The organism is Pelagibacterium xiamenense (assembly GCF_021166475.1).
Lineage (GTDB): Bacteria > Pseudomonadota > Alphaproteobacteria > Rhizobiales > Devosiaceae > Pelagibacterium > Pelagibacterium xiamenense.
The window spans coordinates 1-54845 of sequence record NZ_JAJOYS010000001.1; the positions used below are offsets into that span (position 1 = coordinate 1).

General features: G+C 64.0%; 58 protein-coding genes and 1 tRNA gene. 24 read left to right on the plus strand and 35 right to left on the minus strand.

The features are described 5' to 3' along the window. From LSG43_RS00005 to LSG43_RS00035, 7 genes are all read right to left on the minus strand, one after another. The coding region (locus tag LSG43_RS00005; protein ID WP_231800242.1) for a Cache 3/Cache 2 fusion domain-containing protein at positions 1-1189 on the minus strand (1189 nt) is incomplete at its 3' end. A gap of 176 nt (positions 1190-1365) precedes the next feature. Then, positions 1366-1788, minus strand: coding sequence for a F0F1 ATP synthase subunit epsilon (locus LSG43_RS00010; RefSeq protein ID WP_231800243.1), 423 nt, complete (start codon positions 1786-1788; stop codon positions 1366-1368). A 116-nt stretch (positions 1789-1904) separates the two neighbouring features. Then, positions 1905-3344, minus strand: a complete 1440-nt coding sequence (atpD, locus tag LSG43_RS00015; RefSeq protein WP_231800244.1) for a F0F1 ATP synthase subunit beta — start codon at positions 3342-3344, stop codon at positions 1905-1907. An 18-nt stretch (positions 3345-3362) separates the two neighbouring features. Further along, a complete protein-coding gene (locus LSG43_RS00020; protein ID WP_231800245.1) occupies positions 3363-4250 on the minus strand; it encodes a F0F1 ATP synthase subunit gamma in 888 nt (295 codons plus the stop codon). A gap of 52 nt (positions 4251-4302) precedes the next feature. Beyond that, on the minus strand, positions 4303-5835 hold the full coding sequence (gene atpA / locus LSG43_RS00025; protein WP_231800246.1) for a F0F1 ATP synthase subunit alpha: 1533 nt from the start codon (positions 5833-5835) through the stop codon (positions 4303-4305). Next, entirely contained in the window at positions 5835-6395 is a 561-nt protein-coding gene (locus LSG43_RS00030) for a F0F1 ATP synthase subunit delta (RefSeq protein ID WP_231800247.1), read from the minus strand. The genes atpA and LSG43_RS00030 overlap by 1 nt, the downstream gene beginning before the upstream one ends. A 225-nt stretch (positions 6396-6620) precedes the next feature. Beyond that, complete coding sequence (locus tag LSG43_RS00035) at positions 6621-8795, minus strand: primosomal protein N' (RefSeq protein ID WP_231800248.1); 2175 nt, start codon at positions 8793-8795, stop codon at positions 6621-6623. Between the two features lie 505 nt (positions 8796-9300). Between LSG43_RS00035 and LSG43_RS00040 the strand changes: the two genes are divergently transcribed. Beyond that, entirely contained in the window at positions 9301-10230 is a 930-nt protein-coding gene (locus LSG43_RS00040) for a tyrosine recombinase XerC (protein ID WP_231800249.1), read from the plus strand. A gap of 132 nt (positions 10231-10362) precedes the next feature. After that, positions 10363-11949 (plus strand): hypothetical protein, encoded by a 1587-nt coding sequence (locus tag LSG43_RS00045; RefSeq protein WP_231800250.1) that lies wholly within the window; start codon positions 10363-10365, stop codon positions 11947-11949. A gap of 68 nt (positions 11950-12017) precedes the next feature. Here the strand turns inward: LSG43_RS00045 and LSG43_RS00050 are convergent, their stop codons facing one another. Next, the gene (locus LSG43_RS00050; RefSeq protein WP_231800251.1) at positions 12018-12482 is read right to left on the minus strand and encodes a tellurite resistance TerB family protein; all 465 of its coding nucleotides are present in this window, start codon (positions 12480-12482) and stop codon (positions 12018-12020) included. Positions 12483-12666: 184 nt separating this feature from the next. On the opposite strand from LSG43_RS00050, the gene LSG43_RS00055 reads away from it, so the two are divergent. Further along, positions 12667-13962 carry a DUF2254 domain-containing protein gene (locus LSG43_RS00055; protein ID WP_231800252.1) on the plus strand — a complete coding sequence of 432 codons (1296 nt, stop codon included), beginning with the start codon at positions 12667-12669 and terminating at the stop codon, positions 13960-13962. A gap of 48 nt (positions 13963-14010) precedes the next feature. Here LSG43_RS00055 and LSG43_RS00060 read toward each other — a convergent pair whose 3' ends face one another. The 5 genes from LSG43_RS00060 to sdhC all read right to left on the minus strand — a co-directional run bounded on the left by LSG43_RS00060 (position 14011) and on the right by sdhC (position 17679). Continuing rightward, positions 14011-14247 (minus strand): hypothetical protein, encoded by a 237-nt coding sequence (locus LSG43_RS00060; protein ID WP_231800253.1) that lies wholly within the window; start codon positions 14245-14247, stop codon positions 14011-14013. Between the two features lie 78 nt (positions 14248-14325). Then, on the minus strand, positions 14326-15111 hold the full coding sequence (locus LSG43_RS00065) for a succinate dehydrogenase iron-sulfur subunit (protein ID WP_231800254.1): 786 nt from the start codon (positions 15109-15111) through the stop codon (positions 14326-14328). Positions 15112-15126: 15 nt separating this feature from the next. Further along, complete coding sequence (gene sdhA / locus LSG43_RS00070) at positions 15127-16929, minus strand: succinate dehydrogenase flavoprotein subunit (RefSeq protein WP_231800255.1); 1803 nt, start codon at positions 16927-16929, stop codon at positions 15127-15129. A 9-nt stretch (positions 16930-16938) separates the two neighbouring features. After that, the gene (sdhD, locus tag LSG43_RS00075; RefSeq protein WP_231800256.1) at positions 16939-17286 is read right to left on the minus strand and encodes a succinate dehydrogenase, hydrophobic membrane anchor protein; all 348 of its coding nucleotides are present in this window, start codon (positions 17284-17286) and stop codon (positions 16939-16941) included. 9 nt (positions 17287-17295) lie between these two features. Further along, positions 17296-17679, minus strand: coding sequence for a succinate dehydrogenase, cytochrome b556 subunit (gene sdhC / locus LSG43_RS00080; protein WP_231800257.1), 384 nt, complete (start codon positions 17677-17679; stop codon positions 17296-17298). A 274-nt stretch (positions 17680-17953) separates the two neighbouring features. Here sdhC and LSG43_RS00085 point away from each other — a divergent pair, with 274 nt between their 5' ends. Continuing rightward, positions 17954-18529: an NUDIX domain-containing protein gene (locus tag LSG43_RS00085; RefSeq protein ID WP_231800258.1), complete on the plus strand. Its 576-nt coding sequence runs from the start codon at positions 17954-17956 to the stop codon at positions 18527-18529. Here LSG43_RS00085 and LSG43_RS00090 read toward each other — a convergent pair. After that, a complete protein-coding gene (locus tag LSG43_RS00090; RefSeq protein ID WP_231800259.1) occupies positions 18526-18978 on the minus strand; it encodes a MarR family winged helix-turn-helix transcriptional regulator in 453 nt (150 codons plus the stop codon). The two genes, LSG43_RS00085 and LSG43_RS00090, sit on opposite strands and share 4 nt — an antisense overlap. An 82-nt stretch (positions 18979-19060) precedes the next feature. Here LSG43_RS00090 and LSG43_RS00095 point away from each other — a divergent pair, with 82 nt between their 5' ends. After that, positions 19061-19468 (plus strand): VOC family protein, encoded by a 408-nt coding sequence (locus tag LSG43_RS00095; protein WP_231800260.1) that lies wholly within the window; start codon positions 19061-19063, stop codon positions 19466-19468. Positions 19469-19575: 107 nt separating this feature from the next. Here LSG43_RS00095 and LSG43_RS00100 read toward each other — a convergent pair whose 3' ends face one another. After that, on the minus strand, positions 19576-19785 hold the full coding sequence (locus LSG43_RS00100) for a DUF1737 domain-containing protein (RefSeq protein WP_231800261.1): 210 nt from the start codon (positions 19783-19785) through the stop codon (positions 19576-19578). A gap of 111 nt (positions 19786-19896) precedes the next feature. Between LSG43_RS00100 and LSG43_RS00105 the strand changes: the two genes are divergently transcribed. Further along, on the plus strand, positions 19897-20538 hold the full coding sequence (locus LSG43_RS00105; protein WP_231800262.1) for a carbonic anhydrase: 642 nt from the start codon (positions 19897-19899) through the stop codon (positions 20536-20538). Positions 20539-20662: 124 nt separating this feature from the next. Here LSG43_RS00105 and LSG43_RS00110 read toward each other — a convergent pair whose 3' ends face one another. Next, positions 20663-21544: an EamA family transporter gene (locus tag LSG43_RS00110; protein ID WP_231800263.1), complete on the minus strand. Its 882-nt coding sequence runs from the start codon at positions 21542-21544 to the stop codon at positions 20663-20665. A 92-nt stretch (positions 21545-21636) separates the two neighbouring features. Beyond that, positions 21637-22710 (minus strand): LacI family DNA-binding transcriptional regulator, encoded by a 1074-nt coding sequence (locus LSG43_RS00115; protein WP_231800264.1) that lies wholly within the window; start codon positions 22708-22710, stop codon positions 21637-21639. Positions 22711-22883: 173 nt separating this feature from the next. Here LSG43_RS00115 and LSG43_RS00120 point away from each other — a divergent pair, with 173 nt between their 5' ends. Further along, positions 22884-23150 (plus strand): hypothetical protein, encoded by a 267-nt coding sequence (locus tag LSG43_RS00120; protein ID WP_231800265.1) that lies wholly within the window; start codon positions 22884-22886, stop codon positions 23148-23150. Positions 23151-23162: 12 nt separating this feature from the next. Here LSG43_RS00120 and LSG43_RS00125 read toward each other — a convergent pair whose 3' ends face one another. The 5 genes from LSG43_RS00125 to LSG43_RS00145 all read right to left on the minus strand — a co-directional run bounded on the left by LSG43_RS00125 (position 23163) and on the right by LSG43_RS00145 (position 26112). Further along, positions 23163-23486: a YciI family protein gene (locus tag LSG43_RS00125; protein ID WP_231800266.1), complete on the minus strand. Its 324-nt coding sequence runs from the start codon at positions 23484-23486 to the stop codon at positions 23163-23165. Beyond that, complete coding sequence (locus tag LSG43_RS00130; RefSeq protein ID WP_231800267.1) at positions 23486-24529, minus strand: aspartate-semialdehyde dehydrogenase; 1044 nt, start codon at positions 24527-24529, stop codon at positions 23486-23488. The genes LSG43_RS00125 and LSG43_RS00130 overlap by 1 nt, the downstream gene beginning before the upstream one ends. A gap of 106 nt (positions 24530-24635) precedes the next feature. Then, on the minus strand, positions 24636-24815 hold the full coding sequence (locus tag LSG43_RS00135; RefSeq protein WP_231800268.1) for a hypothetical protein: 180 nt from the start codon (positions 24813-24815) through the stop codon (positions 24636-24638). Positions 24816-24844: 29 nt separating this feature from the next. Then, positions 24845-25432, minus strand: a complete 588-nt coding sequence (locus LSG43_RS00140) for a fasciclin domain-containing protein (RefSeq protein WP_231800269.1) — start codon at positions 25430-25432, stop codon at positions 24845-24847. 113 nt (positions 25433-25545) lie between these two features. After that, on the minus strand, positions 25546-26112 hold the full coding sequence (locus LSG43_RS00145) for an acyloxyacyl hydrolase (RefSeq protein ID WP_231800270.1): 567 nt from the start codon (positions 26110-26112) through the stop codon (positions 25546-25548). A gap of 185 nt (positions 26113-26297) precedes the next feature. On the opposite strand from LSG43_RS00145, the gene LSG43_RS00150 reads away from it, so the two are divergent. Then, positions 26298-26786, plus strand: coding sequence for a YciE/YciF ferroxidase family protein (locus LSG43_RS00150; RefSeq protein WP_231800271.1), 489 nt, complete (start codon positions 26298-26300; stop codon positions 26784-26786). Positions 26787-26877: 91 nt separating this feature from the next. On the opposite strand, the gene leuB is transcribed toward LSG43_RS00150, so the two are convergent. Continuing rightward, positions 26878-27969 carry a 3-isopropylmalate dehydrogenase gene (gene leuB / locus LSG43_RS00155; protein WP_231800272.1) on the minus strand — a complete coding sequence of 364 codons (1092 nt, stop codon included), beginning with the start codon at positions 27967-27969 and terminating at the stop codon, positions 26878-26880. Positions 27970-28069: 100 nt separating this feature from the next. After that, positions 28070-28711 (minus strand): TetR/AcrR family transcriptional regulator, encoded by a 642-nt coding sequence (locus tag LSG43_RS00160; RefSeq protein WP_231800273.1) that lies wholly within the window; start codon positions 28709-28711, stop codon positions 28070-28072. 242 nt (positions 28712-28953) lie between these two features. On the opposite strand from LSG43_RS00160, the gene LSG43_RS00165 reads away from it, so the two are divergent. Then, on the plus strand, positions 28954-29913 hold the full coding sequence (locus LSG43_RS00165) for a homocysteine S-methyltransferase family protein (protein WP_231800274.1): 960 nt from the start codon (positions 28954-28956) through the stop codon (positions 29911-29913). A 143-nt stretch (positions 29914-30056) separates the two neighbouring features. On the opposite strand, the gene LSG43_RS00170 is transcribed toward LSG43_RS00165, so the two are convergent. The 3 genes from LSG43_RS00170 to leuD are packed head-to-tail and all read right to left on the minus strand — an operon-like array spanning position 30057 to position 31568. Further along, positions 30057-30443 carry a RidA family protein gene (locus tag LSG43_RS00170; protein ID WP_439651983.1) on the minus strand — a complete coding sequence of 129 codons (387 nt, stop codon included), beginning with the start codon at positions 30441-30443 and terminating at the stop codon, positions 30057-30059. A 55-nt stretch (positions 30444-30498) separates the two neighbouring features. Next, positions 30499-30930, minus strand: a complete 432-nt coding sequence (locus LSG43_RS00175) for a GNAT family N-acetyltransferase (protein ID WP_231800275.1) — start codon at positions 30928-30930, stop codon at positions 30499-30501. Positions 30931-30962: 32 nt separating this feature from the next. Next, entirely contained in the window at positions 30963-31568 is a 606-nt protein-coding gene (gene leuD / locus LSG43_RS00180) for a 3-isopropylmalate dehydratase small subunit (RefSeq protein WP_231800276.1), read from the minus strand. 216 nt (positions 31569-31784) lie between these two features. Here leuD and deoD point away from each other — a divergent pair, with 216 nt between their 5' ends. Then, on the plus strand, positions 31785-32495 hold the full coding sequence (deoD, locus tag LSG43_RS00185) for a purine-nucleoside phosphorylase (protein ID WP_231800277.1): 711 nt from the start codon (positions 31785-31787) through the stop codon (positions 32493-32495). Between the two features lie 4 nt (positions 32496-32499). Here the strand turns inward: deoD and LSG43_RS00190 are convergent, their stop codons facing one another. Further along, the gene (locus LSG43_RS00190; RefSeq protein ID WP_231800278.1) at positions 32500-32787 is read right to left on the minus strand and encodes a putative quinol monooxygenase; all 288 of its coding nucleotides are present in this window, start codon (positions 32785-32787) and stop codon (positions 32500-32502) included. A 118-nt stretch (positions 32788-32905) separates the two neighbouring features. Then, complete coding sequence (locus LSG43_RS00195; protein ID WP_231800279.1) at positions 32906-33097, minus strand: DUF1674 domain-containing protein; 192 nt, start codon at positions 33095-33097, stop codon at positions 32906-32908. Between the two features lie 116 nt (positions 33098-33213). Between LSG43_RS00195 and htpX the strand changes: the two genes are divergently transcribed. From htpX to purH, 4 genes are all read left to right on the plus strand, one after another. Next, positions 33214-34188 (plus strand): zinc metalloprotease HtpX, encoded by a 975-nt coding sequence (gene htpX, locus LSG43_RS00200; protein ID WP_231800280.1) that lies wholly within the window; start codon positions 33214-33216, stop codon positions 34186-34188. Between the two features lie 142 nt (positions 34189-34330). Further along, positions 34331-35632: an RsmB/NOP family class I SAM-dependent RNA methyltransferase gene (locus tag LSG43_RS00205; protein WP_231800281.1), complete on the plus strand. Its 1302-nt coding sequence runs from the start codon at positions 34331-34333 to the stop codon at positions 35630-35632. A gap of 106 nt (positions 35633-35738) precedes the next feature. Next, positions 35739-37376 carry a heparinase II/III family protein gene (locus tag LSG43_RS00210; RefSeq protein ID WP_231800282.1) on the plus strand — a complete coding sequence of 546 codons (1638 nt, stop codon included), beginning with the start codon at positions 35739-35741 and terminating at the stop codon, positions 37374-37376. 111 nt (positions 37377-37487) lie between these two features. Continuing rightward, on the plus strand, positions 37488-39080 hold the full coding sequence (gene purH, locus LSG43_RS00215; protein ID WP_231800283.1) for a bifunctional phosphoribosylaminoimidazolecarboxamide formyltransferase/IMP cyclohydrolase: 1593 nt from the start codon (positions 37488-37490) through the stop codon (positions 39078-39080). Positions 39081-39146: 66 nt separating this feature from the next. Here the strand turns inward: purH and LSG43_RS00220 are convergent, their stop codons facing one another. From LSG43_RS00220 to tsaD, 5 genes are all read right to left on the minus strand, one after another. Next, positions 39147-39560: a DUF1761 domain-containing protein gene (locus tag LSG43_RS00220; protein WP_231800284.1), complete on the minus strand. Its 414-nt coding sequence runs from the start codon at positions 39558-39560 to the stop codon at positions 39147-39149. Between the two features lie 123 nt (positions 39561-39683). Beyond that, positions 39684-40100: an EVE domain-containing protein gene (locus LSG43_RS00225; protein WP_231800285.1), complete on the minus strand. Its 417-nt coding sequence runs from the start codon at positions 40098-40100 to the stop codon at positions 39684-39686. Continuing rightward, positions 40101-40391 carry a YciI family protein gene (locus LSG43_RS00230; protein ID WP_231800286.1) on the minus strand — a complete coding sequence of 97 codons (291 nt, stop codon included), beginning with the start codon at positions 40389-40391 and terminating at the stop codon, positions 40101-40103. 6 nt (positions 40392-40397) lie between these two features. After that, positions 40398-41387: an NAD(P)H-dependent glycerol-3-phosphate dehydrogenase gene (locus LSG43_RS00235; RefSeq protein WP_231800287.1), complete on the minus strand. Its 990-nt coding sequence runs from the start codon at positions 41385-41387 to the stop codon at positions 40398-40400. Beyond that, positions 41384-42448 (minus strand): tRNA (adenosine(37)-N6)-threonylcarbamoyltransferase complex transferase subunit TsaD, encoded by a 1065-nt coding sequence (tsaD, locus tag LSG43_RS00240; protein WP_231800288.1) that lies wholly within the window; start codon positions 42446-42448, stop codon positions 41384-41386. Before tsaD ends, LSG43_RS00235 begins: the two co-directional genes overlap by 4 nt. Before the next feature lie 110 nt (positions 42449-42558). Here tsaD and hemC point away from each other — a divergent pair, with 110 nt between their 5' ends. The 5 genes from hemC to LSG43_RS00265 all read left to right on the plus strand — a co-directional run bounded on the left by hemC (position 42559) and on the right by LSG43_RS00265 (position 47260). After that, a complete protein-coding gene (gene hemC / locus LSG43_RS00245) occupies positions 42559-43488 on the plus strand; it encodes a hydroxymethylbilane synthase (RefSeq protein ID WP_231800289.1) in 930 nt (309 codons plus the stop codon). Positions 43489-43505: 17 nt separating this feature from the next. Continuing rightward, positions 43506-44243 carry a uroporphyrinogen-III synthase gene (locus LSG43_RS00250; protein WP_231800290.1) on the plus strand — a complete coding sequence of 246 codons (738 nt, stop codon included), beginning with the start codon at positions 43506-43508 and terminating at the stop codon, positions 44241-44243. Positions 44244-44286: 43 nt separating this feature from the next. Beyond that, on the plus strand, positions 44287-45660 hold the full coding sequence (locus LSG43_RS00255) for a COG4223 family protein (protein WP_231800291.1): 1374 nt from the start codon (positions 44287-44289) through the stop codon (positions 45658-45660). Then, positions 45657-47063 carry a heme biosynthesis protein HemY gene (locus tag LSG43_RS00260; RefSeq protein WP_231800292.1) on the plus strand — a complete coding sequence of 469 codons (1407 nt, stop codon included), beginning with the start codon at positions 45657-45659 and terminating at the stop codon, positions 47061-47063. Before LSG43_RS00255 ends, LSG43_RS00260 begins: the two co-directional genes overlap by 4 nt. A gap of 121 nt (positions 47064-47184) precedes the next feature. Next, a tRNA-Thr gene (locus LSG43_RS00265) sits at positions 47185-47260 on the plus strand. Between the two features lie 29 nt (positions 47261-47289). Here the strand turns inward: LSG43_RS00265 and LSG43_RS00270 are convergent. Next, positions 47290-48219 carry a helix-turn-helix domain-containing protein gene (locus LSG43_RS00270; RefSeq protein ID WP_231800293.1) on the minus strand — a complete coding sequence of 310 codons (930 nt, stop codon included), beginning with the start codon at positions 48217-48219 and terminating at the stop codon, positions 47290-47292. Positions 48220-48314: 95 nt separating this feature from the next. On the opposite strand from LSG43_RS00270, the gene LSG43_RS00275 reads away from it, so the two are divergent. From LSG43_RS00275 to LSG43_RS00295, 5 genes are all read left to right on the plus strand, one after another. Further along, on the plus strand, positions 48315-49595 hold the full coding sequence (locus LSG43_RS00275) for an extracellular solute-binding protein (RefSeq protein ID WP_231800294.1): 1281 nt from the start codon (positions 48315-48317) through the stop codon (positions 49593-49595). 69 nt (positions 49596-49664) lie between these two features. Beyond that, positions 49665-50525 carry a carbohydrate ABC transporter permease gene (locus LSG43_RS00280; RefSeq protein WP_231800295.1) on the plus strand — a complete coding sequence of 287 codons (861 nt, stop codon included), beginning with the start codon at positions 49665-49667 and terminating at the stop codon, positions 50523-50525. After that, the gene (locus tag LSG43_RS00285; RefSeq protein ID WP_231800296.1) at positions 50522-51358 is read left to right on the plus strand and encodes a carbohydrate ABC transporter permease; all 837 of its coding nucleotides are present in this window, start codon (positions 50522-50524) and stop codon (positions 51356-51358) included. Before LSG43_RS00280 ends, LSG43_RS00285 begins: the two co-directional genes overlap by 4 nt. Positions 51359-51370: 12 nt before the next feature. Beyond that, entirely contained in the window at positions 51371-52453 is a 1083-nt protein-coding gene (locus LSG43_RS00290) for an ABC transporter ATP-binding protein (protein ID WP_231800297.1), read from the plus strand. A gap of 29 nt (positions 52454-52482) precedes the next feature. After that, the gene (locus tag LSG43_RS00295) at positions 52483-54498 is read left to right on the plus strand and encodes an aldo/keto reductase (RefSeq protein WP_231800298.1); all 2016 of its coding nucleotides are present in this window, start codon (positions 52483-52485) and stop codon (positions 54496-54498) included. Positions 54499-54845 lie beyond the last annotated feature (347 nt).

Below are 54845 nucleotides of genomic sequence, written 5' to 3' on the forward strand. Positions count from 1 at the left end.
GGGCGAACGCGCCCTGGTATTCGCCCTCGACCCGCCGGGTGAGATCGGTCTGCGCCAGAGCGCCAAGCACCGTGACGGTTTCACCCAGGCCCCGCTCGACGGTTTCGACGAGATCGTTGACCCCGCCCGCCAGTGCATTGAGTTCCGCATCGGCGAAATTGGCCTCGACGCGATGCGAGAAGTCGCCCGCAACCGCCGCATTGACCACCTCGCCGAAGGAGTCGCGCAACTCGTTCATCATCGCCTGTCGCTCTTTGCGCCGGGTTTCGCTCGCTGCGATTTCGTCCTCGCTCATCTGTGCGATGCGCGCCGCATTGTCGCGGAACACCTCGACCGCGCGCGCCATGGCGCCGATCTCATTGCTGTTGTCCACATAGGGGACTTCGGTCTCGAGCTCGTTATTGGCGATCTTGCCCATGACCTCCGAGAGCCTGGGGATCGGCCGCGAGATCGCCCGCGAGGCAAAGATCGCCAGCGCCCCGACCGCGACGACCGCGATAACCCCGACCAGGAACAGCATGCTCATCAACTCACCGACAATCGCGGTGATCGCATCCTTGCGGATATTGACCTGCAGCAGGCCCAGAACGTCTTCGCCCGAAAGATAGGTGATCGGCTGATAGACGGTATAGTAATCGACGCCGTTGAACTGCGATTCCGTAATCACGCCCTCGCCGGCCATCAGCGTCTCGAAACCGGGGCTGTCTGCATTGACCGGCGATTGCGAAAGACGCTCGCCATTGGCATCGACGTGCGAGGAAGACACTTCCTCGAACTGGCCGGTTTCGGCGTTCCACGCAAACACGGCCGCGTTCTCGCCGGTAACCCGTGCAATCGAATCGACGGTGTCGTTGTTATAGAACCGCGGCATCACCCAGGTGCCGATCTTGGCGATATCGCCTTCTTCGGTCCATTCGACCTGAATGCCGCCCATCCCGCTCAGGATCGTCGCTGCGGTGCGGATATTGCCGGCCTCAGCCGCGCTTGCGCGGTTCTCGGTATCGGCGTTGAGGCTGATGAATACGGCCAGAACGACAACGCTCACCGAAAGCACGACGGCGGAAATCACCATCGCCGCGATCATTGTCGTCATCTTGAAACGACCGAAGAAGGAACCCTTCTTCTTCTCCTCCGCGCCCTCGCGAGCGGCGCCAGAGTCAACCTGTTCTTGGTTTTCACCGATCGTCATCGGTATCCCCCCTTCCTTGGGTACAGTCGCAGCGGAAGGTACGGACAATTGATTAAATCAAAGTTTCAGGACGGGTAACCCGACGTTAAAGCCTCAAGGCCGCACGCATGGCGACCGGCAGATACAAAAAAGGGCGCTCACAAGCGCCCTTACTGCATCCTCGATCCGGCCCCCGATCAGTGCGCGGCGCGCCCGAGACCTGCACTTTCGACAAGCAGGTTCTTCCAGGTATCGAGCCTGTTCTGCGCAGCGCTTTTCGCGTCGATATCCTCGGCCGCCGACAGCGCTTCCTGCGCCTCGGCGATCTTGGCTTCGATCTCCGTGCGCCCGAACTCGCTGGCCGGCTTGGCGTCTTCAGCCAGGATCGTCAGCCCGGCCTGCGAAATATCGGCAAACCCGCCGCCCACGAAATAGCTCGTGGCCGCGCCGTCGGTATTGGTGACGGTAACGAAGCCCGGCTTGAGCGTGGTCATCAGGGGCGCATGCTCGCCCATGACCGTCAGATAGCCCTCGGCCCCCGGCACGACGACCGACCGCACCTCGGCCGAAAGCACGAGATATTCGGGCGAAACGATTTCGATTTTGACGCCATCGGCCATGGAACGGGCCTCCTCTGGAGGGTTTCCGGGACCGGCGAAAACCGCCCTTTCGCCCCGGAACCGCTACGAACTGTAAAAGTAACGATCCGTCCCGGCTGCCCGGGACGGACATTGTCTTACGCCGCTTCGGCGGCCAGCTTCTGGGCTTTCTTGACGGCGTCGTCAATGGTGCCGACCATGTAGAAGGCCTGCTCGGGCAGGTGGTCGTATTCGCCCGCGACAAGGCCTTTGAACGCCTTGATCGTGTCTTCGAGCTCGACATAAAGACCCGGAGCCCCCGTAAAGGCTTCGGCGACGTGGAACGGCTGGCTCATGAAGCGCTCGATCTTGCGCGCGCGGGCGACGATGAGCTTGTCCTCTTCGGACAGTTCGTCCATACCCAGGATCGCGATGATGTCCTGAAGCGACTTGTAGCGCTGCAGCACTTCCTGCACGTCACGGGCGACCTTGTAGTGCTCCTCGCCGATGATCGAGGGATCGAGCATGCGCGAGGTCGAATCGAGCGGATCCACCGCCGGATAGATGCCCTTTTCCGCGATCGAGCGGTTGAGCGTCGTCGTGGCGTCAAGGTGCGCGAACGAGGTCGCCGGCGCCGGGTCGGTCAAATCGTCCGCCGGCACGTAAATGGCCTGCACCGAGGTGATCGAGCCCTTGTTGGTGGTGGTGATGCGTTCCTGCAGCGCACCCATGTCGGTGGCGAGCGTCGGCTGATAGCCCACCGCCGACGGGATACGGCCAAGCAGCGCCGACACTTCCGAGCCTGCCTGGGTAAAGCGGAAGATGTTGTCGACGAAGAACAGGACGTCCTGACCCTTGTCGCGGAATTCCTCGGCGATCGAGAGGCCCGTCAGAGCGACGCGGGCGCGGGCTCCCGGGGGTTCGTTCATCTGGCCGAAGACGAGCGAGCACTTGGAGCCTTCGGTCGAACCGTCGTTTTCCTTGGGGTCCTTGTTCACCCCGGATTCGATCATTTCGTAGTAAAGGTCGTTGCCTTCGCGGGTGCGTTCGCCGACACCGGCGAACACCGAATACCCGCCGTGCGCCTTGGCGACGTTGTTGATCAGCTCCTGGATGAGCACCGTCTTGCCCACACCGGCGCCGCCGAAGAGCCCGATCTTGCCGCCACGGGCATAGGGAGCCAGAAGGTCGATGACCTTGATGCCGGTCACAAGGATCTGCGCTTCGGTCGCCTGGTCGACGAACTCGGGCGCCGGCGCGTGGATCGGGCGGCGCGTCGCGGCCTTGACCGGGCCGGCTTCGTCGATCGGCTCGCCGATGACGTTCATGATGCGACCGAGCGTGGCTTCGCCGACGGGAACCGAAATCGCTTCCCCGGTATCTTTCACCTCGGTGCCGCGCGCGAGGCCCTCGGTGGTGTCCATGGCGATGGTGCGCACAGTGTTCTCACCCAGGTGCTGGGCGACTTCGAGCACCAGACGGTTGCCGTTATTGTCGGTTTCAAGCGCGTTCAGAATGGCCGGCAGGTGGTCGTCGAAGGTGACGTCCACAACGGCGCCCATAACCTGAGAGACGCGGCCGAGTTTGCTGTCTGCCATGGTCTTTGTCCCTGTATTTTAGAGCGCTTCGGCGCCCGAAATGATTTCGATCAGTTCCTTGGTGATCTGCGCCTGACGCTGGCGGTTATAGCTTAGCGTCAGCTTGTTGATCATCTCACCGGCATTGCGCGTGGCGTTGTCCATCGCCGTCATCTGCGCGCCGAAGAACGAGGCGTTGTTCTCCAGAAGCGCCCGGAACACCTGCACACTCACATTGCGCGGCAAGAGGTCGGCGAGGATGGTTTCCTCGTCCGGCTCGTATTCGTAGATCGCCGCGCCCGAATGGACCGCCTCTTCGCCCTCTTCCTCGTCGAACTTGGCGGGAATGAGCTGGATCGACGTCGGCACCTGGCTGATCACCGATTTGAACGTCGCAAAGAACAGCGTGGCGACGTCGAACTCCTCCGCCTCGTACATGTCGAGCAGCTTCTGCCCGATCCCCTGCGCGGTGTCGTAACCGAGTTGCTTGACTTCCCTGAGCGAAATCGTCTCGAGCATGTTCTTGGAGAACTGGCGCTTGAGGATATCCGCGCCCTTGCGGCCCACGCACAGGATCTTGACCGTCTTGCCCTGCGCCAGGAGCTCTTCGGTGTGCTCGCGCGCCATCCGCGCGATCGAGGAGTTGAAGCCACCCGCAAGCCCGCGCTCGCCGGTGGCGACCACGAGAAGGTGGACGTCGTCCTTGCCGGTCCCCGCAAGCAGCTTGGGAGCGTCCGGACGGCCCTTATAGGCGAGCGCCAGGCCCGAAAGAACCTTCTCCATGCGCTCGGCATAGGGCCGCGCGGCCTCCGCGGCGTCCTGCGCACGCTTGAGTTTGGCCGCGGCGACCATCTGCATCGCCTTGGTGATCTTCTGGGTCGACTTGACCGAGGTGATCCGGTTCTTGAGGTCTTTCAAAGAGGGCATTGCGCCAAAAGCTCCCTGCCAGCCGGGTCGGGTTTAAACGCGATCAAACAAATCAGGCCGCGTAGGTCTTCTTGAACGCATCGAGGGCAGCCTTGAGCTTTTCCTTGATGCTGTCCGAAAGCGCCTTCTCGGTCGCGATCGCCTCGAGCAGGTCGGCATGCTTGCTCCGCAGGGTGCCGAGCAGCGCCTTCTCGAAGGGCTGCACGCCCGAAACCGGCAGATCGTCGAGATAGCCGTTCACGCCCGCATAGATCACCGCAACCTGTTCTTCGGTCTTCAAAGGCGAAAACTGCGGCTGCTTCAAAAGCTCGGTCAAACGCGCACCGCGATTGAGCAAGCGCTGCGTCGCCGCGTCAAGGTCGGAACCGAACTGCGCGAACGCCGCCATCTCGCGATACTGGGAAAGCTCGCCCTTGATCGACCCGGCCACCTGCTTCATCGCCTTGATCTGGGCCGACGAGCCCACGCGGCTAACCGACAGGCCGACGTTCACCGCCGGGCGGATGCCCTGGAAGAAGAGGTTGGTTTCAAGGAAGATCTGACCGTCCGTGATCGAGATCACGTTGGTCGGGATATAGGCCGACACGTCGTTGGCCTGCGTTTCGATGACCGGCAGCGCCGTCAGCGAACCCGCGCCGTGGTTCTCGTTGAGCTTCGCCGCGCGCTCGAGGAGCCGCGAATGAAGATAGAACACGTCGCCCGGATACGCTTCACGTCCGGGAGGACGGCGCAAAAGCAGCGACATCTGGCGATAGGCGACGGCCTGCTTGGAAAGGTCGTCATACCCGATCACGGCGTGCATGCCGTTATCGCGGAAATATTCGCCGATCGCACACGCGGTGAACGGGGCGAGGAACTGCATCGGCGCCGGGTCCGAAGCGGTCGCGGCGATAACGATCGAATATTCGAGCGCGCCATTGTCTTCGAGCGTCTTGACGAACTGGGCAACCGTCGAACGCTTCTGGCCCACCGCGACGTAGACGCAGTAGAGCTTGTCGTTCTCGTTGCCGGCGTCGTGCGCTGGCTTCTGGTTGAGGAACGTATCGAGCAGGATGGCGGTCTTGCCGGTCTGGCGGTCGCCAATCACGAGTTCGCGCTGGCCGCGGCCGATGGGGATGAGCGCGTCGATGGCCTTGAGCCCGGTCGCCATCGGCTCGTGCACCGATTTACGCGGCAGAATGCCCGGCGCCTTGACGTCCACGCGGCGGCGTTCGGTGTATTCGATCGGGCCCTTGCCGTCGATCGGGTTGCCCAGACCGTCGACCACGCGGCCGAGAAGGCCCTTGCCGACGGGGGTGTCGACGATCGCGCCGGTGCGCTTGACCGTGTCGCCTTCCTTGATCTCGCGGTCCGAGCCGAAGATCACGATACCGACATTGTCCTCTTCGAGGTTCAACGCCATGCCCTTGATGCCGCCCGGGAACTCGACGAGCTCACCTGCCTGCACATTGTCGAGGCCATAAACGCGCGCGATACCGTCACCGACCGAGAGCACCTGCCCGACTTCGGAAACGCTCGCTTCCTTGCCGAAATCCTTGATCTGGTCTTTGAGGATCGCGGAAATTTCCGCAGCTTTGATGTCCATTAGCTGACCCCTTTCATGGCGATCTTCATGGCCGAAAGTTTTGTCTTGAGGGAGGTATCGATCATTTTCGAGCCGACCTTGACGACCAGTCCGCCGATCAGGCTCTCATCGACACGTGTTTTCAACGATACGGCCTTGCCGATCTTGTCCTTGAGAACCTTCGCCAGTTCGGCCGATTGCGCGTCCGACAAGGGCGCAGCGGAAACCACGTCCGCGCTCACCTCGTTGCGCGCATCCGCGGCAAGGTCCTTATAGAGCGAAATGATGGCCGGGACCGCATAGAGCCGCCCGTTCTTGGCCACGAGCCGCAGCGTGTTCGCGACAAGCTCGGGTGTCTTGGCCTTGGCAAGGATCGCCTCGAGCACCTCGCCCTTTTTGTCGGCGGTGATGGTCGGGCTTTCGAGGAACTTGGCGAAATCGTCGTTAGAATCGATGAGGGCCGCGATAGCGTCGAGGCTCTTCTCGGTGTCCTCGATCGCGTTCGCTTCGCTGGCCAGATCGAAAAGCGCCGTCGCATAAGGCCGCCCGATCTGGAACAAAACAGAGTGTGTAGCGCTCAAGCCTTCCAACCCCGCTGTTTGCCTCCGGCATCGTGCACAGCAGTAAGCGCGATGCGGGACGAAAATTTCAAAATGATAGCTTCCCGTGAGGCTGTCCGGGGGAGGACAACCCGCAATTTCCGGCTGGCCTTACCATGCCCCACCGGGCCGCGCAAGCGCATCGCGGCCAAATTGGGGCGGCTTAAATGTCGCAACTGTCACAGAACCCGGAAAGCCCGCGAACGCTCAGTAAAAACTCATCGGATCGATATCGACCTGGACCCGCAAACTCCCCCGCGCCGGATCGGCGTTTTCCAGCCAGAACCGTACATATCCCGAAAGATCGAACTCCTTGGGGCTCTGCGCCAGAATCCGCACCCTGTACCGTCCGCGCACCATGGCGACGGGCGCATCCGCCGGCCCGAACCGCCGCACTTTTTCCGAAAGCGGCGCCGCCGCCATCAGCGCCCTGGCATATCCGAAGGTCTCGTCGTGGTCGGCCCCCGAAACGATGAGCGCCGCCAGCCGTCCGAACGGCGGCAGCCCGCCCTGCTCGCGCACCTTGAGTTCGTGCGCATAGAACGCCTCGCGATCGCCCTTGACCATGGTCTGCATCACCGGGTGCTCCGGGTGATAGGTCTGCAAAAACGCCTTGCCCGACCTGGACGCGCGCCCCGCCCGCCCCGTCACCTGGGTGAGGATCTGGAACGTCTTCTCAGCCGCGCGCGGGTCACCATGCGCGAGCCCCAGATCCGCATCGATCACGCCCACCAGCGAGAGCTTCTCGAAATGATGCCCCTTGGCCACCAGTTGCGTGCCGATGATAAGGTTGTAGTCCCCCCGTGCGATCTCAGCGAAGCGCTCCCGGATCTGCGTCATCGACCCCATGTCCGAGGACAGCACCACCGGCCGCGCGCCTGGAAAACGCTCCGCGACCTCCTCGGCGATCCGTTCGATCCCCGGCCCCACCGCGACGAGCGAATCCGCCGCCCCGCACGACCCGCAGACCTCCGGTGCCCGCTCCTCGTGCCCGCAATGATGGCACATGAGCACGCCCCGGAACCGGTGCTCGACAAGCCATGTCGAGCAGTCCGGGCATTGATACTGATGCCCGCACGCCCGGCACAGCGTCAAAGGGGCGTAGCCCCGGCGGTTGAGGAAAAGGAGCGCCTGCTCGCCCCTGTCGAGCGCGTCGAACACCGCCCGCGCCAGCCGCGGCGCGATCCACTGCCCCTTTTCCGGCCCCTCCTCGCGCATGTCGATCGCGGTGATGTCCGGCAGCGTCGCCTCGGCGAACCGGCTTTCGAGCTTCACATGCGCGTACCGCCCCTGATTGGCGTTGTTGCGCGATTCGACCGACGGCGTCGCCGAGGAGAGGATCACCCGCGCCCCGGCGAGCGAGGCCCTGACCACCGCCATATCGCGGCCGTGATAATTGACCCGGTCGGCCTGCTTGAACGCCCCGTCATGCTCCTCGTCGAGAACGAAAAGCCCCAGGTCCCGGAACGGCAGAAAGAGCGCCGAGCGCGCCCCGATCACCGCGCGCACCGCGCCGGTGAGAACCCCGCGCCACACCCGCGCGCGCTGCATCGGCGTCATGTCCGAATGCCATTCCGCCGCCCGCTGCCCGAAGCGCTTTTCGAACCGGTCGAGAAACGTGTGCGTCAGCGCAATTTCGGGCAGGATGATCGCCACCTGTCGTCCGGCCCGCAGGCAATCGGCAACGGATTCGAAAAACACCTCCGTCTTCCCCGACCCGGTGATCCCGTCAAGAAGCGCAACGGAAAACCCGCCCGTATCGTGCGCCCGGATGTCATCGAGCGCCCTTTGCTGGTCCGCCGAAAGCGCCGCCGGTGCGAAGTCCGGCTCGGGCGGCATCACCGGCGGAGGCGGCGGCAATTCGATCTGCTCGAGCGTCCCGGCCTTGACCAGCCCCTCGATCACCGACGGCGACACCCCCGAGGCCCCGACGAGCGCCGCCTTGGCCCACGGCATGTCGTCCTCGAGCAAATCGAGCACGCGTTTTCGCGCGTCGGTCAGCCGTTCAGGGTCCGGTCCGGCGCGCCTGTATGCCAGGATCGGCCGGGGCGGATCGAGCCCCTCCCGGCTCCGCAACGCCCCGCGCAACACCATCCCCGGTTGCGCCAGCGTATAGCGTGCGACCCAGTCGACAAGCTGCAAAAGCTCCTCGGAAAGCGGCGGCACCTCGAAGACGTGCGCGATGTCCTTGAGCCGGTTATGGGCAAAATTGTCCTCGGGCGCGCCCCAGACCACCCCCAGCGTCGGCCGCGGCCCCAGCGGCACGACGACGATCGACCCGCGCGTAACCTCCATCCCTTCGGGCACCCGATAGGAATAAGGCTTGTCGACGGCGACCGCGACCATGACCGAAACGATGGGACCAAGTGAGGACAACGACATTTCCCGAACGATAGCGAGCCAAGGGGACGCGATTCTGCGCCCCTGCGCAATCATCGCTATCGGCACCGGCGCCCAACCGCAAGACGGCTGGATATGCCGCAGGCCGAACCCCTCCGGAGCAAACTTATCCCCGCCTCTCAAACCTCGCCTATGATGCGCGTTACGGACCCGCTTTGATGGGCGCAGGCGCGACGAACGTTTGGGCGGGACCGGTCCGGGTCCGATGGGAGTCGTCCCAGCGGAGGTCCGAACGTCACCGAGGCCAGCCACAGCGATCCTGTGGTCACCGGGGAAACCTGGCGGGGATTGGCCCCAGCCCGAGCGGACGCCAAGCCTAAAATCCCGGATGTATGCGGCGAGGCGGACCTCGCATCTAAATTATCAGTATGAGGCATCGTCTCGCCGCATACCGTCCACGCTCTTTGAAAACCGGGGTTTGAAGGCCGCCGGGCCGCTCGCACGCGCCTTTGCCAATTCCTAACCCCTCCCCCGCTACCCTTGCCCCATGACCGACACCGGCTTTGCCATTTCCGAGACACTGCGTGCCCACATCACAGAGTGGCGGCGCGAACTGACCGCCATCCGCCGTCTTTCCCCCAAAACCATCGAAGCCTATGCGCGCGATCTCGACCAGTTCCTCGCCTTCCTCTCGGGCCATATCGGCGGAACCGTCGACATGGGCGACCTTGGGGACGTCCGCGCCGCCGACCTGCGCGCCTTCTTTGCCGCCCGCCGCGCCGGCGGCACCGGCTCGCGCTCCATCGCCCGCGGACTTTCGGGGCTCAAATCCTTTTTCACCTTCCTCGAACGCAAGGGCGTCATGGCGCTCGAGGCGCTCTCGGTCGTGAGAACGCCAAAGCGCGCGCAGACCCTGCCCAAGGCGCTGACGGTGTCCGAGGCGCGCGCGGCGATCGACACCACCCACGAGCTCGAAGACCGCCCATGGGTCGCCGCCCGCGACGCCGCCGTGCTCGCCCTGTGCTATGGCGCCGGCCTGCGCATTTCCGAAGCCCTCGCCATAACCCGCGCCGATCTCGACGCGCAGAGCCTCCGCGTGCTGGGCAAAGGCAACAAGGTCCGCCTCGTTCCCCTCATCGCCCCCGTGCGCCAGGCCGTATCGGCCTACCTTGCGGCCTGCCCTTTCGCGCTCGAGCCCCGCGACCCGATTTTCCGTGGCGTCCGTGGCGGCCCGCTGTCCCCGCGTATCGTCCAGCTCCGCGCCGAACAGCTCCGCTCGGCCCTGGGCCTGCCGCCCTCGGCGACCCCCCACGCGCTGCGTCATTCCTTCGCCACCCATCTCCTCGGCAAGGGCGGCGACTTGCGGTCGATCCAGGAGCTTTTGGGCCACGCTTCGCTCTCGACGACGCAGATCTACACCCACGCGGACACCGAGCATTTGCTCGACGTTTACCGCAAGGCGCATCCGCGCGGATAGCGCGCCCGAATTTGGCTTTCGGACTGGTAATTGGCCGCCGAATGCTGTTCACTCCAGATAACGTCGGCGACCCAGGGGCGCGCTGAAAAAAACCAATCGCGGCGACATCGCCGGACGGTAAGGGACGAGATCATGAAAACCTCAAGGACGATTCTGGGCGGCGCGATCCTTGCCTTCGCCCTGACGCTTTCGGGCCCGGCATGGGCACAGGCCGATATCGATTTCGGCGACGACACCAGCACCTGGGCCAATGACGGCGAATGCGACGATCCGCGTTTTGAGGGCGAAGGCGCCGCCAGCATCACCAGCCCGGTCGACCAGGGCCGCGACGCGGCGGACTGTCAGGCCGCCTACGAAGCGGGCACCGTGACATATGTGGGCGAAGCCGAAGCGCCGGCGGCAACGGCATCGGCCGGTGACGACATCGATTTCGGTGACGATTCGGGCACCTGGGCCAACGACGGAGAGTGCGACGATCCGCGCTTCGGTGGCATGCTCGACAGCCACGAGATGGCCGACGCCACCGATTGCCGCTCGGCCTATGAGGCCGGCGACGTGACCTTCGAATCCCCCAACGTGACGAGCGGCGCGGTTCAACCCGCTGCCGACATCGATTTCGGCGACGATTCGGGCACCTGGGCCAATGACGGAGAGTGCGACGACCCGCGCTTCGGCGGCATGCTCGACAGCCACGAGATGGCCGACGCCACCGACTGCCGCTCGGCCTATGAGGCCGGCGACGTCACCTATCTCGGCGAAGGCGGCGACATGGTCGCAGACGTCGATTTCGGTGACGATTCCGGGGAATGGGCCAATGACGGGGAATGCGACGACCCCCGTTTTGAAGGCGACGGTATGGGTGTGGCGCTCGACAGCCACTATATGGCCGATGCGTCCGACTGCGAGGCCGCTTACAACGCCGGCGCCATCGCGCTTGCCGGCGAGGGCGGGGACGATAACGGCGGCACGACTATGGCTGGCGACATCGATTTCGGCGACGATTCCGGCCAGTGGGCCAATGACGGGGAATGCGACGATCCGCGCTTCGAAGGCGACGGCATGGGGGTCGCGATGGGCAGCCACAACATGGCCGACGCCACGGACTGCCAGGCGGCCCATGAAGAGGGCACGATCGTTTATGTCGGCGACCAGGCGGCGACCGACCCGATCGTCGTCGACGGCATCGATTTCGGCGACGATTCGGGCAGCTGGTCCAACGATGGCGAATGTGACGATCCGCGCTTCGAAGGCTCCGGCGTCGGCGTCGCGCTCGACGACCACCTGATGGCCGACGCCACCGATTGCTCCACCGCCTACCAGGACGGCACCGTCACGCTGGCTGCGGGCGGCAACGGGGACGTGCGCATCAACTTCGGCGACGACTCCGGCGATTACGCCAATGACGGGGAATGCGACGACCCGCGGTTCGAGGGTCCCGGCATGTTCGAGACCACGCTCGACAGCCACCTCATGGCCGACGCCAGCGATTGCGAAGCAGCCTATGACGAGGGCACCGTGACGCTCATCGAGGACGGCGACGACACCCGCATCAATTTCGGCGACGATTCCTCGGACGCCGCCTTCGACGGGGTCTGCGACGACCCGCGTTTCGTGGGCCGCGGTGGCGCACCCGAACTCTTTGCCCATAACGAGCTCGCCGACGCCTCCGACTGCCAGGCAGCCTACGAGGCCGGCACGGTCACCTACGACCCGCAATAGCGGCGCCGGCAAACAAAAAAAGCCGCGCTCCCCGGAGCGCGGCTTTTCCGTTCCGGCCGTGAACGGGGTCAATCCTCGGGATAGTCGCCCTGCGGCGTACCGGCCCGTTTGGTCTGCGCCCGGAGGATCGTCCGGTCGCGCGAAGACACCCCGATCAGTTCCGCCACCCGCCAGACCATGTTGTCCTCGAGCTCGTGATTGGTGTCGTCGGCGAAAACCACCTGCCACATCATGCGGATGATCGCGATCTTCTCGTCGGGCTCGAGTTTTGTGAGCGCGTGGGTGAACTTGTAGAAGTCGACCGATTCGCGATCCTGCCGCTTGGCCTCCTCGATCAGCTTTTTCACGTCGCCGTCGCTGAGCCCGTAATGATCCTGCAGGATGCCCGAGATCATCTTGAATTCCTCGGGCCGGGCCTGCCCGTCCACCGCCGCCAGGTGCACAAGCACGGCTGCCACTGCAACCTCCGGCTCCTGCAAGGTTGCCGGCTCGGTATCCGGCTGCCGGAAAAGACGTGCAATGGTATCGAACATGGCCGCAACTCCACTCAGGACGCAGCCAAAATGGTAAGCGGACCCCACTGACCGCTCAAGCAGGGCCCGCCCGCCCCCTGCGTACATTTTTTTGAGTGTGTGCCTGGCGCCACATCCGCGTGCCGCGCACGCCCAACTTGATCTATAATGACGGCCAAAGGTCATGCTGGAGTCCGCCGCGCACGTGTACGCTTCTTTCAAATCCGCACTTGCTGCGCTTGCAGGCAGCTTCTGGTTCGTCCCGACGCTGATTGCACTGAGTCTTCTTCTGCTCGCGCTTGCGATCATCGCGGTAGACTCCCTCGACTATGTCTTCGGGATGCGCGATGCATGGTTCTTCCCCCGCTTCGGGCCCGAAGGTGCCCGCGCCGTCCTCACCACCATCGCCGGGGGCATGATGACGATGGCGAGCCTTGTGTTCTCGCTGACCTTTGTCGGCCTGACCCTGCTTGCCGGCCAGTTGGGCGCGCGCATTCTGATGTTCTTCATGCACGACAAAACGACCCAGTTCATGCTGGGGACCTTCGTGGGCGTGTTCCTGTTCGCGCTCACCGCGCTCGGAAACGTCTCCGAGCTTCAGGACGGGTTTGTCCCCAGCCTCACTGTTGCCGCGGCGATCGGCCTGGCCACCCTCGCCTTCGGCCTCGTCATTTATTTTGTTCACCACATGGCCCTCTCGATCCAGGCCGACGTTATCGTCGCCGACCTTGGCGAGCGGTTCTGCCAGGCCATAGCGCGTATCGCACAAACCGCGGCGTCCTCCGACATTGCGGCCTCGCGAAAGGCCGAGTCTCTTTTTACCGATCTCGAAGGTGACCCCGTACCGGCACCGTCTTCAGGTTATATCCGTTATATCGACTACGACGCGCTCGTGGCCGCCGCGCGCAAGCGCGGGCTCCGCATCAGGCTCGTTGTGCGGCCCGACGACTATGTCCATCACGCGGGCCCGCTGATGTATGTAGAAGGCAGCGACGTCAATATCGGAGCCTTGGCCAAGACCATTCGGATGGGACAGCGTCGCGACATCCTTCAAGAAGCGACCTATGAGGCCCGGGCGCTCGTCGATGTGGCCCTCAGGGCGCTCTCACCGGGCATCAACGACCCCAACACGGCCGTCGCTGCCATCAACCAGCTCTCCGCCGGGCTTGTGGCGCTGACGCGGGCAGCCATCCCGCCCAACGTGCTGTTCGACCGCGAGGGCAATCCGGTCCTGATCAGGCCGCATCTTGGCGTTGCGCACTACCTCGACCTTGTCATTCCGACCCTGGCTCCTGTCCTGCGCAGCGACACCCTCGCCACGGAGGCCGTCATCGCCTTGCTGACGACGCTCCACCGCGTTGCGCGCGACCCCCTTGAAATTGAGGAGATCGAGCGCTGGCTGGGCGTCATTCGCGCCGATATTTCCAATTACGCGCTGCCCCTGGCCTTGATAGAGTGGTTGGAAAAAGCGTGCGAACTGGACAGCACGCCCGCACCCTAGCGGGCGGCCCCACCGTCCTGGTTCGGGCCTGACCCTCGGCCCTGCCGCCTACGGCGCCTTGCTGCTGTCCATGTCCGCCAGCAGCGCTTGCGCCAGCGGCTTCGCATCGCTCGCCTGATCCTCCGGCACATCGATCGCGATGCCATCCGAAAGCCCGGTGCGGATGCCCGGCAGCCCGCCATCGGGAATGTCGCGCGGGGTGAACCCATGCGCCCTCAGGGCCGTAAGCAGGATGCGCGCAACCGATTCCTTTTCGACGTAAAGAATGGTCTCGTAATCGGTCATCGCCCACCTCCGGGAAATACAAAAGGGGCCCGCAGCCAAAAGCAGCGGACCCCTTCAAATATAAACCAAAATCGGCGTTTAGGCGACCTTGCGCTCGACCATCATCTTCTTGATCTCGGCAATCGCCTTGGCCGGGTTGAGCCCCTTCGGGCACACCTTGGCGCAGTTCATAATCGTGTGGCAGCGATAGAGCCGGAACGGGTCTTCGAGATAGTCGAGCCGCTCGCTCGTCGCCTCGTCCCGGCTGTCGATGAGCCAGCGATAGGCCTGCAAAAGCACGGCCGGGCCCAGATACTTCTCCCCGTTCCACCAATAGGACGGGCACGAGGTCGAGCAGCATGCGCAAAGAATGCATTCGTAAAGCCCGTCGAGCTTGGCCCGGTCATCGCGGCTCTGCAGCCATTCGGTATCCGGCGTCGGCGACTTGGTCTGCAGCCAGGGCTGCACCGATTTGTGCTGCTCGTAGAACGTCGAGAGATCCGGCACGAGGTCCTTGACCACCGGCATATGCGGCAAGGGATAGATCTTGATCGGCCCGTTGCCGACCTCGTCCATGCCCTTGGTGCACGCCAGCGTATTGGCCCCGTCGATATTCATCGCGCACGATCCGCAAATGCCCTCGCGGCACGAGCGGCGCAGCGTCAGCGTCGGGTCGACGTTATTCTTGATCCACAAGAGCCCGTCGAGAATCATGGGCCCGCAATCGTCGAGATCGACGAAATAGGTATCGATCCGCGGATTGGCTTCGGTATCCGGGTCGTAGCGGTAAACGTGATATTCCCGCAGCCGCGTCGCACCTTCCGGCTTGGGCCACACTTTGCCCTTTTTGGGCCGGGAGCGCTTGTCGAGAAGTAGTTCAGCCATCTGCCATTCGCTCCCTTAGTAAACCCGCGCCTTGGGCGCGATTTTCGCCAGGTCGATCCCGTCGGTCAAAGGATCGACATGCACCGGCCGGTAATCGAGCGTCACATTGCCCGCCTCATCGACCCGCGACAGCGTATGCTTGCGCCAGTTCTCGTCGTCGCGGTCGGAGAAGTCTTCGCGCGCGTGCGCCCCGCGGCTTTCCTTGCGGGCCTCCGCCGAATAGACCGTCGTGATCGCGTTCGCCATGAGGTTTTCAAGCTCGAGCGTCTCGACGAGATCCGAGTTCCAGATGAGCGACCGGTCGAAGACCTTGATGTCCTTGAGCTCGCCCCAGATCTCGGTAATCCGCCTGCAGCCGTTTTCGAGCGTTTCCTGCGTGCGGAACACGGCGGCGTCTTCCTGCATGGCACGCTGCATCTTGTCCCGGAGCTGCGCTGTCGGCGTGCCGCCATCGGCGTGCCGCAGCCTGTCGAACCGCGCCATGATCTTGTCTTCGGAAGCCTGGTTGACGTCTGGGATCGGCGCGTCGCGGTCGACGACCTCGCCGGCGCGGATCGCCGCCGCCCGCCCGAAGACCACGAGGTCGATGAGCGAATTGGACCCCAGCCGGTTCGCCCCGTGCACCGAGGCGCAACCCGCTTCGCCCACGGCCATCAGCCCCGGCACCGTCGCATCGGGTCCGCCGCGCGAGGGGTCGAGCACTTCGCCGTGATAATTGGTTGGCACACCGCCCATATTGTAGTGGACGGTCGGGATGACCGGGATCGGATCGCGGGTCAGATCGACGCCTGCGAAAATCTTTGCGCTCTCGGAAATCCCCGGCAGCCGCTCGTGCAGCACCGCCGGATCGAGATGGTCGAGATGCAGGAAGATATGGTCCTTCTTCGGCCCGACCCCGCGCCCCTCGCGGATTTCCATGGTCATGCAGCGGCTTACAACGTCGCGGCTGGCAAGATCCTTGGCATTGGGCGCATAGCGCTCCATGAACCGCTCGCCCTCGGAATTGACGAGATACCCGCCTTCCCCGCGCGCGCCCTCGGTAATGAGGCACCCCGAGCCGTAAATGCCCGTCGGGTGGAACTGGACGAATTCCATGTCCTGCAAGGGCAGCCCGGCGCGCGCTACCATCCCGTTGCCGTCACCGGTGCACGTATGCGCCGAGGTGGCCGAGAAATACGCCCGCCCGTACCCGCCAGTCGCCAGCACCACCATCTTGGCGCGGAACCGGTGGATCGTCCCATCATCGAGCTTCCAGGCGATGACGCCCTGGCAGACGCCGTCCTCGCTCATCAAGAGATCGAGCGCGAAATACTCGACGAAGAACTCCGCATTGTTGCGCAAGCTCTGCCCGTAAAGGGTGTGGAGAATCGCGTGACCCGTCCGGTCGGCCGCCGCGCAGGTGCGTTGCACCGGGGGGCCGTCGCCATAATTCTGCATGTGCCCGCCGAAGGGGCGCTGATAGATCTTGCCCTCTTCGGTGCGCGAGAACGGCACGCCGTAATGCTCGAGCTCGTAAACCGCCTGCGGCGCCTCGCGCGCGAGATATTCCATCGCGTCGTTGTCGCCCAGCCAGTCCGACCCCTTGACGGTGTCGTACATGTGCCACTGCCAGCTGTCGGGGCCCATGTTCGAAAGCGACGCCGCGATGCCGCCCTGCGCCGCGACCGTATGAGAACGTGTCGGGAAGACCTTGGTCACGCAGGCGGTCTTGAACCCCTGCTCGGCCATGCCAAGCGTCGCGCGCAACCCGGCGCCGCCCGCCCCCACGACGACGACGTCATAGGCGTGATCGATGATCGGATAAGCTTGAGAAGCCATAGATTGGGTCTAACCTCCGAAGGCCAGGACGAGCACCGAGAGGACGCCGATGGCCCCCACGATCACGGCGAATGCGGTATTGAGCCCCATGCAGAGTTTATGCATCGACGGGGTGTGGATGTAGTCCTCGATCACCTCGCCCATGCCGATCCGCATGTGAACGAGCACGGAGGCGAAGAGAACCAGCGTCAGGACGAAAACGAACGGGTTCGAAAACGTCGCCGCCATCGTCGCGCGGTCCGCGCCCGCAAGCGAAACGACAAGCCAGATCAAAAAGCCGACGAGGAAGATGTTGAGAAAGGCCGTCACCCGCTGCTGGATGAAGGTGCCGGTGCCTTTTTTCCCGTGTGCGCTCAATTTATCCTCCTAGAACCAGACAAAGAGCGCCCAGCACACCAGCGTGGCCAGCGCGGAAAAGACGAGGGTCGCCACCGAGATCATCTCGCGCGACGCCGGATCGAACGCGGACCCGGTGTCCCAGACGAAATGCTTGATGCCTCCGGCCATGTGCTGAAACAGCGTCCAGGTATAGAGGAACAGCCCGATCTGGATGAGCCAGTGCCCGAAGAACCCGTTGACCGCCGCGAGCTGGTCCTGCCCCAGCGCCGCGGCGCCCAGCCAGAGGATGAAGAGCAGTGTCCCGATATAAAGCCCGATCCCCAGAATGCGGTGGAGGATCGAGAGCGTCATCGTCAGCGTAAAACGCCAGACGGAAAGATGCGGGGAGGTCGGTCTGAACGAAGAAGCCATGCGTGTCCTCGACTTGCCCTCGATTGGCCGGGGAGGGATGGTACGCCGGTTGGCCGGCGCGTGATTGTTGCGCCAACTTCTAGCCCTGCTTTCCCCATTCGTCAAAGGGCGCGCGATAGGTCTTTGGTCTGAAAACGCGTCATTTTTCCGTCGCTAAAATATTGATTGTTATAGTCATATTTCCTACTGACGCTGGACAGACAGCGCTAAGTCGCGGCAAATGTGAGAAAATGTCAGCCAGGTTTACCTACAACGTAAAGTGAGGCCGCAATTGATGGACGCCATCAGGAAAAGCGCGAAAAAAATCCGCCACGCCGGTTGGGGTACGCTCACGGAATACGAGATCGGCTATCGGCACGCTGACGGCACAGAGCAGAACCTCACGCGCGAGGTCTACGATCACGGCCACGCCGCGGCGGTTCTGCTGGTCGATGCCGAGGCGCGGGAATTGACGCTGGTGCGCCAGTTTCGCATGGGCGCCTACGTCAATGGCGACGCCGATCCCCATCTGCTCGAAGTCTGCGCCGGCCTGCTCGATGGCGATACGCCCGAAGCGTGCGCCAGAAAGGAAGCGATCGAGGAAACCGGCATCGCCCCCAAAACGCTTGGCCACGCTTTCGATCTCTATGCCAGCCCGGGCTCCCTGACCGAGAAGGTCCACTGCTTCCTCGGCAGCTATGACGCAACCTGCCGCGTCTCCGACGGTGGCGGGCTCCGCCACGAAGGCGAGGACATCGAGGTGGTCACAATCCCCTTCGCCGACGCGCTCGCCATGACGCGTAATGGCATTATTGTCGACGCCAAGACCGTCGCGCTCATCCAGTATGCCGCGCTCGAGGGGCTGCTCTAGTCGTCCGCACGCGCAGCCTCGGGTCCCACCCCCAGTTCTCGCGCCAGCGCTCCGGCGGTTGCCCTCAGCCCACGCCATTCCTCCTCGCCGAGCCCCTCAAAGAGGTCCATGAGAACTGCCTCGCGCGCAGCGCACGCCGCCTCGACCGCCGCGAGCCCCTGCTCGGTCACCGCGAGCACGCTCGTGCGCCGGTCCCGGCCTTCGACCCGCCGCGCCAGCCCCCGCTGCACCAGCCCCTCGACGAGCCGCGAGGCCGTTGGCACGCTGATCCTCTCATGGGCCGCCAGCCGCCCGATGGTATCGGCTTTGAGATAGTGGATTACCGAAAGCGCCTGGAGCTGCGCCGCGCTGCAACCGGTCTGCCGGTCCGCCGCCTGCAACGCACGGTCCAGCGGCAGAACGATCCGGTGCAGCAATTGCAGCGCCCGCGTCTTGTGGAGGTCCGCCACCAATCCCTCTTTTCATTAGCCATGCTAATTGTTAGCATAGCTATATATTTGAAACGGGTAAAGCCGCAGGGAGGGCTGTTCCATGGAGTTTCACCGAGGCCGCCTTATCGACCACTTGCATTTGCGCGTCTCCGATCTCGAAAAAAGCCGCGCGTTCTACCGCGCGGTGCTCAACGCCGTTGGCCGCGACATCACCTTCGAAACCGACGCGTTCTTTGTGGCCGACGAACTCTTCATCGACAAGGCAACGAACGACACAAGCCGCTGCCACCTTGCCTTTCAGGCCCCCGACGAAGCCACCGTCGCCCGCTTTCATGCTGCCGGCCTCGCCAATGGCGGCACCGACAACGGCGCCCCCGGCGAGCGCCCCTATCACCCGGGCTATTATGCCGCCTATATCTTCGACCCCGACGGCAACAATCTCGAAGCGGTCTATCACGGCCCTGCCGATCGCAGCGCCGAGTCGGTCGTCATCACGACGCCCGGATAAAGAAGGACGAGATGAGCGCGCATCGCGGCACAGCGAATTTCACCCGCCCGATCAACCCGATGCCCCGCGGACATTGCGGCGCAGCTCGAAACGCCGGGCCGTAATCTCTATTCGTATTCGGTAAGTTTCTTGTCCGGATCGTAGACCTGGTCGGAAACCTCCTTGGTCACAGCCTGCCCGCACCGCATTTTCCCGGCCACCGCGTCGAAGACGTAGTGCGGCTCGCCATAAAGCAGCCAGCCTTCCGACAGCGCCTTGGTCACCTTGTGACAGAACGCCGAATCGTCGTCGCCGCTCAAGAACCGGTAAATCACCATTTTGGAGAACTCCTGAACACGAAGGGGAATCGCAAAAGCGAGGTTAGCCCTTGCGCTTCGTCCCCCTCAAGGGCTACTTGCAGGGGCGGTAGTAACGGAATAGGTGAGCGGATGCAGGGCTTTCCAAAGTTTTTGCTCGATGGCTACAGAAACTTCATGTCCGGGCGCTACGCGACCGAGAGCGGACGCTATCGCGAACTGGCCGAAAAGGGCCAAAAGCCCACCACCCTCGTGATTGCCTGCTGCGACAGCCGCGCCGCGCCCGAAACCATCTTCGACTGCGGCCCCGGCGAACTCTTCGTGGTGCGGAACGTTGCCAACCTCGTCCCGCCCTTCGGCCCGGATGCGACCTATCACGGCACGTCGGCGGCGATCGAATTTGCCGTTATCCATCTCAACGTCGCCCACATCGTCGTCATGGGCCACGGCCGGTGCGGCGGCATCAACGGCGCGCTCGCGACCGCCGCGGGCCAAGCGCCCGAAGGTGACTTCATCGGCAAATGGCTCGAAATGGTCAAACCCGCTGCCGAAAAGGTCGGCGCGTCGGACCTCATGACCGATGCCGAGCGGCAAACCGCCCTCGAGCGCATCTCGATCCGCAATTCGCTCGGCAATCTTCTGCAGTTCCCCTTCATCAAATCCCGCGTCGAGGAGGGCACGGTTTCGCTCCACGGCGCGTGGTTCGACATTTCCACGGGCGAATTGTGGGTGATGAACGGCGAAAGCGGCGATTTCGCGCGGCCCCAGCTTTAGAGTGTTTCCAGAACAAGTGGGCACCGCTTGTTCCGTTCGGAAACCCGAAAAATCAAACACCTGAAATCTCCTGTTTTGAATCCGTCGAAACAGGAGATGCTCCAGCGCCTCCCCGCCGGGATGGTTACGCGGCGGGCGCAGTCGCCTGCCGCGTCTTGATCCTGAACACGGTGAGCACCAGCCCCGTCATGATCAGCGCCCCGCCTGCGACATCGGCCGCATGGATCGGCTCGCCAAGGATCAATACCCCCGACGCGATGCCGGTCACCGGCACCAGCAGCGTGAACGGCGCCACCGTCGCCGCCGAGTGGCGCGAGAGCAGGCCGCTCCACATCGCGAACCCGAACAGCGTCGCCGGATAGGCGAGAAAGGCGACGAGCCCCACACTCGTCCAGGACGGCGCGGCAAGGGCATCGATCATTGCGGGCGCTCCCTCGAAGACGAGCGACAGGCCAAGGAGCGGGATCGACGCAAAGAAATTGCCCCAGACCGTAAACGGGATCATCGGGATCGCCCCGGCCTTCTTGGAGATCGTATTGGCGCATGCCCAGGCGAACGCAGCGAGCAGGAGGATCGCCAACGGCAGGGCTTCGGCCCCGACCCCATGCCCGGCCGCGATCACGCCGATGCCCGCGAATGCCACCGCGGCGCCCGCGATCTGCAGCCGGCGCGGGGTCTCGCCCAGAAAGAAGAAGGCCAGTCCAATGGTGAACATTGCCTGCACCTGCAAAACCAGCGACGCGAGCGACGCCGGCATCCCCAGGTAAAGCGCTATGTTGAGCAGCGAATAGAGCGCCGTGCCCATAAAAAGGCCGTACCCGACAACGAGCCGCCACCGCGCCCTGGGCCGGGACACGAAGAAGATCATCGGCACCGCGGCAAAAAAGAACCGCAGCGCCGCCACGAGGATCGGTGGAATCTCTGCAACGCTGAGCTTGATAACGGTGAAATTAACGCCCCAGATCGTGACGACGACAAGGGCCATGAGGATATCGCGCGGCGGCATGGGCTTTTTTTTCTTGGGCAGGGGTGCTCGGAGGACGCATCTGCGCATCATTGGGAGCAAAAATACAAGGGGCGCGACTGTCGCAGCCCCACTTAGTCGGCGAGGCGCTTCGGCGGCGCCGTGCTCCCCCTCACGACCAGTTCGGTGGCAAGGGCCTTGCGATGAACCGCGCCATCGTCCTCGATGATGATCCTCGCCGCCGTCCGCCCGATATCGGCGATCGGCTGGGCGATTGTCGTGAGCGGCGGACTGGACGTAGCGGCCTCGGGCACGCCGTCGAACCCGACGATCGAGACGTCCTCGGGCACGCGGATGCCGCGCGATTTGAGCCATTCGATGGCAGTAAGCGCGATCCAGTCCGATTGCGCAAGAAGCGCCGTTGGCGGCCTGGGCGCCGAAAAGATCGCCTCGAGCGTACGATGCACCGTCCCGGGATCAACCTGCGTTTCAAAGACCGGGATACGCGCGGTGTCGATGCCGTAGGGCGCAAGCGCATCGAAATATCCCCCTAAGCGATCCCGGGTCGAGGTGTAGACCGTGGCCGCGATCTGCTCCCGGGTCACCGGACCCTCGCCATCGGCCAACGCCATGGCCAGAACGGCGAAATCGCGGTGCCCGAGATCGGCCAGATGCCGGGCTGCCTGCGCAGCCCCCTCGGCGTTGTCGATCCCCACCGCTGAAATATCGTCGTCGAGCGAAAGCGATAGCGCCACGAACGGCAATTGCCGCTCGCGCGAAAGCTCGAGCAAATCCGGCGCGCCGTCGATGCAGAACAGGATGAACCCGTCGACGAGCGCGCTTCTGAGGTTCCAGGCCAGTTCCTTGGGGTCTTCCGCCGAAACCAGCGAGACGCCCGCCCCGCGCGCCTGGCTCGCCTCGGTTATTCCCGTCATCAGCACGCGAGCGAACGGATCGGCGAAAAAATAGCTTAGTGGCTCCATCGTCGCCACGCCGATGGCGTGGACCTTGCCCGCGCGCAATAGCCGCCCCCTAGGATCGGGACCGATATACCCCATCGCCCTGGCGACCTCCCGCACCCGTTCGCGCACCTCCTCGCGCACGAGATCGGGCCGGTTGAAGACGTTCGAAACCGTGCCTTGGGAAACCCCCGCCTTGGCCGCGACGTCCGCGAGCCTCACCGTCTTGCCGAATGTGGCCGTAGCCATCGTCACCTGCTTTCAATTGCGCCTGCCGGGTAATATAGCGCCTCGATTGAAGCGATTCAATTTTTGCTTGACACCGATCGTGCAAGTCGGCATTTTTGAATCGTTTCAATCACGCGTGTATCCACAATTTGAAACGATTCAAACATCAAGCCGATGACCGAAGGAGAACCGAAATGTCGGCACTGGAAAAGATCGGGCACAAGACCCGCGACTTTACCGCGGATACACAGCCCCAACCGCTGATCCCGAACCCCCTCGTGCTCGCCCTGACGGCGCTGAGGCACGCCATCCGCAAGCGCCGCGAACGTTGGGCCCTTGTGAGAATATCGCGCCGTGATCCGCGTCTCATTCGCGATATGGGTCTTGATCCCGAGGAGGTTTACGACGCCGTTCCCACAAGCTGGGACGAACGCCACCCGGGCCGCCTCCGCATCCGCTGAGCGCGCGAAATGCTAGCGCGCAGCGAGCGCGGAAAACGCTTCGGCCCGCGCCTCGAACCCCGGCGCGGTGCCCCAGGCATAAATCCGGGTGACGCTCCTCAGCCCCTCGCGCTGGAACGGATCCTGGCGGATGATCGCCTCGACCTCTTCCTTGGTTTCGGCCTCGAATACCCAGAGCCCGCCCACGGGCACGCCGTCCGGCTGGGGCCGCATGGCCCCGGCCAGGACGATCTTGTCGCTGTTGGCCCGCAGATAGGCCTGGTGCGCCTCGGTGAACCGGGCGCGGATATCCGCCGCGCCCTCTTTCTTGTCCTCGAAAAGCGCCACCCAGCGCATCAGGCGCCGGCCCTGGGAGAAATGAGCCCGCGTTCGACGATCGCTTCGGCGATCTGGATGGTGTTGAGCGCCGCGCCCTTCCTGAGGTTGTCCGAAACCACCCACATCGCAAGCCCGTTCTCCACCGTCACGTCCTCGCGGATGCGCGAAACGAAGGTGTTGTCGTCGCCCTTGGCCTCGACCGGGGTGATGTAGCCACCCGGCTCGCGCTTGTCGACGACCATGATCCCCGGCGCGTCGCGCAGCGCGTCGCGCGCCTCGTCGGGCGTGATGGCGTTTTCGAATTCGATATTGACCGCCTCGGCGTGCGACACGAACACCGGCACGCGCACCGCCGTGCAGGTCACCTTGATCTTGGGGTCGAGCATCTTCTTGGTCTCGGCGAGCACCTTCCACTCTTCCTTGGTGTACCCGTCCTCCATAAAGACATCGATATGGGGGATGACGTTGAAGGCGATCTGCTTGGGGAACTTGTTGGGCGTCGGCGTATCGTTGACAAAAATACCCTTCGTCTGATCCCACAATTCGTCCATCGCGTCCTTGCCCGCGCCCGACACCGACTGATAGGTCGCAACCACGATGCGCTTGATCTTGGCCAGGTCGTGCAACGGCTTCAGCGCCAGAACGAGCTGCGCGGTCGAGCAGTTGGGATTGGCGATGATGTTTTTGCGTTCGTTCCGGGCGAAATACGCATCGAGCGCCTGCGGATTGACCTCCGGAACCACAAGCGGCACGTCTTCGTGATAGCGCCAGGCGGAGGAGTTATCGATTACCACCGCGCCGGTCGCGCCGATCTTGGGCGCCCAGGTCTTCGAGATGTCTCCGCCCGCGCTCATCAGCACGAAATCGGTCCCGGTAAAGTCGTAATCCTCGAGGTTCTTGCACTTTAAAATCTTGTCCCCGAACGAGACCTCGCGCCCGACCGAGCGCGAGGACGCCAGCGGCACGATCTCGGAGACCGGAAAATTCCGCTCTGCGAGGATTTCGAACATCTCGCGGCCCACATTGCCCGTGGCACCGACGACTGCAACCTTGTAACCCATTGTATTGCTGATCCTTTTGACCCCACCTCCCGCTTCGGACCGTTATGTCCGAGGGCCGCGTGATTTCGCCGCCTCCCCGTCGGGAGGCTTGGCCCGGGGAGACGCTTTAGGCGGTTTTGGTGGTGGTTTTCATGCCGAACGGCATCGTGACCGGCGTTTTGGCGCCGGTGAGCGGCATTGGCGATCTGGTGGTCCGACGACCCATCTTCGCGCGCTCCGGAAAATCTGCACGGGGCAGTAAGTGGCGTACTCTGGCCGAACTGTCAATCGCCTTGCGTGACTGCATCGTCCTGCATCCGGGCGCGAAACGCCCTGCTACTGGGGCACGAGCACCGAATCGACGACATGCAGAATTCCGTTGGACTGGGGCACGTCGCGGATCGTCGCCCGCCCCGGTCGCAAGCGCTCGTCGACCACATAGAGCAGTCCGCCCACGGCCTGGAACCCCAGCACATCCCCGCTCAGCGTCTGCAGCGCAACGCCCCCGCCGCTGCGTTCCGCGAGCGCCAGAAGCTCTTCCGCGCTATAGCGGCCCAAAACGACATGCGCACTCAGGATCCGCCTCAACGCACTGCTCTCCTCGGGCGTAAAGAGCGCATCGACGAGCCCCCGCGGCAACTTGCGGAAGGCCAGGTCGGTCGGTGCAAACACCGTGAACTGCCCCGGCCCTTGCAATGTGGACGCGAGCCCCGTCGACGTCAGCCCTTCAAAGAACAAGGTATGATCGTCCGAGTTGACGAGATTTTCGATGATATTGCGGTCCGGCCGCATCTCGGCGCCGCCGATCCTGATGATCGGGCTGGCCTCGACCAGCGCATCCTGGCTGGCGGCCATCGGCGCATGACCGGCCCCCGCGGCAAGCATTCCAAGAACGGCGATGGTTTTAATCAGACTCCCGGTCATCACGCACTCCCCCTTACGACCGTAAAGGAACAGTTTAATCAGAAAAAATGATAAAATACAGAGGGCCGACGAACACGCCCCCGTGACCCCTCAAGATTGAGCGGCCGTCCGCGCTAAAACGTGAATCCGACCATCAGCCCGAGATTGGAGAGCCCGTCATTGTTCTCGCACAGATCGAGATTGGAAATATGCTCGTAGCGCAGCGTCACCGTGACGTTTTCAGTGACATGCGCGCCGATCCCGGCGGTGTCGTAGAAATTGAGCGGGCACCCCATATCGCGCCCCGGCGACGGCGCGCCGTCGAGCGCCGCGTCCGTCAGAGCGCCGCCGAACCCCAGCTCGATATAGAGAGGCGTGTCAAAGAGCCCGAACTGCCAGTTGAGATTGGCGTGGATGAGGTTCTCCCAGCCCGCGAAATTGAGCGTCCCCCCCACTTCGAGCCGCGGCGAACCGATGAACTCGACGACCGGATGCGCGGGCAGGTTGAACAGCGCCGAGACCTTGACGTCCTCGAGCCGCGACAGGTCCCAATTGTCGCCCGTCGGCAGGAACCCGTCGTAGGCGCTATGGAAAAAGACGCCCGCCCGGATTTCGTCGAGCATCCCGTCTTCCTGCGCGAATGCGGCCTGCGGCAGTGTTGCCCCGGCAAGAAGGACAAGGGCGGTAACAAGATGCTTCATCGGAACGGGGCAGCCTTTTGGGTTTCGATGCCGCTGCACTCGAACGCAGCGCGGTCCGCTTGTCAACGTTCAATGGGCTTTGGCGCCCTCCGGCGGGGCCGGTGACACAAATTTACATACGATAGCGCCGGAACGCTCGGCCTTTACTGCCATTGTCTAGCCGAGACACAACAGGAGGTCCCATCATGGCACTCAAATCTCTCAACGACCTTTTCATCCATACCCTCAAGGACATCTACTTTGCCGAGAACCTGCTCGTAAAAGAGCTGCCCAAAATGGCCGAGAAGTCCAGCTCGGCCGACCTCAAATCCGCTTTCGAATCCCACCTCGAGGAAACCAGGGAACACGTCGACCGGCTCGAGCAGGTCTTCGAGATCCTGGGCGAAAAGGCTGAAGCCGAGGAATGTCCGGCCATCGAGGGCATCACCAAGGAAGCCCATGAGCTGCTCGACGAGATCGATGACGCGGAAACGCGCGATGCGGCGCTGATTTCCTCGGCCCAGGCAGCCGAGCATTACGAGATCACGCGCTACGGCACGCTCGCCACTTGGGCCAAGGAGCTCGGCCATGACGACGTCGCCGATCTCCTTCACAAGACCCTCGATGAGGAAAAGTCGGCGGACGAAAAGCTGCTCAAACTCGCCAAGGACAGCCTGAACCTGAAGGCTGCCTGACGCTATTGCCGCCCCCGGAAATCACCGGCGGGAAGGCGATCGAGGGAAAGGCCGCAGGGGATCCCCCCGCCCTGCGGCCTTTATTGCGCCGCTAGAGCTTGGCGATGATCGCGTCCGCCATCTCGGCGGTCGTCACCTTCCGGCACCCGGTCTGCATGATGTCGCCGGTCCGCAGCCCATCTTCGAGCACGTCCGAGATCGCCGTATCGAGCGCGACGGCAAGCTCGATCATCTCGAACGAGTACCGCAACGCCATCGAGAACGAGGCGAACATCGCGATTGGATTGGCGACCCCCTGCCCGGCAATATCGGGCGCCGACCCGTGCACCGGTTCGTACATCGCCTTGCGCTTGCCCGTTTCCGGATCGGGCGCGCCGAGCGACGCCGAGGGCAGCATGCCCAGCGACCCCGTCAGCATCGCCGCGGCGTCCGAAAGAATGTCGCCAAAGAGGTTGTCGGTGACCATCACGTCGAACTGCTTGGGATTGCGCACCAGCTGCATGGCGGCATTGTCCGCGAGGATGTGGTGCAATTCGATATCCGGGTAGTCCTTGACGGCCTCGCGGACCACCTCGTCCCAAAGGACACCCGACTTCATCACGTTCTTCTTGTCGGCCGAATGCACCTTCTTGCCGCGCGTGCGCGCCAGATCGAACGCCACCCGCGCGATCCGGTCGATCTCGTAGCTCTCATAAACCTGCGTATCGACGGCGCGCTTCTGCCCGTTGCCAAGTTCGGTGATTTCCTTGGGCTCGCCGAAATAGACCCCGCCGGTCAACTCGCGCACGATTAGGATATCGAGCCCCTCGACGAGTTCGCGCTTGAGCGAGGATGCTTCCGCCAGCGCCGAATAGCAGATCGCCGGCCGCAGGTTTGCAAACAGCCCCAGATCCTTGCGCAACCGCAAAAGACCTGCCTCGGGCCGGTGCTCGTAGGGGACGTCGTCCCACTTGGGCCCGCCCACGGCCCCGAAGATCACGGCGTCGGCAGCGAGCGCCTTGTCCATGTCCGCATCTGAAATCGCCACCCCGTGCGCGTCATAGGCCGCGCCGCCCACGAGCCCCGTTTCATAGACGAAATCGGTCTTCCCGCTCGCGTTCAGATGCGCAATGAGCTTTTCGACTTCGGCCATGATCTCGGTGCCGATGCCGTCGCCGGGAAGGAGGAAGAGAGATTGCGTCATGTTCTTGTCTTGCCAACCAGTTGAAAGTGCCACAGGTGCTAGTATGCGCGCGGCAGCTTGGCAAGACCCGAGGGGCAGGCAGCCTTTGAAAGGATCGGCCTCAACCCGCCAGCAGCGCCGGCCGGACGGCCGGTGTGCCGGCGAACAGAAGCTTGACGTAGGACCGGAACAGCAGAACCTGCTGGGGCAGAATGCCCGGATCGCGCAGCACCTTGCTCATGATGATCCCGCCATCGGTGATGCACGACATCATCTGCGCAAGGTGGGCGATATCGACAGGCTCGGCAGGGGGATGACACTGGGCAATCTCTTCGAGACGCACCTGGAAAAACAAATTCCACGCATTGACCGAGCGCGCCGTGATCTCTCGCACCTCCCGGTCGAACAACCGTTCCTGGTAACACACCGATGCGATGAGGCACCCCGGATGCCCGTTAGGCAGGTCCGCCAGCGTTTCGGCCAGCAGCTTGAGCCCGATCAGGAAGGCCTGCAGAGGATCGTCCGACAGCTCGCATCCGCGCCCGAACAACTCGGCGAAGACCTTGTCATTGGCGGTGACGTAACGCTCCAGCATGGCCCGGGCCAGCTCATTCTTGTCGCGAAAATGATAAAAGAACCCGGATTTTGTCAGCCCGGCCTCTGAGATGATCTCCTCGATCGAGGTCGCCCCGAACCCTTTGGCGAGCACTGATTCTTCAGCAATTGCGAGAATGCGCTCGCGCGTTTCACGTCCCTTGCTCATTTCCGGGCTCCATCAACTGTACCCACGGTAGGGTTTTGGACATGTCCAGCATCGGGAAAAGGGCGGCACGGTCAACGCCACACTCCACAACGCTTTGAAATAAAAATCAAAAATTGAAAATCCGGTCCCCGCACCACGAGCTTTCTAGAACTAGGCGCCGCGGCGCGCGAAAACATGACCCATCGCAGCGACGGCAAATACCGGTGAAATCGTCTGCAAGCAAGCATTTGTGGAGACAAAAGATGTCCAAAATCGATATGGCCCTGCCACAGTTGCAGGGTCAGATGTTCGTGACCGACGGCGGCTTTGAAACCTTCATGATCTTTCACGAAGGTCAGGAGTTGCCATACTTCAATGTCTTCCTGCTCAACGATTCAGAGCAGGGCCGGGAGAGAACCCGCCAATACTACCGGCGCTACCTGCCCATCGCGAGGGAGGCCGGGCAGGGTTTTCTGTTCGATACCAACACCTGGCGCGCCAACCCTGATTGGGGCGCCCTCGTCGACTACGATGCCGCAAAGCTCCGCGCGGTAAACATCAAAGCGGTTCGACTGTGCCGCGAAATCGCGGGCGAATTCGAGGCCGAAGGCATCAGGACCCTTGTCAGCGGCCAGATTGGTCCGCGACGTGACGCCTGGCAATATGACGGGCAGATGACGGTTGCCGAGGCGGAAGCCTATCACGCCCCCCAGATCGATGCGTTCGCCGAAGCCGGTGCCGATCTCGCCACAGCCTATACGCTGACCAACACTCCCGAGGCGATCGGCATCGTCAACCGCGCCAGGGCGGCTGGCTTGCCCATTGTAGTGTCGTTCACGCTCGAAAGCGACGGGAACCTGCCCGGCGGCAAGCCTCTGGGCCGCGCGATCACCGAAGTGGACGCCACAACCGACGGCGCACCGGCCTACTACATGATCAACTGCGCGCATCCGGTTCATTTTGCCGCGACGATCCGGCACGCGGGTCATTGGGTGGACCGGATCGGCGGACTGCGCGTCAACGCTTCGATGAAGTCTCATGCCGAACTCGACGAGTCCGAAACTCTCGACGTCGGCGACTGGAACGACCTCGCCCAGCGCTACCAGCGTCTGCTGCCGCTTCTGCCCAACATCCGCGTGCTGGGCGGCTGCTGCGGGACCGACCACCGCCACATCGCGGCCGTCTGCCACCAGTGCTTCCCCCGCGAGACCGCCGCGGCCTGACGCACCACTCAAAGGGTCCGCGCGCTCATGCGCGGACCCCGCGTAAAGAAGACCGCCTGCATGCGCCGCCGCGCCCCCGCGGCGCTCTTCGACCCGGTACGGCGTCCGGACGGCGAAATCGGGATCGCCTCGCGCCGACTGCACTAGCTCTGGTGCGCGCCGATCCGCGCGGTGACCTCGATCTCGATCTTCATCTCGGGTTTGATGAGCCCGCAAACGATCATCGAGGCGGCCGGCCGGATGTCGGTGAAGACCGGTCCGACCGCGGCAACCACGTCGTCGACGAACGCGGTATCGGCCACGTAATAGGTGACGCGCACCACGTCCCGGATGGACGATCCCGCGTCCTCGAGCGCCTTCGCGATCGTCGCGAGCGCGTTTTTCGCTTGCGCGCCCGCATGTTCTGGCATCGTCATGGTTTCATAGTCATACCCGGTCGTTCCCGAGACATAGACCATGTCGCCATCGCGCACCGCGCGCGAATAGCCGAAGGTCTTTTCGAACGGCGACCCGGTTGAGATACGCAACATCGCTAAAAGCCCTCGCAGTTAAAAAATGGCGACGCCGCGCACCCGGGCCGTTCCGCTAGCCGGTCTCCCGAACCAGGCGTTTCTTCATGAAAATCCGGCGCGCACCGACAGGATGGTCCTCGATCGTTCCAAACACCTCAAAGCCCAGCTTTTCGTAGAAATCGGGCGCCTGAAAGGAAAAGGTGTCGAGCCAGATCCCGTCCAGTCCCTCCTGGCGGGCCCAGGCTTCCGCACGTTCCATCAGCTTTGCGCCATATCCTTTCCCACGCATCTTTTCAGATACCGAAAGGAACTGGACAAACATCCACTGGTAGAGCGCATATCCGGTCAGACCGCCCTCGATCTCTCCGGTCTGGGGATCCTTGAGCAGAAAGCCAAAGGAGCGGTAGCCCGCACCCGGCCATGCGATCTCCGCATGAGCGCCGATATTGGCGGAGACGGCCTCGGTCTCATCGGCCGTCGGGCTGTCGGTGAAGACGATGTCCATGACGGGCGCCCATGGGGGATGTGATTAAAGGCTCAAACCCAGGGCCGGCTCTCTGCCATTTTTTCTTCGTACCCTGCGATCGCCTTGTCGTCCTTGAGCGTCATGGCGATGTCATCGAGCCCTTCGAGCAGCGTATGCTTGCGCGACGGATCGATGTCGAAGTGGATCGTCCCGCCATCGGGACCGGAAATCGTCTGCGCCTCCAGGTCGACCGTCAGCGTCGCATTGGACCCGCGCTCCGCGTCGTCGAGCAGCATCTCGAGCTGTTCGGGCGTGACGACGATCGGCAGGATGCCGTTCTTGAAGCAGTTATTGTAGAAAATATCCGCAAAGCTGGTCGAGATGACGCACCTGATGCCGAAGTCGAGCAGCGCCCAGGGCGCATGCTCGCGTGAGGACCCGCAGCCGAAATTGTCGCCCGCGACGATGATCTTGGCATCCCGGTAAGCCGGCTTGTTGAGCACGAAATCCTCGCGCTCCGACCCGTCCTCATTATACCGCATCTCCGAAAAGAGCGCCGAACCGAGCCCCGTACGCTTGATCGTCTTGAGGTATTGCTTGGGGATGATCATGTCGGTGTCGATATTGATGATCGGCAGCGGCGCCGCCACACCGGTCAATGTCGTGAACTTGTCCATATTTTTTCGCCAAAGCTCCCCAAGCGGCATGTCCGGAAAAGGGCCGGATGGGCCGCGGATTGAAGTATTGCAGCGCTGTCTAATCCAACACGCGCCGAATGCCAAGCGGCCAGCGGGCGAAAGTGCATGCAATCGCGCCCGGCAGGCACCCCGCGGTTGCCTCCCTCCGCGACCGCCGCTAATCTCGCCGGAAATTTTTGACCAGCGGATAAAAAAATGACGCCTCATAACAACGCCAGGCCCGGCGACTATGCCGAGGCCGTTCTCCTCCCCGGCGATCCCTTGCGCGCAAAATGGATCGCCGAGACCTTTTTCGAGGACGCAAAATGCGTCAATACCGTCCGCAACTGCCTGGGCTTCACCGGCACCTTCAAGGGCAAGCCCGTCTCGGTGCAGGCCACCGGCATGGGCCAGCCCTCGACCGCGATCTACGTCCACGAGCTTTTGAACGTCTATGACGTCAAGACCCTCGTGCGCGTGGGCACCTGCGGCGGGCTCAACACCCGGGTCAAGGTCCGCGACGTCGTCATCGCCCAGACCGCATCGACCGATTCCACCATCGTCAAGGACGCCTTCGGCCCCTACAACTTCGCCCCGGCCGCCGATTTCGGCCTCCTGCGCGCCGCCGCCGACGCCGCCGAGGCCAAAGGCCTGACCGCCCATGTCGGCGGCATCCTCTCGTCCGACATCTTCTACCACCCCTCGGGGGCCGAAGCCTACGCGAGGCTCATGGCGCACGGGGTCCTGGGTGTCGAAATGGAAGCCGCAAGCCTCTACACCCTCGCCGCCCGCCACGGCGCCAGGGCGCTGACGGTCTGCACCATGACCGACTGCCTGATCACCGGCGAGGAAATCGACGCGGACGCCCGCCAGACCTCGCTCGTCGACATGGTGGAGATCGGCCTGGCCGCGGCGCTGGGCGTGTAGCAACTCAGAACGGCGGTCCCGAGCGGCTGATCGTGTGCTTTTGTACCTGCCCGTCCAGGAACGCGGATCCGGTCTCGGGCGGGTTGGCGATCTTCCGCCAGGCTTCGAGCTCCTCTTCGGACTCCCAAAGCTCGTACATATTCACCCGCCCCGGATGGACCGGATCGGCGCTGATCGAAAGATCGAAGCACCCCGGATAGGTTCGCGCGCGCCGCACGAGATCGGCATGTGCGGCAACATAGTCATCCCGCTCACCGGGCTGAACGATAAGATATCCGGCGACAATCACCATAAGGCTTCTCCGTCAAACATGCATGTGCTGGCGCCGGCGCGAAAACGCCGGCCACTGCTTGAAAGACGAGGAAACAGCCCCGATTGCGACACGGGCAGCGAAAAAAACCGCCGCCGCCTCAAAAATCGCTCGAAATCCCCTTCACTTCCCAGTCTCCGTACCGGGCCGGATCGAGCCCGCCCCGCCCGTCGACCTCCCGCGGCGCCGCTTCGGTTTTCGCGTCGATCGCTGCCTTGCGCGCCCTGGCTTCTTCGAGCGCCCGGCGGGCGGTTTCGCGGTCGGGACGTTTGGGAGTGGCGGTATCGCTCATGGATCGCTTCGGCTTCATGATGACAAAGAGTTAAGGTCGGTGAACCTTGTGTGGCGGTTCACGCATTCCCATAACTATAGCAACCTGACAGCCCCATAGCGAGCGTTGAGAAGATGATGAACTTTATGCGCACCACCATTCTGATCGCCGGCATGACCGCGCTCTTTATGGGCGTGGGGTATCTCGTCGGCGGCACCGGCGGCATGGGAATCGCTTTTGTCGTCGCGCTCGGCATGAACGCCTTCGCCTATTGGAACTCCGACAAGATGGTGCTCTCCATGCAGGGCGCCCGCGAGCTCGACCCGCGCTCCGCCCCCCAGCTCTACGATCTGACCGCAAGGCTCGCCGAGAACGCCGGCATCCCCATGCCCAGGCTCTATTTGATGGATTCGGCCCAGCCCAACGCCTTCGCCACCGGCCGCAGCCCCGACAAGGGCGTCGTCGCGATCACCCGCGGGCTCGTCCAGAACCTCTCGATGGACGAGGTCGGCGCCGTCATCGCCCATGAGCTGGCGCACATCAAGAACCGCGACAGCCTTACCATGACCATCACCGCCACCCTCGCCGGCGCGATCTCGATGCTGGCGCAGTTCGGGCTCTTTTTCGGCGGCCGCAACAATGATTCCCCCGTCGGCTTCATCGGCACCATCGCCATGGTTATCCTCGCCCCCATCGCCGCCATGCTCGTCCAGATGGCCGTCTCGCGCACCCGCGAATACCAGGCCGACAAGGACGGAGCGCTGATCTGCCGCGACCCGCTCGCCCTCGCCTCGGCGCTCGGCAAGATCACGGCGATGGCCCGCCGCACCCCCAACATGGCCGCCGAGCGCGCGCCCGCCATGGCGCACATGTACATCGCCAACCCGCTTTCGGGTCAGCGCATGGACAACCTCTTTGCGACCCACCCCAACCCCGCCAACCGCATCGCCGCGCTCGAGGCCATGGCGGGTGAAATCTCCGGCGGCGGTGGTGGCGCAACGCCGCGCGCGCAGGTATATGTCGACCCCGACCGCCCGCGCACGACCCCCAACTGGCGCACACCCGGCACCCGTCCGCGCGATGCCGGCGAGCATAGAGGGCCGTGGGGGTGAGCGCCGACCGCGCATAGCGCGGTCAAATCGCTCCGGTGGAGCGATTTGAGGCGCGAACGCGCGAGCCTGCGGCGAGCGCCGGATCAGCACCAGTTAAACGGCACGGCCTTCTCCGGCGCCGCAGCAACCCGAAGGCCTTGTATTGAGCCAAGTCAAATCCACCCCCGGCCTCCAGCCCCGCCTTGAGGCCGCGTTCGCCCTCAACACGACCCTCCGCGGCGCGCCCTTCGCCCCTATCGCTGCCGAGCGCCTGCCGGACCCCCGCGACCGCGCCCTCGCCAACCGTCTCGCCACCACCGCGCTCCGCCGCCACGGCCAGATCACGGCGGTCCTCGAAACCCTGCTCAAAAAAGGCGTCCCCGCCCGCGCCGGTATCCTTGAAGCCGTCTTGCGCATCGGCGTTGCCCAGCTCCTCTACCTCGACGCCATCCCCGCCCATTCGGCCATTCACCTCGCCGTTGAATCCGCCCGCGCCGACAAGCGCGCCGGCCGCTTCGACAAGCTCGTCAACGGCGCCCTGCGCACCCTTCAGCGCGACGCCGAAACCTTCGGCGCCCTGCCCGACGCGCTGCTCCTGCCCGGCTGGCTCAAGGCCAGATGGCAAAAGGCCTATGGGGCAGCCGCGCTCGAAGCCTTCGTACACGCCCTCCTCGAAGGGGCCCCGCTCGATCTTACCCTCAAATCCGCCGGCCCGGCCCTTCTCGAAGCCCTCGGCGCGGCTCCTGTCCTTGGCACCACGATCCGCGTCGAAACCCGCGACGCCGCCGTCGCGGATCTCCCAGGCTATGCCGAGGGCCAATGGTGGGTTCAGGACGCCGCCGCCGCGATCCCCGCGCGCCTCATCGACGCCAGGCCCGGCATGCGCGTCCTCGACCTCTGCGCCGCCCCCGGCGGCAAGACGGCGCAACTGGCCGCCGCCGGCGCCGCCGTCACCGCGCTCGACATCGACGCCGCTCGCACGGACCGCCTCGCGCAGAACCTCGCCCGCCTCGACCTCAGCGCCGAAATCGTCGTCGCCGACGCCCTCACCTACGCCCCCGGCGAAACTTTCGACGCCATCCTCCTCGACGCGCCGTGCTCGGCCACCGGCACTTTCCGCCGCCACCCCGACGTCCTCCTCTCCCGTGATCAGCAAGGCGTGAACGGCCGCGTCGCCCTTCAGCGCGACCTGATCGCCCACGCACTCACCCTGCTCGCCCCTGGCGGCACGCTCATTTATTGCGTGTGTTCGCTCGAGCCCGAGGAAGGCGAGGACCAGGCAGCCTGGGCGCTCAAGACCCACTCCGGCCTCACCCTCGCACCCGTCGCCCCAGCCGAACTCGATGGTTGGGCCTCCCCGATCCGCCCCGACGGAACCGTCCGCACCCATCCCGGCCTCGCCGTCCCCGGCCCCGCCGGCGGTACCCTCGACGGCTTCTTCATTGCCCGGTTTACCGCCGCCTGACACCTTGCGATCCGGTTGTTAAGTGTCGCGGTGCTTTAGGGTGTGGTTAACGGTCCATTGATGATAAGTTCGTAAGTTGCGAGTATCTATGGGGCCTGAGGGCGTGTTGGAAGTTTTGCGTTTTGCTCTGCGGCGGATGGCGCTCTCCGTCGCGGACCGGGTTGTCACCAACCCGCTTTTTGCCTGGACCTGGTCCGGCGCTCCCGCACGCGCGTTCACCGGACGCCTCACCGATTTCCGCTCCGCCGACGCCCAGACCATCGTCGAAATGATGGAAGGCAAATACCTCTTGGGCGCGCGTTTCATCGATACGCACGGCGTCTCTCCATTTGCCATCGAAACCGACGCCGCGGACTGGCTGGCCGATCTCCACAGCTTCGGCTGGCTGCGCCATTTCCGGGATTTGCGCGACCCAGGCCAGCGCCGGTTTGCCCGCACCCTCGTCATGGACTGGATCGGACGGTATGGCGGTTTCGACCGCGAGACCTGGTCGCTCTTTGTCACCGCCCGGCGTGTTCTCAACTGGCTCAAGAACTATGCGCTTCTGACCGAGGGCGCCAATCCCGACCAGATTCGCACCATCAACCGGGCCCTCGCCGTCCAGCTCCAGTCCCTCGTCGTGCGGGCGCCGCTCGAGCCCGATCCCCTCCCGCGCCTGATGGCCCAGATCGCCATGGCCGGCGCCGCATTGAGCGCGTCCGAAGACGATCCGGACACCGAAAGATTCCTCGCCCGGCTCGAGGCCGAACTCAACGCCCAGCTCGACGCCGACGGCTTGCACCGGTCGCGCAACCCCTTCGCGCAGATCCAGATCCTGACCGAACTGATCCCCGTCAGCCAGCTTTTAAGCCAGCGCCGGCAAGACCTCTCCGCCGCCGTCGGCGCAAGGGTGGAAATCATGCAGCGCGCGCTCGACCGGCTCGTCCTCGGCACCCGCGAGCCGGCCTATATGAATGGCTGCGGCCAGGCCCCGGTCGAACTGGTCCTCTCCATCGCCGCGCAGTCCGGCGCCCGCGGCAACGGCACGGGCAGCTGCGGCGGCTATGGCATTCTTGTCGACGGCTCCGGCAAACTCGTCGCCGACAGCGGGCTCGTGCCGCCGGCCCAGTTTGCCCAGAGCGCCCATGCGGGCGGGCTGAGCTTCGAGTTTTCGAGCCACGGCGCGCTGATCGTGGGCAATTGCGGACCCGCACCCGCCCAACTGCCCGAAAGCCGCAACCTCTTCCGCCACACCTCCGCGCACTCCGCTCCGACGATCGACGATCTCTCGAACGCATCGCTCTCCGGCGGCAGCCTGCGCGGCTCCATACTGCGCCCCCGCGGTACGACGCAGATGACGGTCTCGCCCGAGGACTGCGCGATCGAGATGCGCTCCAGCGCGTATCGCAACCGCTACGGCCTCGATATCGTCCGCTCGCTGACCCTTTTGGGCGGCGGGCACACGCTCGTTGGGCAGGACCGCCTGCTCGCTGCGTCCCGGCGCCATCACCGCCAGGGCGACGCCATCATCCGCTTCCATCTCGCGCCCGACGTCGCTATCGATCGCGCCGATGGCGAGGATCTTATCCGGCTCGTTTTCAAGTCCGGCCCGACCTGGGCCTTCCTTTGGGAGGGCGCCCGCGCCGATATCGAGGAAAGTGTCCGGCATTCGGCCCATTTCGGGCTCGTCAAAACCCGTCAGATCGTGCTTTCGGGCCCGGCGCGGCCCGATACCGAAATCGCATGGGTCTTCACGCGGCAATAGCGGCGCGCATACGCCCCGTCCTTTGTCGTCTTCCGGTTTCCCTTTCGCTCATTCCGTGCTAGCGAGCGCGGCATCCTCCCCCAAAGACCCGCTATCCAGGATGTGACACGAATGGCGCAGACCGCGAACCTCAAGATCAAACGGGCCCTGCTGTCGGTCTCCGACAAGACCGGCATTGTCGATTTCGCCTCCAGCCTCTCCCGCATGGGCGTCGAAATCGTCTCGACCGGCGGCACGCGCAAGGCGCTGGCCGATGCCGGCCTGCCCGTCATCGACATCTCCGAGGTCACCGGCTTTCCCGAGATCATGGACGGCCGCGTCAAGACGCTCCATCCCAAGGTCCACGGCGGCCTTCTGGGCATCCGCTCGAACGAAGCGCACAAAAGCGCCATGCGCATCCACGACATTTCCCCCATCGATCTGGTTGTGGTGAACCTCTACCCGTTCGCCCAGACGGTGAAATCGGGCGCCGATTACGACACGGTCATCGAAAACATCGATATCGGCGGCCCCGCCATGATCCGCGCCGCGGCCAAGAACCACGGCGACGTCACCGTCATCGTCGATCCCGACGACTACGCCTTCGTTCTCGAGGAACTCAAGGACAAGGGCGAGGTGCCCTACCCCGCGCGCCAGAAGCTCGCGGCCAAGGCCTACTCGCGCACCGCCGCCTACGACGCGGCGATTTCCAACTGGTTCGCCCGGACGCTGGAAACCCCGGACCTCACCTGGCGCAGTTTCCCCGGCAAGCTCCGCCAGGAAATGCGCTACGGCGAAAACCCGCACCAGTGGGCGGCGTTCTACACCGACGGATCGGACCGCCCCGGCGTCGCCACCGCCACCCAGGTCCAGGGCAAGCAGCTCTCGTACAACAACATCAACGACACCGACGCGGCCTTCGAGCTCGTTGCCGAATTCGATCCGGAAAAATCCGCCGCGGTGGCCATCATCAAGCACGCCAATCCGTGCGGCGTCGGTGAGGGCAAGACCCTTGTGGAAGCCTACAAGGCCGCGCTCCTGTGTGATCCCGTCTCCGCCTTCGGCGGCATCGTGGCGCTCAACCGCCCGCTCACCGAAGAGATCGCCACCGAGATCGTCAAGCTCTTCACCGAGGTGATCATCGCCCCGGGTGCCTCCGACGAGGCGATCGCCATCATCGAGGCCAAAAAGAACCTGCGCCTGCTTCTGACCGACGCCCTGCCCGACCCCAAATCCGACGGACTGACCGTCAAATCGGTGGCCGGCGGGCTTCTGGTGCAGACTCGCGACAACAAGAACGCCGAGGATTGCGACTTGAAGGTCGTCACGGAGCGCCAGCCGACCGAAGCGGAAATGCGCGACCTCCTGATCGCGGCCAAAGTCGCCAAGCACGTGAAGTCGAACGCCATCGTCTACGTCAAGGACGGCGCCACCGTCGGTATTGGCGCGGGCCAGATGAGCCGTGTCGATTCCGCGCGCATCGCACACCGCAAATCCAAGGACGCCGCAAAGGCGGCAAAGCTCAAGGGCGCCCTGACCGAAGGCTCGGTCGTCGCCTCGGATGCCTTCTTCCCCTTCGCCGACGGCCTCGAAGCCCTGATCGAAGCGGGGGCCACTGCCGTCATCCAGCCCGGCGGCTCGATCCGCGACGAGGAAGTGATCGCGGCGGCCAACAAGGCCGGCCTCGCCATGGTCTTCACCGGCATGCGCCATTTCCGGCACTGACCGGGTTCGCCCTTTGCACGAAAAAGGCGGCCCCGGGGCCGCCTTTCTTGTCCGACCGGCCTGGTTTTAGCCCAAAAGCCCCAGCACGATCCCCTGTACGATCACGACGCCCAGAAGATACCCGCCGTCGATAACCGACAGCGACCAGGGCTTGCCCTGGTACCGGTGGTTGAGGATCATCGAGGTAACGATGAACCCGACCCACATATGGATACCGATCAAGACGGCATTGTAGACCGTCGTGTCACCCATGATCACCGGCGTAAGAAGCGCCAGAAAATAGGCCATGACGAGCTGGCATGCCGTCGCCCATACGAACGGGGTGACAGAGCTTCCCGATTTGATGTCGTCCTCGGTGATCCCCGCCGCGGCCATCCACTGCCTGGACAGTATCATGTACCAGGCCGCGCCCAGCGCCATCGAGGCGACCGTCGCAAGGATCACCGCCAGCCAGTTGACGTCGAAATGCGTTATTCCCATCTGAATTTTCCCCTCACGCAGCGCGGCGCCGGCGCACCCCACGCACGCCCCTGATTCGCGCCTGCGTCATTGTAACGCAGCACGCGGCTGTGCCGAGGGATTTTTTCCAATGCCCAGAAGGGACTAAGGCTTCACGCCCCCCAATTCGCAGATGATCTTCCACTCGGCCTCGGAAACCGGCTGCACCGAAAGCCGCGAATTGTTGACGAGCACCATATCCCCAAGCTTGGGGTGCGCCTTGATCTCGTCGAGCGTCACGGGCCTTTCGAAAGACTTCACCGCTTCGACATCCACGCACTCCCAGCGCGGATCGTCGGTGGTGGAATCCGGATGGACCTCGTTGGCGACCCTGACGATCCCCACGACGGCCTTCTCCTTCACCGAGTGATAGAAGAACCCCAGTTCGCCCTTCTTCATCTCGCGCATGTTGTTGCGCGCCTGATAATTGCGCACCCCGTTCCATTCCTCGGGTGCGCCCTTTTCCACCTGATGGTGCCAGCCCCAGGTCTCGGGCTCGGACTTGAACAGCCAGTATGCCACTTAGATATCCTCCGGACGTTTGAGGGCCCAGTTCCAGGGCCGGATATCGATCGATTGAAAGAGCCCCGCCGCCGCGTAAGGATCCTTCTCCATCAGCGCCGCGGCCGCCTCGCGGCTTTCCGCCTTGACGACGAGCAACGACCCGCAGGGCTTCTCGTCGGCGCCAAGATAGGGCCCGGCCAGAACCAGCGCGGCGTCGTTCTCCTCCCAGAATTGAAGGTGCGCCGGGCGCGTCGCCAGGCGCAGGTCGAGGGATTCGGGTTTGTCGAGAGCACTGACGGCAAAGAGCATCGCTGGTTATCCTTCACGTTTGAGCGGACGGGTCATGAGCATGTGGACGATCGCGGAAATATCCTCGGCGCCCGAAAGCGCAAGATTGACCGCATGAACGAGCGGGGCGTCGATGCCGAACGCTTCGGCGAGCGCCTGCGCCACCGGCGCGGTATAGACCCCCTCGGCAAGCCCGATCCCGCGCGCCCGGATCTCGGCAACGCTGGCGCCTTCCCCGAGCGCCACCCCGAACCGATAGTTGCGCGAGGCGTCCGACGTGCAACTGAGCGCCAGATCGCCGATCCCCGCAAGCCCCCCGAGCGTTGCCTCCTGCCCGCCCATCGCGCCGATCAGCCGCCCGAGTTCGGCAAAGGCCCGCGCCAGGAACGCCGAGCGCGCCGAGAGCCCCAGCCCGGCCCCCTCGATCGCCCCGGAGCCGAGCGCATAGACGTTCTTCAGGCCGCCGCAAAGCTCGACCCCGACAAGATCGTCGCTCGCATAGGGCCGGAAGCTCCGGCTCGCCAGGAGCGACGCAACCGCCTCCGCGCGCCCGATATCGGGCCCCGCAAGCGTCACCGCCGTCGGCCTCCCGCTCGCCACGTCATGGGCAAAGCTCGGGCCCGAGAGGACGAACGGCTCGGCCCCGGGCGCGGCCTCGGAGAGAACCTGGCTCTGACGCCGGTTTGTCCCCGCCTCGAATCCTTTCGCGCACAAAACCACCGGCAGACCCGCCAGGCGTTCGGGTCCGATGGCCTCGAGCGTGGCGCGCGTTGCCTGCGCGGGGACAACCATGAGGATAAGGTCGGCGCCCTCGAACGCCGAGTAGTCCGAATAGGCGACCAGCGACGGCGCCAGATCGATATCGCCCAGATAACGCGTCAATCGATGATTCAGCGTCACGTCGCGCGCTGAATCCCGATCGCGTGCAAAAAGCCGGACCTCATGCCCCGCAAACGCCGCGGCCTGCGCCAGTGCCGTGCCCCAGGCCCCCGCTCCGACGACATGCACCCGGCTCACGCTGTCGCCTCCACGATTGTTTCATCGAGGGGCCATCGTGGCCGCGCGATGACACCGAAATCGTCCCTGACCCCAAGCGCGAACCGCTCGGCCCCCGCCCACGCCACCATGGCCCCGTTATCGGTGCAAAGCGCCGGCGGCGGCACGATCAAATGAGCGCCCGCGGCGTCGGCAACGTCCCGCAAGGCCGCCCCGATCGCCCGGTTCGCCGCGACCCCTCCGGCCACCACGAACCGCGCCGGAAAACCCGGAAAACGGGCGGAAAACCGCTCCAGCGCCTTGCGCGACCGCGCCGCAACGATGTCCGTCACCGCCGCCTGAAAGCTCGCACAAAGGTCTGAAATATCTTGCGAATTGACCGGAGCCACCGATTCCGCCGCCAACCGCAGCGCCGTTTTCAGCCCCGAAAACGAGAAGTCCAGCCGGTCTTCCTTGAGCAACGGCCGCGGCAAAGCAAACCGCGTTCCATCCCCCGAGGCCGCCGCAGCCTCCACCGCCGGCCCGCCCGGATACCCCAGCCCCAGCAATTTCGCAGCCTTATCAAAGGCTTCTCCAAGCGCATCGTCGATCGTCGTGCCCCAGCGCTCATACGATCCGACACCCTTGACCAGCACAAATTGCGAATGCCCGCCGGACACCAGCAGCATCAGATAGGGAAATTCGACCCCATCCGTCAGCCGCGCCGTCAGCGCATGCGCTTCCAAATGATTGATTGCGATCAAGGGCTTACCGGTCGCGCTCGACAACGCCTTGGCCGTCGTCAGCCCCACCAGCACCCCTCCGATGAGCCCCGGTCCCGCTGTCGCGGCGATCGCCGAAAGATCGTCAAACCCGACCCCGGCCTCATCGAGCGCCGCTTGGATAATCGCGTCGAGATGAATAACATGGCTGCGCGCCGCCAGTTCGGGCACCACGCCCCCAAACGCCTCGTGCTCGGCAATCTGCGAGCGCACGACGTTGGAGACGATCGTTCCCGACCCGTCGGGATCGCGCCGCACCACTGCCGCCGCAGTCTCGTCGCAGCTGGTTTCGATGCCGAGGATGAGGGCGGGATTGTCCATTGCGGCGTTCTGACTCTGGCCTTGGGTCGCGTTAACGCGTTATCATTCAATACAAAACGCATTGAGCCAATGCGCCATGTATCTGATCTCTTAAGTAGGACGAGGCCACTTTGCAATCTATCACCATCGGCACCCGCGGGTCCCCGCTCGCCGTCGCCCAGGCCGAAGAGGTCCGCAATAAGCTCGCCGCCGCCCACGGCTTGGGGCTCGACACCATCGCCATCAAGGTGATCAGGACAAGCGGCGACATGATCCAGGACCGGCCCCTGTCGGAGGTCGGCGGCAAAGGCCTTTTCACCAAAGAGATCGAAAAGGCGCTTTATGACGGCGAGATCGACCTCGCCGTGCATTCGGCCAAGGACATGCCGACGCACCTGCCCGAAGGTATGGTGCTCTCGGCTTTCCTCGAGCGCGAGGACGTTCGCGACGCGTTCATCTCGCTGATCGCCAGGAGCCCCGACCACCTGCCTGAAGGCGCGAAGATCGGAACCTCGTCGCTGCGCCGCGGCGCCCAGTTCAAGCGCCTCCGGCCCGATTTCCGGACCGTCGACTTCCGGGGCAATGTGGCGACCCGCCTCAAAAAGCTCGCCGACGGCGTCGCCGACGCGACGCTTCTCGCGCTCGCCGGCCTCAACCGGCTTGGCGAAGCGCACCGCGCGACGCTCATCCTCGACACGAGGGATTTTCCGCCCGCCCCGGCGCAAGGCGCCATCTGCATCGAAACCCGCGCGAACGACACCCGCGTCACTGAACTCGTCGCCGCGCTCGATCACGCCGAAACGGCAACCCGCGTCAGCGCCGAACGGGCCTTTCTCGATACGCTCGACGGTTCGTGCAAGACCCCGATCGCCGCGTTCTCGACGCTGGAAGGCGCAAGGCTGACGCTCTTTGGCCAGATCCTCTCGCCCGACGGCAAGGAGGCCTTCGAAGATGAAGTCGTTGGCGATGCCACGGAGGCCCGTGCCCTTGGCCACGCCCTCGGCGAGAAACTCAAGGCCGAAGCGGGCGCCGATTTTCTCGATACGCTCAAACGGACTTAACCGGCAAGGGAGTGCCCATGGCCCCGGTCCTGCTCATAACCCGACCGCAGCCCGATGCCGACCGCACCGCCGCGCACCTGCGCGCGCTCGACATCGACTGCGCCATTGCGCCCATGCTCGAGGCAAAGCCCAGCGGCACCGCGCTGCCGGCGCTGGATGCTATGGTGGCAACCGCCGCCACCAGTGCCAACGCCATCCGCTTTTTGAGCGAGCAGCCGGGCTTTGAAATCCTCCGCGGCCGCCCGCTCTACACCGTCGGCGACCAGACCGCCCGCGAAGCCGAATTGGCCGGCTTTACCAACGTTCATAGCGCTGGCGGCACGCTGCACGACCTGGCCCACCTGATCGCGGCAAACAAGCCCCCTGGACCGGTCTTCTACCCTGCCGCGCACCATCAGAGCGGCGATCTCGCGGGACTTCTGTCCACTTCCGGTATCCCGGTCGAAACCCACGTGCTTTACGAAATGGTGGCGGTATCCGCGTTCCCGCCGGCTGCGCTCAAGCGCCTTATGGATGGCGAAATCGCCGGGGCACTGTTTTATTCACGCCGCACTGCGGTGGTATTTGCGAGACTTTGCGAAGGCAGAGATTTCGCGCCCGTGCGAACCCGTCTCGAAGCACTGTGCATTTCCGAATCCTGCGCCGAACCGCTGGTGGAAAGCCATTTCCTGCGTATCTCACTCGCCGATGAACCCAATGGCGAGGCCATGGAAACCCTCGCGCTGGCTTTTGCCCGCGAGCAAATCAGGCCATGATGACGAGGCCCCCTTCGTAATGCTTGCAAGAGGCTTTTCATAAATGGCGGACAAGAAACCCGGCCCGGTCAAACCCCCGATCATCGACGCAAAAGCGCGCGAGGCTGGGAGCGTGGACGAGGGCGAGCCGCGCGCCGAAGGCGCATCCGGCGCCACGGAAACCAAAGCGGGCGAAAAAGCGTCGGCGTCGCGCCCAGCCAGCGGCGGCGGCCCGGAAACATCCCGGACCTCCGGCACGGCCGCTCCGAAAGCCGGGTCGGAGAAATCCAAGACCGAAACGGCACAGGCGCAAAAACCCAAGGCCGATAGCGCACGGTCCCGGTCAGGTGGCAAGCCGAGCACGAACGCGCTCGGCGCCGGAGCCCTTGCCGCAACCGGTCTCGGCGGCGCGGCCCTTGGTTTCGCGCTCGCCTATGGACTGGCGGTATTCGGCTTCTGGCCGACGCCTGAACCCGATACCGGCGCCACCGCGGCAATCGAATCGCGTATCGCCGATCTCGAATCGGCCCTGTCCGGCGTCACAAATGACAGCGGCCAGGCCGACACCCGGATCGGCGACCTCGATACGCGTCTCCAATCGCTCGAAACCGATGTGACTGGACTTGCCCAGTCCGCCCCGGTTGCCCAATCGGATTTGGAAGCTCTTTCTGCGCGGGTGGATGAACTCGCCAACGCGGTCAACGCTGTCAGCGCGGGCGCCTCGGGCCCTGACGCCACCCAGATCGGGTCGGACATCGCCTCACTCCAAAGCCGGATCGATGCCGTTGAGGGCGATTTGGGCAACCTTGTCCCTTCGGCAACCGGCATGACCGCTGACCTCCAGGGCCTCGAGGCGCGCGTTGCCGAACTCGAATCGGCATTCGCCGATCAGCCCGAAGTCGCCGAGATAACGGCAGAGCGCGACCGCTTCGCCCAGATCCCGGGGATCATCGCCACGCTCGAGCGGACAATCGCCGCCGGAGACCCTTTTGCGGCCTCGTTGGCGGATCTCGAAGCCGTCCTGCCCAATCTCCAGATCCCGCAAACGGTCCGCGCAGCAAGCGCCACGGGAATTTCGTCGACGGAGGCCATAGACGCCGAACTACGCGCGCTGATGCCCGAACTTCTCGCCGCACGACCGCACGACCCCGATGCCGGAATCTTCGAAACGCTGATGAGCCAGGCACAATCGGCCATCGCCCTGCGCCCGGCCGGTGACGTCGCCGGCAATTCGCCCGACGCGCTCCTTGCCCGCGCCGAGGCGGCGCTCGAAAACGGCGATCTCGCGGCAGCACGCGCGGCCTTGACCGCCTTGCCCGACCCGATGCGGGAGGTGGCGGCGCCCGTCGTGGAAAAAACCACCGCCGCGCTCTCTGCACGAGACCTGCTCGAAGCCGCCCGTGACGCAACCAATGGCATAGGAGAGGCCGCGCAATGACCCGCCTTGTCGTATACCTCGCCCTGAGCCTCGTTCTTGCATTGGGCGCCGCATGGCTCATCGCCTTGCCCGGCACTGTCCGGATCGATGTCGGAAATTACCGGCTCGAGCCGGGTATCGGCACGGCCATCGGCGCGCTGATTGCGCTCATGGTGCTGACGATAATCGCGTGGGCCATTGTCCGGCGCATTCTCGCAGCCCCGAAAACCATCGCACGCCATACCGCCCGTCGCCGCTACGATGCGGGCGTCGAAGCGCTCTCGGACGGCCTGATCGCGCTTCAGGCCGGCGAACTCACAAAGGCCCGCAGCCTCGCCCGGGATGCACGATCCAAGCTCCCCGAAAACGCCGCCGCGCAATTGCTCGAGGCGCGCGCCGAACTGGCGCTGGGAGATCTGGCCGCTGCCCGCGAGCACTACCGCGCGCTCATCTCCAACCCCAAGACCGCGATCGCCGCCCTTGCCGGACTTCACGAGCAAGCCGTCGCCCAGAACCGTCCCAACGCGGCGCTCACCTTTGCCCGTAAGGCGCTGGTGCTCTCCCCTTCGCTCGATTGGGCCGGCCAGGCGGTCTTCGAAGACCTGGCCGCAAAGGGCGCGTGGGCCGAAGCGCTCGACATGTCCGGCTCGCTGCCCGCCCATACGCGTGCCCAGCGGGCCGACAAAAAACGCCGGCAGGGCATCCTCCAGACTGCGCTCGCGGGAACGCTTGAGGAAACCGCGCCCGACGCCGCCCTTGAACATAGCCTCGGCGCCCTCAAGTCGATCCCCAACTTCCCTCCCGCAGCGCTGATCGCTGCGCGCATCTACATCAACCGCGGCGACACCCGCCGCGCCTCGGGCATCCTCCGGCGCGTCTGGCGCGCGACGGGTCATCCCGACGTCGCTACGCTTTATGCCCACGTCAAACCCGGCGCCTCCGCCGTCGAACGCCTCAAGCGCATCCGCGCCCTCGTCGAGGCACCGGGCGAGGACCGCGCGGCGGCGATGGTGCTCGCCCGCGCTGCAATCGACGCCTATGAATGGGCACTGGCGCGCAACACACTCGCGCCCTTCGCCGCCAACGAACCCACCCAGCAGATTTGCCTCTTGATGGCCGAAATCGAGGAGGGCCAGTCGGGCGACCAGGGCAAGGCCCGCGAATGGCTGGCCCGCGCCGTAAACGCGCCCCGGGACCCCACCTGGACCGCTGACGGCACGACGAGCGACGAATGGGCACCGGTCTCCCCCGTCACCGGTCGCCTCGACGCGTTCGAATGGAAAGTCCCGGTCACCGCGCACACCCATCGGGCACTGGAGACTCACCGGCCTGCGAACCAGCCCGATCCCACCGAACCCTCCAAGTCGATCGAAGCAGCGCCCAAAGGCGAGCGAACCTTGTCGGCCTCGGCCTCGACGGGCTAGCGGCCGGGGCAAAAGAAAGTGCGCGCAAGGCCGTTCTCGGCCCTTGCGCAAAACCGCCCGCATCAGTAAAAGACGCGGGCAATCGTACCGGTCGGCATTTTCCCGCCGGCTCGCCCTGTGGGCCGCTTTAGCTCAGTTGGTAGAGCACATCATTCGTAATGATGGGGTCGCGTGTTCGAGTCACGCAAGCGGCACCAGCCCTTTCCGGACAGCAACACGAACCACCTCAATGCGTTGTGCCTGCATCGTGAGCCAGCAGGCTTGCGCCCAGCCCGGGGCGGGTACGTAGAGCCCGGCGGAAATCGCTCGGGCTCATCCCCGCAAGCTTGCGGAAACTCGCATTGAACGCCGATAGCGAGCCGAACCCGCTGTCCATCGCCACCTGCAGGACACTCATGTCATCCTGATGCAAAAGCGCTTGCGCGTAGGAGAGCCGCAGGAGGCTCACATACTCGTTGAGCGTCATGCCGGTGGATTTCTTGAACACATTCATCGCGTATTTGGGGTGGATATCGGCCGAAGACGCAATATCGTTTGAATCGATATCGTGCCTGAAATTCGCAGCCACGAACGAACAGATCCGCCCGATATTGTGGAAGCTCTGCCGGTCCGGTGCCTCGAGCGGCGTATGGGGTTCGGTCTCGGCCTCCAAAAGGCAATAGCTGTCGAACTGGATCCGCTCAATGCGCAAGAGCACCTCATCGATCGCGTGTTCGACCCGCGCCGCATTCTCAGAGCGCAGATACCCCGACCATCGGGCAAAATTTCCATCGTCGCTCGGATCGCGCTGCCGCGTCAGCAGCGTCCCGCCCAGCATCAGCCGTTGCTGGATGTCTTCGGGCAACCGCAGCCGGAAAAAGTGCAAAAGCGGCAGATGGATCGCGATGTAGAAAGCATCGTCGCTGGTGTCGACGACCCTGTGGGGCAGCCCGCCCCAGAACAGGCACAGATCGCCTGGCGCAAGATGCACGCCATGCCCCTGCATCTGATAATCGACCGTACCGGCAAAGACATAGTTGATTTCGACCTGCGCGTGCCAATGCGCCGTGGCCATGATGCCGGGCTGCTCATGGCTGACGAACAAACGGTTGGGCACCCGCTCCACCGTGCTCAGGCGCGGGTCCCAGTACCGCTTCCCACCAATCTTACGATCCAACGACTCCCCCTTCCCTTATTGCGAGACGCCGATCTCCAAACTGCTAGTTTAGGTTTGGCCCGGCACCCGGGCAAATGAAAAAGGGAGGACTTCAAATGCGCACCAAAGTGATCTGCACGGGGTTGGCGCTTGGCGTCGCCATGTCGGCGACCGGCGCGAGCGCCCAATCGGGCGAACTCACCATCTGGAGCTGGAACATTGCCGCTTCCTCGCTCGAATCCGTGATCGAAGGGTTCAACGCCCAGTATCCGGACGTCTCGGTGACGGTGGAAGATCTCGGCAACCAGCAGGTTTTCGACCGGCTCCTCGCCGGCTGCGCCGCGGGCGGCTCCGGCCTGCCCGATATCGTTTCGATCGAAAATCACGAAGCCGAAATCTTCTGGGCCCAGTTCCCCGACTGTTTTGTCGACCTGCGGACACTCGGCTATTCCGAGGATGTCGCTTCGGCCTTCCCCGACTTCAAGCGCATCGAACTCGAGGTCGGCGACAAGGCCTATGCCATGCCTTGGGATTCCGGACCCGTGGCCATGTTCTACCGCCGCGACTTCTATGAAAACGCCGGCGTCGACCCCGCCTCGATCTCGACCTGGGACGATTTCATCGCGGCCGGCGAAGCGGTAATGGAAGCCAATCCCGGCGTCGTCATGGCGCAGGCGGATCTCAACGGCGACACCGAATGGTTCCGCATGCTCGCCAACGAGCAGGGCTGCGGCTACTTCGCCCAGGACGGTGCGGCCATCACCGTCGCCCAGCCCGGCTGCGTTGCAGCGCTCGAAAAGGTTGGCGAAATGGTCAACGCGGGGCTCATCACCGCCGCCGACTGGAACGAAAAGATCCAGTCCAACAACGCCGGCACCGTCGCCTCGCAGCTCTATGGCGGCTGGTACGAAGGCACCATCCGCTCGACCGCGCCCGAGGATCAGGCCGGGCTCTGGGGCGTATACCTCATGCCCTCGATGACCGAAGACGGCCCGCACGCGGCGAACCTCGGCGGTTCATCGCTCGCCATCACCTCGGCCACGAACAATCCCGAAGCGGCCTGGGCCTATGTCAACTATACCCTCGGCACCAATGAAGGTCAGGTGACCATGCTGCGCGAATACGGTCTCGTGCCCTCGCTGCTCTCCGCCCTCGACGATCCCTATGTTAGCGAACCCCTCCCCTTCTGGGGCGATCAGGCGGTCTGGGTCGATATTCTCGGCACGCTCGACGATGTCGTCCCGAGCCGCGGCACGCCCTTCTTCGGCGACGCCGACGGGGTCATGCGCGCGGTCCAGACGCAGTATCTCAATGGCGGGTATGAGAGCGCTCAAGCCGCGCTCGACGATGCCGCCGGCCAGATCGCGCTGGTGACCGGGCTGCCGGTCGCGAACTGACCACGCATCCGGCGCGCGGACGAGAGGACGCCCGCGCGCCGGATTTCGCTTGAGGAGGAGGACAAAACGATGCGCGTGCGTTCGCGGACGGCCTACGGATTTCTGGCGCCGTATCTCTTGATCTTCGCCGGGTTCTGGATCTGGCCGATCCTCTATTCGTTCTACCTCTCCTTCCTCTCGACCCGCATCCAGCCCTGGACGTTCAACCCCACCATCAATTGGGGCCGGCTGGTCATCGACCCGGCCTTCGCCAACGCGCTCAAAAATACCCTCATCATCCTCGTCATCCAGGTGCCGGTGATGATCGCGCTCGCGACGCTCCTCGCGGTGCTCTTGAATTCGCACCTGCTGCGCGCCCGCGGCATCATGCGTTTTGCGTTCTTCGCGCCCGTGGTCGTCGGCGAAGTCGCCTATGCCGCGGTGTTCCGCCTGATGTTCAACACCGATTTCGGCGTCGTCAACAAGATCATCGGTGTGGTCGGCATCCCGCCGGTCTCCTGGTTTTCCAACCCCACGGCCGCAATGGCGCTCATCATCATGGCCGTCACCTGGCGCTGGGTCGGGTATAACGCCATCATCATCCTCTCGGGTCTGCAAACGATCCCCGAGGACGTTTACGAGGCCGCGACGCTCGATAAGGTCTCCAAGACCAAGCAGTTCTTCTTCATCACACTTCCGCTTTTGAAGCCCATCATCCTCGTCTGCGTCGTGCTCTCGGTCATCGGCACCATGCAGCTTTTCGCCGAACCATTCCTCATCACCAACCGCGGCGGTCCGGGCGGGGCGACGGAGACGCTGGGGCTCTTCCTCTACCGGCAGGGCTTCACGGTTTTGAACTTCGGCTACGCCTCGGCGGTCGCCTACACCATCGCCGCGCTGGCGGTCATCATCTCCGTGCTCAATCTCTGGCTCGGGAGGGATCCCAAATGAGATCGAAATCCGCCGCGACGCTCTATCGGACCATCGCGCTCCACGCCGTGCTCGTGCCGCTCGCGCTCATATGGCTCTTCCCGATCTGGATGATGGTGGTCTTTTCCACCATGCCCGAAAACGGCATCTTCTCGCCCACGATCAATCTTATTCCGTCCGACCAGTTCTGGACCAACTTCCAGTTGCTCGAGGCCGATACCGGTTTTCTGCGCACGGTCTTCGTCTCGGTCGTCGTCGCCATCGTCTATACGGTGACCTCGGTGCTCCTCACGTCGATGGCCGGCTGGGCGCTCGCGCGTTACCACTTCGTGGGCAAGGGCGTCGTTCTGGGCATAATCCTCGGAACGCTGACGCTGCCCTATTTCGTCGTGGTGATCCCGCAATTCATCATGGTCGCGCGCACATTCGGGCTCGCCAATACCTGGTTCGCGCTGATCGTGCCGCCCCTTTTCAACGCGCTCGGCGTGCTCTTCATGCGCCAGGCGTTCTCCATGATGCCCGGCGAACTCTTCGACGCCGCGCGGGTCGAAGGCGTGAAGGAATGGCAGATATTTCTGCGCGTCGCGATGCCCATGGCGCGCCCGACCATCGCCGCACTGTGCATCATCCTGTTCCTCGCAAGCTGGAACAATTATCTCTGGCCCTTGCTCATCAACAACCGCCCCGACATGATGACCGCGCCCGTCGCATTGGGTTCGCTCATCGGGGTGACGCGGGTCTCCTGGGGCGGCATCATGACCGGCGCGGTGATCCTCACCGCCCCCATGCTGGTCGTCTTCGTTCTCCTTCAACGCCATTTCGTGGCCGGCATCGCCGCCGGCGCCATCAAATAAGGGAGGGTGCCAATGGCAGGCGTAACGCTTAAAGGCGTCAAGAAGCGCTTCGGATCGGTCGAAGTGATCCACGGCGCGGATATGGACATCAAGGACGGCGAGTTCGTCGTCTTCGTTGGCCCCTCGGGCTGCGGAAAATCCACCCTGCTGCGCATGATCGCCGGGCTCGAGGATATCTCCGAAGGCGAGATCGCCATCGGCGGGACGACCGTCAACGATGTCGAGCCTGCCGACCGCGGTATCGCCATGGTGTTCCAATCCTACGCGCTCTACCCGCACATGACGGTCGCTCAAAACCTCTCCTTCGGGCTGAGAATGACGGGCAACGACAAGGCCGACACAAAACGCCGCGTCGACAAGGCCGCCGAGATCCTGCAGATCGAACAATTGCTCGACCGCCGCCCGCGCCAGCTCTCGGGCGGTCAGCGCCAGCGCGTGGCCATCGGACGGGCCATCGTGCGCGAACCCCAGGTCTTTCTCTTCGACGAACCGCTCTCGAACCTCGACGCCGAACTGCGCGTGCAGATGCGCGTCGAAATCGCGCGGCTCCACGCCGAACTCGGCACCACGATGATCTACGTCACCCACGACCAGATCGAAGCGATGACGCTGGCCGACAAGATCGTCGTCCTGCGCGACGGGCGGATCGAACAGATCGGCGCCCCGCTCGACCTTTACGACGACCCGGCCAATCAGTTCGTCGCCGGTTTCGTCGGCTCCCCGCGCATGAACTTCATGGCCGCCAAGGTCGTCGAAGCCGGCGGGGGCACCGCGACCCTTGAACTGGTCAACCAGGGCAGGGCCCGTTTGACCGTCCCCATAACAAACGCACTCAAGCCCGGCGATGACGTCTCCCTTGGCCTGCGCCCCGAGCATTTCGGCGACGAAAATGCCGAAGGCTCCAAGCTCACGCTCAAGATCGACGTTGCCGAGCATCTTGGCGCGACGAGCTATATCTACGCCAACACCGCAACCGAACAACTGATCATCGAACGCGAGGAATCGCGTGCCGAGATCGGCCGTGAAGAGATCACGGTCGCCATTCCGCCTGCCCGCGTCTATCTCTTCGATGGCGACGGGACGCGGCTGAAATAACCCTCTTGCTTTAGGAAAGACCCGACCAAATGACTCAAGCACCGAAGATCCGTTGGGGTATCCTCGGACCCGGCAACATCGCCAAGGCCTTCGCCGGTGGCGTTCTGCATTCCGAGACCGGGGAACTCGCGGCCATCGCCACGCGCAATCCCGGCCGCGCCGGGCTCGCCGACGCCTTTCCTGGCGCGCGGATTGTCGATGGCTATCACGCCCTGCTCGATGACCCCGAAATCGACGCGGTCTACATCGCCGTGCCGCACCCCTATCACGCCCAGTGGGGCATTCGCGCGGCCGAAGTGGGAAAGCACGTTCTGTGCGAAAAACCCATGGGGCTCTCCGCCTTCGAGGCGGACGCCATGTTCCATGCCGCGCTCAAGGCCGGCACGTTCATGGGCGAAGCCTATATGTACCGCCTGCATCCGCAGACGAAAAAAATCGTCGATCTTGTCACATCCGGCGCCATCGGCGAGGTGCGCATGATCAAGTCGAGCTTCGGCTTCGCCATGCCCAAATTCGACCCCGAACACCGGCTCTACGCCAACGATCTCGCCGGTGGCGGCATTCTCGACGTCGGCGGCTATCCGGTCTCGATGGCCCGGCTGATCGCCGGCGCGGTCGACGGCAAAGGGGTCTCCGAACCCGTCGAAGTGTCCGGTTCGGGGCATCTGGGTCAGTCGGGCGTCGACGAATGGGCATCCGCCGTCCTCAAGTTCGAAAACGGCATCGTCGCCGAGGTCTCGTGCTCGGTCTCGCTCAACCAGGACAACGTTCTGCGCATCCTCGGCACCACGGGCCGGATCGAGGTCAAGGACTTCTGGTTCGCCTCCGGCCACGAGGGTGGCACGGGGCTGATCGAGATCGTCCGCCCCGACGGCAGCCGCGAGACGGTCGAGGTCAAGGAAGACCGCTGGCTATATTCCTTCGAGGTCGACGCCGCCGGCGAAGCGATCCGGGCGGGGAAGACGGAATTCGCTTATCCCGGCATGACCCGCGCCGACAGCCTCGCCAATCTGCGCGTCATGGACAAATGGCGCGCGAGCATCGGGCTCGAATACGAGATCGAAAAGCCCAATCTGCGCACCGCCACGATCAAGGGCGAGCCGCTCGAAAAGCGCTCCGACGCCATCAAGCGCCACAAGATTCCCGGCCTTGAGCGCCCCATCTCCAAGGTCGCCATCGGCTTTGAGGATTTCCGCAGCTTTTCGAGCGTTTCGATCCTGCTCGATGCCTTTTACGAAAAGGGCGGCAACGCCTTCGATACCGGCTTCATCTATGGTGGCGGGATCACCGAGACGCTTCTGGGCGACTGGCACACCTCGCGCGGCGTGCGCGAGGATATGGTCATCATCGGCAAGGGCGCGCACTCCCCGCTCTGCTACCCCGATGTCATCGCCAAGCAGCTCGACGTGACGCTCGACCGGCTCAAGACCGACTATGTCGACGTCTATTTCATGCACCGCGACAATCTCGACATCCCCGTCGGTGAATTCGTCGATGCCATGGACGCCGAGGTCCAGAAAGGCCGAATTCGCGGGCCGTTCGGTGGTTCGAACTGGACGCGCGAGCGGTTCGACGAAGCCGTCGCGTATGCCAGAAAGACCGGCAAGACCGCACCGGGCGTCCTCTCGAACAATTTCTCGCTCGCCGAGATGCAAAAGCCGCTCTGGCCGGGCTGCATCGCATCGTCGGATGCCGAGTGGCGCACTTGGCTCGAGGAGCGGCAGATCCCCAACTTCGCCTGGTCGAGCCAGGGCCGCGGCTTCTTCACCGAGCGCGCGGGCCGCGACAAGACCGACAGCGTCGAACTTGTCGAGACCTGGTACACCGAGGAGAACTTCGGCCGCCGTGACAGGGCCATCGAGATGGCGGAGAAGCTCGGCAAGCACCCGATCCACATCGCGCTCGCCTATTGCTTCTATCAGCCCTTCCCGGTGGTCCCGCTGATCGGCCCCCGCACCCTCTGGGAACTCGATTCGAGCCTCGAAGCCCTCGAGATCGAGCTGACCCCCGAGGACATCGCCTGGCTCCAGACGGGCAAGCGATAGACGAAACCGGAAGGCCCGCCCAGTGCGGGCCTTTCTTTTGCGCGCACACGCGCAGCCCAAAGCGCCCTCCGGCGCCTGCCTTCAGGTTCAAACAACTGGACGGTATGCGGCGAGACGCGCCTCATACTGAATATATTAATGCGAGGCGAGCCTCGCCGCATACATCCGGGGTTTTCGGCTTATAGCGGCGCCCCGGGCTGGGGTTTGTTGGTCTTTAGTGGGTCGGTTGGTCGAACCGAAAAAGTGGAACCACTTTTTCTGCCAACCTCCCAAGCCCCCCAAATGACCGGTGCCCCTCTCCCTTTCGGGAGTACGACGGGGATATCAGTCCCCGTCCGGCCTCTGTC

What these genes read in the sequence shown, in the direction of transcription:
- LSG43_RS00010 (WP_231800243.1), bottom strand. Translation starts at nt 1,788, where the DNA reads ATGGCCGATGGCGTCAAAATCGAAATCGTTTCGCCCGAATATCTCGTG.
- atpD (WP_231800244.1), bottom strand. Translation starts at nt 3,344, where the DNA reads ATGGCAGACAGCAAACTCGGCCGCGTCTCTCAGGTTATGGGCGCCGTT.
- LSG43_RS00020 (WP_231800245.1), bottom strand. Translation starts at nt 4,250, where the DNA reads ATGCCCTCTTTGAAAGACCTCAAGAACCGGATCACCTCGGTCAAGTCG.
- atpA (WP_231800246.1), bottom strand. Translation starts at nt 5,835, where the DNA reads ATGGACATCAAAGCTGCGGAAATTTCCGCGATCCTCAAAGACCAGATC.
- LSG43_RS00035 (WP_231800248.1), bottom strand. Translation starts at nt 8,795, where the DNA reads ATGTCGTTGTCCTCACTTGGTCCCATCGTTTCGGTCATGGTCGCGGTC.
- LSG43_RS00040 (WP_231800249.1), top strand. Translation starts at nt 9,301, where the DNA reads ATGACCGACACCGGCTTTGCCATTTCCGAGACACTGCGTGCCCACATC.
- LSG43_RS00045 (WP_231800250.1), top strand. Translation starts at nt 10,363, where the DNA reads ATGAAAACCTCAAGGACGATTCTGGGCGGCGCGATCCTTGCCTTCGCC.
- LSG43_RS00050 (WP_231800251.1), bottom strand. Translation starts at nt 12,482, where the DNA reads ATGTTCGATACCATTGCACGTCTTTTCCGGCAGCCGGATACCGAGCCG.
- LSG43_RS00060 (WP_231800253.1), bottom strand. Translation starts at nt 14,247, where the DNA reads ATGACCGATTACGAGACCATTCTTTACGTCGAAAAGGAATCGGTTGCG.
- LSG43_RS00065 (WP_231800254.1), bottom strand. Translation starts at nt 15,111, where the DNA reads ATGGCTGAACTACTTCTCGACAAGCGCTCCCGGCCCAAAAAGGGCAAA.
- sdhA (WP_231800255.1), bottom strand. Translation starts at nt 16,929, where the DNA reads ATGGCTTCTCAAGCTTATCCGATCATCGATCACGCCTATGACGTCGTC.
- sdhC (WP_231800257.1), bottom strand. Translation starts at nt 17,679, where the DNA reads ATGGCTTCTTCGTTCAGACCGACCTCCCCGCATCTTTCCGTCTGGCGT.
- LSG43_RS00085 (WP_231800258.1), top strand. Translation starts at nt 17,954, where the DNA reads ATGGACGCCATCAGGAAAAGCGCGAAAAAAATCCGCCACGCCGGTTGG.
- LSG43_RS00095 (WP_231800260.1), top strand. Translation starts at nt 19,061, where the DNA reads ATGGAGTTTCACCGAGGCCGCCTTATCGACCACTTGCATTTGCGCGTC.
- LSG43_RS00100 (WP_231800261.1), bottom strand. Translation starts at nt 19,785, where the DNA reads ATGGTGATTTACCGGTTCTTGAGCGGCGACGACGATTCGGCGTTCTGT.
- LSG43_RS00105 (WP_231800262.1), top strand. Translation starts at nt 19,897, where the DNA reads ATGCAGGGCTTTCCAAAGTTTTTGCTCGATGGCTACAGAAACTTCATG.
- LSG43_RS00110 (WP_231800263.1), bottom strand. Translation starts at nt 21,544, where the DNA reads ATGCCGCCGCGCGATATCCTCATGGCCCTTGTCGTCGTCACGATCTGG.
- LSG43_RS00115 (WP_231800264.1), bottom strand. Translation starts at nt 22,710, where the DNA reads ATGGCTACGGCCACATTCGGCAAGACGGTGAGGCTCGCGGACGTCGCG.
- LSG43_RS00120 (WP_231800265.1), top strand. Translation starts at nt 22,884, where the DNA reads ATGTCGGCACTGGAAAAGATCGGGCACAAGACCCGCGACTTTACCGCG.
- LSG43_RS00125 (WP_231800266.1), bottom strand. Translation starts at nt 23,486, where the DNA reads ATGCGCTGGGTGGCGCTTTTCGAGGACAAGAAAGAGGGCGCGGCGGAT.
- LSG43_RS00130 (WP_231800267.1), bottom strand. Translation starts at nt 24,529, where the DNA reads ATGGGTTACAAGGTTGCAGTCGTCGGTGCCACGGGCAATGTGGGCCGC.
- LSG43_RS00135 (WP_231800268.1), bottom strand. Translation starts at nt 24,815, where the DNA reads ATGCAGTCACGCAAGGCGATTGACAGTTCGGCCAGAGTACGCCACTTA.
- LSG43_RS00140 (WP_231800269.1), bottom strand. Translation starts at nt 25,432, where the DNA reads ATGACCGGGAGTCTGATTAAAACCATCGCCGTTCTTGGAATGCTTGCC.
- LSG43_RS00145 (WP_231800270.1), bottom strand. Translation starts at nt 26,112, where the DNA reads ATGAAGCATCTTGTTACCGCCCTTGTCCTTCTTGCCGGGGCAACACTG.
- LSG43_RS00150 (WP_231800271.1), top strand. Translation starts at nt 26,298, where the DNA reads ATGGCACTCAAATCTCTCAACGACCTTTTCATCCATACCCTCAAGGAC.
- leuB (WP_231800272.1), bottom strand. Translation starts at nt 27,969, where the DNA reads ATGACGCAATCTCTCTTCCTCCTTCCCGGCGACGGCATCGGCACCGAG.
- LSG43_RS00160 (WP_231800273.1), bottom strand. Translation starts at nt 28,711, where the DNA reads ATGAGCAAGGGACGTGAAACGCGCGAGCGCATTCTCGCAATTGCTGAA.
- LSG43_RS00165 (WP_231800274.1), top strand. Translation starts at nt 28,954, where the DNA reads ATGTCCAAAATCGATATGGCCCTGCCACAGTTGCAGGGTCAGATGTTC.
- LSG43_RS00170 (WP_439651983.1), bottom strand. Translation starts at nt 30,443, where the DNA reads ATGTTGCGTATCTCAACCGGGTCGCCGTTCGAAAAGACCTTCGGCTAT.
- LSG43_RS00175 (WP_231800275.1), bottom strand. Translation starts at nt 30,930, where the DNA reads ATGGACATCGTCTTCACCGACAGCCCGACGGCCGATGAGACCGAGGCC.
- leuD (WP_231800276.1), bottom strand. Translation starts at nt 31,568, where the DNA reads ATGGACAAGTTCACGACATTGACCGGTGTGGCGGCGCCGCTGCCGATC.
- deoD (WP_231800277.1), top strand. Translation starts at nt 31,785, where the DNA reads ATGACGCCTCATAACAACGCCAGGCCCGGCGACTATGCCGAGGCCGTT.
- LSG43_RS00190 (WP_231800278.1), bottom strand. Translation starts at nt 32,787, where the DNA reads ATGGTGATTGTCGCCGGATATCTTATCGTTCAGCCCGGTGAGCGGGAT.
- LSG43_RS00195 (WP_231800279.1), bottom strand. Translation starts at nt 33,097, where the DNA reads ATGAGCGATACCGCCACTCCCAAACGTCCCGACCGCGAAACCGCCCGC.
- htpX (WP_231800280.1), top strand. Translation starts at nt 33,214, where the DNA reads ATGAACTTTATGCGCACCACCATTCTGATCGCCGGCATGACCGCGCTC.
- purH (WP_231800283.1), top strand. Translation starts at nt 37,488, where the DNA reads ATGGCGCAGACCGCGAACCTCAAGATCAAACGGGCCCTGCTGTCGGTC.
- LSG43_RS00220 (WP_231800284.1), bottom strand. Translation starts at nt 39,560, where the DNA reads ATGGGAATAACGCATTTCGACGTCAACTGGCTGGCGGTGATCCTTGCG.
- LSG43_RS00230 (WP_231800286.1), bottom strand. Translation starts at nt 40,391, where the DNA reads ATGCTCTTTGCCGTCAGTGCTCTCGACAAACCCGAATCCCTCGACCTG.
- tsaD (WP_231800288.1), bottom strand. Translation starts at nt 42,448, where the DNA reads ATGGACAATCCCGCCCTCATCCTCGGCATCGAAACCAGCTGCGACGAG.
- LSG43_RS00250 (WP_231800290.1), top strand. Translation starts at nt 43,506, where the DNA reads ATGGCCCCGGTCCTGCTCATAACCCGACCGCAGCCCGATGCCGACCGC.
- LSG43_RS00255 (WP_231800291.1), top strand. Translation starts at nt 44,287, where the DNA reads ATGGCGGACAAGAAACCCGGCCCGGTCAAACCCCCGATCATCGACGCA.
- LSG43_RS00260 (WP_231800292.1), top strand. Translation starts at nt 45,657, where the DNA reads ATGACCCGCCTTGTCGTATACCTCGCCCTGAGCCTCGTTCTTGCATTG.
- LSG43_RS00275 (WP_231800294.1), top strand. Translation starts at nt 48,315, where the DNA reads ATGCGCACCAAAGTGATCTGCACGGGGTTGGCGCTTGGCGTCGCCATG.
- LSG43_RS00280 (WP_231800295.1), top strand. Translation starts at nt 49,665, where the DNA reads ATGCGCGTGCGTTCGCGGACGGCCTACGGATTTCTGGCGCCGTATCTC.
- LSG43_RS00285 (WP_231800296.1), top strand. Translation starts at nt 50,522, where the DNA reads ATGAGATCGAAATCCGCCGCGACGCTCTATCGGACCATCGCGCTCCAC.
- LSG43_RS00290 (WP_231800297.1), top strand. Translation starts at nt 51,371, where the DNA reads ATGGCAGGCGTAACGCTTAAAGGCGTCAAGAAGCGCTTCGGATCGGTC.
- LSG43_RS00295 (WP_231800298.1), top strand. Translation starts at nt 52,483, where the DNA reads ATGACTCAAGCACCGAAGATCCGTTGGGGTATCCTCGGACCCGGCAAC.